A 56874-nucleotide genomic window follows, 5' to 3' on the forward strand; every position below is an offset into this window, starting at 1 on the left:
AAATCGATTTTTAACATTACGATTACAAGCTGTGCCTGGATTATCTCATTGTCGACGATTGTGACTGGAGGAGCGCTGATCCAGGGATTGAATTTTGCGCACGCCGTTTTGGCTGCCGTCTTAGGGATGCTGATTCTTGCGGTCTATGGCTTTTTTCAAGGTGTAATGGGTGCAAAATACGGAATATCGACAACCGTTCTTGCCCGTCAGGCTTTTGGACGCTACGGATCGGGCCTTTTTGGAATCGTCTTGGCGCTGACGCTGGGAATCGGCTGGTTTGGCTGGCAGGTTGCTTTTTTCGGCACGACCATTTCTGAAATGTTTCCGGGTGTTTGGCTTGCGAAGCCTGAAGTCGCCATCGTTTGGGGCGGTATTTTAATGATCCTTACCGCTTTTATAGGGTATCGCGGACTTGCCGCTTTAAGCTTTATCGCTGTACCTTTAGTCGTCATCTTTTCTATATGGGGCATTGTGAGTGCTGTCAATTATTCTGGAAGCTGGCATAACTTGCTGACGTTTCATCCGACAGGGGACCCTATGACGATATTTGCCGGAATTACAATCGTAGTTGGAAATGCTGCATTGGGTGCGGTTGTTTTTCCTGATGTGACGAGATATGCAAAAGGAGCGGTTTCAGGAGGAATAGGTGCGTCTGTCGGTTATTTCCTTGGAGGTGTTTTCTGTCTTGTTGCAGGAGCGGCAATGGCCATTACTGCGAATGTTCCGGATATCGGGTCAACACCGAATATTCCTGCCGCGATGAGCAAGCTCGGACTTGGATTTTTGGCATTTTTCATCATCGTTTTTGCACAGTGGACGACGAATGATAACAATTTGTATACCGGATCTCTGGGGCTTCGCAATGTTGTGAACATTCCTAAGAAAGCACTTGTGGCGATCATGGGCGTGATCGGCATCATGATTGCATTATTAGGTGTCCAGAATATGTTTGTGCCATTCTTAACATTTTTAGGTTTGTATGTTCCGCCGATCGCAGGCGTGATGATCGCAGATCATTGGATCACAGCACCTGTCATCAAGAAAAAACAATATCGATTCGGGGCTGGAACAACTTATTCGAAGCTGAATGTTGCGGCGATTCTTTCGGTGATCATCGGAGGTTTTACCGCTTCAAAGGTAACGTTCGGCATCGGACCGATTAACTCTACTGTACTTGCATTTTTGATTTATATCGTTTTTACATTTATTTTCACAAAATTAAATCTCCGTTACGAAATCGGAGAAGCGACAGAGGAATCGTCTGGTTTTTAAGCGGATAAGGAGGAAAGGTTTTCAATGATGAATGAAAAAAACCAATGGGTATTTGGAATTGATGTCGGCGGGACGTTTACAGATTTAGTGGCTGTCAACAAGGGAGGGAAAATGGTTTCGACGAAGACGCCTTCAACCCCTGATCAGTCTGATGGTGTCATGAACGGAATTAAAAAAATGGCTGAAATCATCGGAATAGACGTAAAGGACCTGTTAGCCAATAGTCCATTAGTGGTCCATGGAACAACAGTTGCCACTAACGCTTTGCTGGAATATAACGGAGCAAAGGTGGGGCTTCTCACAACGGAAGGCTTTCGGGACGAAATCGAATTCCGCCGCGCGTACAAAGAAAGCGTGTTTTCTCCGCGCTTGGAAGCACCTTATCAAATTGTCCCAAGAAGATATCGTGTGGGGATTCCTGAACGACTGGATCATACAGGAAATGTCGTAACTGAGCTTGATGAAGAAGCCGTCCGCCGGGCAGTCCGAGGGTTTATCCAAGAGGGGATCGAGGCGATTGCTGTATGCTTTCTGTTCAGCTTCATGAATCCTTCGCACGAAATCCGCGTTAAAGAGATTATTCAAGAGGAAGCTCCCGGCATGTTTGTATCGTTATCGTATGAAGTGCTGCCGCAGATTCGGGAATTTGAACGGGTGAGCACGACCATTGTCAACGCGTTTACCGGCCCTTCCATGCAAAGCTACTTGAACCATCTTGACGAACGGCTTCGCGAAGACGGATTTGCCGGAGAACTGTTTGTCATGCAATCTAACGGCGGGGTCCAAAATGTCATTCAAAGCGGAAAATTTGCCGCAGGAGGCCTTCTCTCAGGTCCAGCCGGAGGAGTGACGGCTGCTTCCTTTATCGGAGAAAAATCGGGCTACGAGAACGTCATTACCGTAGACATGGGCGGAACAAGCTACGATGTCTCGGTTATCGAAAAGTTAAATCCGGCGATCACGACTGAGAACTGGATCAGCAGATACCGGGTTGCCCTGCCGATGATGGATATTCACACGATCGGCTCCGGCGGCGGAAGCATCGCCTGGATTGACAGCGGCGGAGCTTTACAAGTCGGCCCGCGAAGCGCAGGCTCCAATCCGGGGCCGGCCTGCTACGGAAGAGGCGGAGAAGAACCGACAGTTACGGACGTGAATGTTTTCTTAGGCTATATTAACCCAGATAACTTTCTAGGCGGAGAAATGAAGCTTGACCGTTCACTGGCTGAAAAGGCGATCCGCACACAGATTGCCGATCCGCTCGGAATTTCGACAGTAGAAGCCGCTCTTGCAATCTCACAAATCGTCAATAGCGATATGTCAAATGCAGTCCACTTTGTGACGACACAACGGGGTCATGATCCAAGGAATTTCGCCCTAATGGCTGTCGGCGGCGCCGGAGCCATCCATGCAGGCAAGCAGGCGGAAGACCTCGGCATTAAAACCGTTATTGTTCCGTCCCTTGCCCCGGTCTTCTGTGCGCTCGGCGATGTGGCAGCAAATCTTAAAGTAACGGAGCTCAGGACGCGCTTTGAAAGTCTGAAAAACGTTGACCTGCAAGCGATGAATGCCGATTTTGAAAAGATGGAACAGACGGCCCGCGAAAAACTTGGAGGCCAGTCGGTCACCAATCAATATGAAACCCGCCGCTTTATCGATATGCGCTACGCCGGGGAAGTCCATGAAGTAACCGTACCGGTAAAATCGAGGACGCGGAGGATTACAGAATTGAATCTTGAAGCAACGGCGGCAGATTTCCATGACCTTCATGAAAGAATGTTTGCCCATAAAGATCCCGAGCACGACATTGAAATTTTAAATCTCCGCCTTGACCTGGTTGGCGTCAGAGAGCCGTTAAAGCTTAAAGAGGAGCCGTTTGAGCAGGAGGACCCTTCAAAAGCGAAAACAGGTGAACGCGATATGTATTTTGACATCGAACCGACGAGGACGCCTATTTTCAACGGATCAATGCTTGAGCCGGGCAACTTGATTGTCGGTCCGGCCATCATTGAGCAATGGGGTACGACCATTGTTGTTTATCCGGGACATGAGGCTCTAATCGATTCTTACCGCAACTGTGTCATTGAAGTAAAGCACTCTCAGCAGGCGACTAGAGGTGGAAATGCATGATCCAAGCTCAAATTCTTTATAGCAAGCTGCAATCGATCGGCAGAGAAATCGGGGATAATTTGCAGCGAATCTCCCGTTCCCCTTTGCTTTCGCAAGACCGGGCATTTGCTACAGCGATTTTTACGAATGAGCTGAAAATCGCGGTTCAACATCAATATGAGCCTGAACATTTGTTCGCATTAAAAGAAAGCGTGGAAAATCTGTTCGACTATTTTTCATTTGATATCGCAGATGGAGATGTGTTGCTCGTCGCAGATCCATACAGCGGCGGAACGAAAGGACAGTCGCTCACCATGGCGGCGCCGTTATTTCTTGAAGGGGAGCTCGTACTCTTCCCCGCTGTCCGCGCTCAGATGATCGATTTGGCCGGCGAGTATCCGGGCGGATTCCATCCCGATGCATTTGAAGTATGGCAGGAAAATATCAGAATTACACCTGTTAAGCTTTATAAGCAAGGCGTTCTGCAGACCGATATTCTTCGTTTCTTATTATCAAACAGCCGGGTGCCCGCTTCTTTTAAAGCGGATTTGGAAGCCATGTATACATGTTTGCATGGCGCCAAACAGCAATTGAAAACGTTTCTTGGCAGCTACGGCCAGAAAACAGTGACCGAATCGATCGACAGCATGTTTGAATACAGCCGCAAAAGGGTTGAGCACCATGTCTCTTATCTGCCTGAAACAGAAATGAGCGCTGTCCAGGAGTTTGAAGTTTCCGAAGGAAGCAAGAGTACAATTCATGTGCAAATTTCAAAGAAGGACGATGCGGTTGAAATCGATTTGAGCAGATCATCGGTACAATCCGTAAAGCCGGTTAATTCGCCTGCCGCTTTAACGAAGGCGTTTGCCGTTTGGCCGTTCCTGGCGAGAATTGCCGATGAAATACCGATCAATGAAGGAACGCTTCAACCTTTTCAAACGAAGACGAGGCTGGGTACGATTTTGGATCCGGAATTTCCTGCAGCGACAGCATTAGCTCCAAGCATTACCGGCCATTTCATCGCTGAAGCGGTATATAAAGCCATTCAAAACGGACAAAGCACGAATGAAGAATTTCCGCCGATTTACGGGACAGGTCCGCAGGCCGTTTTTTATCCGGAGTTTGGCGCGGAAGCAGAAACGAAATCAATCGTTTTGGCGCCCGGGTATCCATCAGCTTCAAAAGGCTTCGGGCCGCCTGCTTTATTTGGTCAACGGATGCTTGTCTCTGCAGAGGAATTGGAGCTTTACCACGGTTTTAAAATGGTTTCCCGGGAGTGGACGGACAATGGGGAGGAAATGAAAGTGTCTCTGCTTAACCAGGAGGACGATATTTATTTCAACCTTCTTCTGCCTTTTAGTGAAAGGGGAGAATACGGGTCTCTGTCAAGAACGGGAGATCGTGACGAAATCTTTTATGAAAGCACGGTAAACCAACATGTGAAAAAAGGCGAGCTCCTCGTCTTTACGTACTCTCAAAAGGAGGAGCAGCTATGATTAATCAGGACTTTATTCTATCACAGGTGGTCGGCGGTTCCCTTGATGCGGTTGCCAGGGAAATGAGCGCCACTGTTACGAGAACGGCCCGTTCACCATTGTTTAACGAAGCACACGATTTTACGACGGGCGTCTTTGACCTTTCTGGCAAAAAATCGCGCCTTGTCGCGCAAGCCCCGGGCTGTACGCTGCACCTTTATGCGGTAGTAGGCGCAGTTGACCATTTATTGGACGCTTTTCGGTACGATCTTCATCCCGGAGATATTCTCCTGGTGAATGATCCGTATCATGGAGGCTCGCACAGCCTTGACTGGACAATCGTCATGCCGGTTTTTTATAATCGCAAGCCGATCCTGCTTCCTGCTGTCCGAAGCCATATGGCCGATAATGGAGGGCCGGTTGCCGGAGGGTACAATCCGCGCTCAAAAGACATTTGGCATGACGGGCTGCGGATTCCGCCATTAAAAATTTATGAGCGGGGAGAAAAGCGCAGGGATGTATTCGATTTAATTGTTGCAAACAACAGGCTTTCCCATTGGCTTGAAGGCGACTTAAACGCGATGATCGGGGCATGCAAGGTCGCTGCCTCCCGAATCCAAACGATGCTGGATAAGTATGGCGCCGAGAAGGTGATTACGGCCATTGACAACCGGATTCAATATACAGAAAACAGGGTTCGCGATGAAATCACCAGCTGGCCGGACGGCACCTATGTCGGTGAAACATTTGCTGACCACGACTTTCAAGGCAACCGCGATATTAAGGTTCGCGCAACGGTGACCGTCAAAGGCAGCGATCTTCACATTGATTTTACCGGCTCCTCTCCGCAAGTAAAGGGCTTCATCAACAGCCCGCTTTCAAATACGACTTCATTTGCTTTTGTCGGTATTTCGACTTGCTGTGATGAGGATATTCCGATCAATGAAGGATATATGAATCCGGTAACAGTAACTGCGCCTGTAGGAACAGTTGTGAACCCGCAGCTGCCGGCACCGTGCGGACACGCAACTGCGTGCGTAGGAGCAGAAATAGCCGAGGCTGTTCTCCAGGCCATTTCCCAATGTGCGCCAAAACGCGTCGGAGTGAACGCCCATAAGCTTCCTCTCGCTTATTCCCACGGAAAATACGACGACGGGAAGCCGTGGGTGAACCTGAATTTTTACGGCTATACCGGCGGTGCGGGGGCTGCATACGAAACGGACGGATGGGGGCTTTATCCGCCTGTTATGACAGGAGTTATTCTGCCATCTATTGAAATGACTGAAGTTCAATACCCGAGCCGTGTATTAAAGCATGAATATACGAGCGATTTTACGGGAGCAGGCCGATGGAGAGGCACCCCCGGGTTGGATGTTCAGATCCAGCACTTAAAGGAAAGCCGCACAAGCGTCATGATGGCAGGGGTCCGAAATACAACAAAAGGCTTCTGCGGAGCTGGCGATGCACCAAGCAACAAGGTGATCGTCGGGTATGGAACAGACGAAGCCAAAGAGATCGAGGAAACGGCTTTTGAAGTCAAAATGCCTGCGGCCGGCATCATCCAATTTTACCGTGCAGGCGGCGGAGGCTGGGGAAATCCGCTGGAACGTGAACCCGAAAAGGTGCTGGACGACGTCTTCAACGAGTTTGTCAGCATTGAATCAGCATTGCAAGATTACGGTGTCGTGATTGACCCTGAGACACTTACCATTAATGAAATGGAAACAAATCGTGTGCGGGCTTCCCGCCTTTCATAAATAAAAAAGCTGATCTGAAAGGAATGAAGACACCTTTTCGGATCAGCTTTTTAAATACTCATATGGTAAAAAGAGGATAATCGCTTTCGGGAGAGAATGTAAACATAACCGGTTTGATCTTTTAAGCCGGCGGGTACATAACAGATTAGCAAGTAAAGGAGGACAAATCATATGAAAAACAAAAAAGCGTTTTGGGGACCTTTTCTGTTCGGTGTGGGTATCATCGCCATGATCGATGGCATTGTTTTTCACCAATTGCTTCAATGGCACAGCGTGTACATGGACACAGACCGCTCTCACCAAATTATGAGCGACGGACTGTTTCATCTGTTTTCGCTCGTCATTCTTTTTATCGGCGGGATCCTGTTGTGGAACAGAGGTGACTTGAGCAGCAGCCGGCCGCAACACATCTTTTGGGGAGCCTCTTTGTTAGGAGCGGGCTGGTTTAATTTCCTCGAGGGCATCATCAATCATCATCTTCTTCAGATTCACCACGTCAACCCGCTAAGCCCGAACCGCCTCTTATTCGACCTTGCCTATGACGCATCAGGCCTTTTGATCATTCTGGCCGGATGGCTGATCTACAGAAAAGGCAAACAGAAATGAAAAATTGGTTTGACTCGCACAATTATTTCTCGGGAAAGCGCAGGTTTCAACAAGACCTGCCCTGTTTTTGTCAAAATTTGAAGAAATAAAAAACTCCATTTTAAAAGTTGATATGATCAGTGACCGCCGCTTGAAGAATTCGTTTTATGTAACAAGTTTTTAAAGCGCGGCAAAGTGCAACTGTTCACTTCAAGCAAAAAGGGGATTCACATATTCAATGGAAAAAGGTGTTTATATCGTTTGACTGCCATCTTTTAATAGGAGGTTTACATATAAGATGTTAAGTGTGCTGCTGCCTAATTTGCTTATCCTTTCTGCTATCATTTTATTTTTATATTACATGATCGTATTGGTAAAGGAAAACAAGATAAATCGCAAACAAAACGAGGAAACTCAACAGTTGCTTAGGGAGATATTAAAGGAAGTGAAAAGCAAAGGTTTAGAGCGAAAATAAAAGATATTATATTTCTAGAGTGATTTAGTTGTGCCTCAGAGGAAACATTTGAGGATAAGACTGTACCTTTTGTTCAAGTGAAAGTCAGGTTTAGATTTGCAAGGAGGCTGTTTCATGCAGCTATTGGTTTGCTGCTGTGTACCCTAAACTTTTAAATAAAATAACCTTAATTATTCCGAATTCACATAATACGGTAATTGGAAATCCTTAAAAGACAAACTTGTGATGATTACGACATCCTGAACAATTTGCTTCCTCTTCAAATAGATGCTCATAAGAAAGATTCATGTTGTTGGAGAAATAAATAATCTGTAAATGCGAGGGGATGCACTTGACAAGTTTTGTTCAGAATACCGTGCATGGTTTAAAGAGCTTATTAGATCAAAATGGAGTCATTAGGATTCTTGGCTCTGAAGGTGAAATTACAGATGCTCTTGTCACATTCTCTGGCAGCGGAGCCTCTCAAAGCGATATACGAGCTTTCGAAACACATCACCAATTATCTCTTCCTGATGATTATAAAAAATTTTTAACTCTACATAATGGAGCTAGAATTTTTGATAGTCTTTTAGATGGAGTGAATATTGGCGGAGGTCTGCATTTATTTAACCTCAAGGAAATTGATACAGAACTGAAAGATGAGGAATTTTATGCGGATGTTAACGGTATTCCAATTGGACATTTGTTGGAAGAGTGTGATCTAATGATTGACAAAGAAAAGCTTAAAAATAAAGATCCCAACTATATTTATTTACTTGAGGATGGTCTGGAGTATAAGCCTCTTAATTTGAATTTTGAAATATTTTTAGACCGATATGTTATGTGTCATGGGCAGCCATTTTGGGAGTGGAGATATTACACAGCGGAGAATTATTATAGAACATGACGACCGGATTTCTGGTCGTCTTTTTTGAATTCGAACAGGTTATTCATCCTAATTCTAAGGATTCATTTTCATGGGTGATCAGGATTTATTCCCCAATTCCCTTCTATAAAGTGGCAAACTCTAAAATGATTGTAACTTTAGTATTAGAGGAGAGTGCCATGAAGACTTTGGACGTGCAGGCGTTGCACAAAGCCATTGATCAAACGCTGGAACAATTAAAACATCAATCAGACGAAATCGCCAAAGTCCAAAAAAGCGTTGAGGAAATCGCATCACTTGATGATGCTTTAAAAGGAAAAGGCGGCGACGCGATCCGCGCCTTTTACGAGGAATGCCACACCCCTTTTCTACAGTTCTATGATACTTTTATAGAGGAATACAGTTCCACGCTGAAGAAAATGAAAACCGCGTTGAATTCTCTGGAACCTAACCATAATGGGTTTATTTCGCAAAACTTTCTTGAGCACGAGCTGGAACAAGGATTGAATGCAGCCGATCGAACAACCAAACACCTGGTGTCTAAATCAAACGCCACGATCGCGAAGGTCAGTCATATTGTCGATTTGCCTGATTTGAATGACACCGATTTTCATGAACAGAATCAGAAATCCTTAAAGGAAATCAATCAGACAATTGAAAAGCTGCATACGTTCGACAGGGAACAGACAAGCGCTCTTAAAACCGCTGAAAACGACCTGGAAACGATGCAGAGATACATAACCAGGCTTGAAAAAATGTACACAGGGCCTAAAATTGAAATTACCGGCTATCAAAAAGGCTCGATTTTAAAACCAGATGAGATAGATGCTTTGCGTGGTGGACAAGACACAGCGATGGGCGTCATGTTGGATAAGCTGGATAAGAGATCGAAGCTTGAAAAAGAAGTTAGCGAGGTTAGCAAACAGGATAATAAAGTTTCTAAACTAAAGAAGAAGCTTGATGATTTCAATTTTTCAACGGCTTCAGAGTTTTATGAGATGGCTGCGGAAATTGGCTACGAAAACCTTTCCCCTTGGCAACAGCGATATTTCAATCAAATTGAAGGCGCTCGTGATTTTGGCAACGCAATTAAAGGAAGTGCTGAAGGACTCAAAAATGCAGTCGTCGATACTGCAGTAGCCTCTGGGACATGGTCGTTCACGCAGACGAAACGATTGAGGGCATTAACTTTACACTTCATCATCCTGATGTCACATTCAATATTATAAAAAAAGGAATTGAAGACTCGTATCAACGAGATGTCGTCAATGGTGATTCTTACACCCAAGCCAGATGGTTTAGCTATGCCGTTGGAATGGTCGGGACATCGATTGTTGGCTCTAAAGGCGTTGACAAAGCAGCAAAAGCCGCCAAAGCGGGGAAGGTAGGGCAGGTCGCTGCCAAAGCAACTAAAGCTTCTAAAAAAGTATCGAAACAAGCTTTGGAAAAAAGCGTAGCGTCTTTCAAGAAATCGATGCAAAGGGTCGCTTCAAACATAAAAGGAATTCAAATACACAACCCTTTTGCGCCGCAAGTTCAGTTTGCTGGTGGGGGGAAACTCCCTTATAATGCTATTGAAGGCAGTAACTTTAAAGAAGAGCTTATTCGACGAATAAAGGAACTTGCTAATGTTGAGAAAGGCGATATCGGAATAAATAAAGCTACTTCCGAAAAAGTCGTTAATGCCTTGTCTAATTTCAAAAGCAGAAAAATGACATTTGGAAATCGACGGTTCTTACTAGATAAAAAAGGGATGAAGCATATTTTGGAAAGGCATCATCCTAAATATTGGGATGGATCAGTTAAAGCGACACAGTCTTTTTTCAAGAAGGATTTGTCTACAGAAGATATAGCTAACGCTATAGAATCTATTTTAAAACAAAACCGAGGAGTTTTGACTGAAAAAGACTTTAGGGGAACAACAGGTAAGCAGCAAATAACAGGAACGTATAACGGAGTAAAATATGTAGTTGGTTTTAAAAAAGGACGAATAGGTCAATTCTATCCAGTAGAGTAGGTGGAAATTTTGTTTTATATTAATACATTAATTCGCAGACCAGATAGAACAATTACTGATTTATCGATATTGAAATCTCAGCAAAATGATTATTTTGTAGATATTAAGAACATCTATGATTTAAAAAATATAGAACGTATATTGGATTTTGACTATCTTGAAGGCGCAATAATAATAAAATTTAATGATCAAATTTTGATGGATGTAACCACATGGGACTTAGTTGATGATTTGTGGGCATATTTATTAAATGTAATCGAGAATGTTTTGAGCACAGGATATGGTGAAACTTACTTTCCAGATCAGCCGTTACGTTTAAGTATGCGATCATTAGCTAATGATTTATTACTTTTTGAACTAGATGCTCCTACTCAAATTAAAGCTGCCGTACCTAAAAGAGATTTCCTTCTTGCTTTAATTGAAGGGGCGGACTATTTTTTTGAAAAAATGAATGAATCCTTTGTAAGTAACGTAGATTATAATGGTGAAATTGATATGATTGAGTCTTTGAGAAAAAAATTTCTTGCTGATATTTAAAATACACCTTCTATAAATTAGATAAGTATTTCGGTGGTTTGTCCGAAAGAAGCTGGTCATAAATGCGTATTATTGTGAAATAAATTTTGATGGGGTACAAAGGCTCTCTGGAAAGAGAGCTTTTTCTTGTGAGCTGGGGATGAGATTGATTAGATCCAAACTATGTCAAACAAAGATATGTAGTATGTGTGTTAGGAGGTAAAACAGTAATGAAGAAGAAAGATATTAATTTCCTCGAAGAGTTGCTTTATAATACAGAAAAAGACAGCGCAATAAGTCGGGTAAGAAACATTGATGACCCTTTGTTGCTCCATGTTTTTGCAGCGAATTATAATTGGAATAGTGGTTTTGAAGTTCCAAAAGCAATTCTAGAGAATGAAAATTGCGATTATGGTACGGGGTTATTAATGTTCCATTATGCAGACGGTTATCGTATGCTCGAAAGCCCAGACGATGTTTCAGCATCTGCTTTAGAAGAATGGAAGGATTTTTTAATTCAAACATATCAAAAGCTTATAAATTTGCAGTTTAATTCTCAAAATATTTCATTCGATCCTGAAATAACAAGGGTTCATAGGTTTAAGTTGAAAAAAAATAACCCGCATATTCCCGATGCTTTACTTGATAAGTCACCAGGGGTTTTGATTGAAGTTCCAAAAATTTGATGCGTTTTTCACCTTGAACGGCAGTGCCTTTCAAGGTTTTTGAACAAATTGGAGAAACCCAGCAAGGAATAGGGCGGAATTATAGGCGTTTTGGGAAGAAGCCGGGTGAGATGTTTTAAATATGGCTACCGGAATGGTTGCTACGTCTGTCGTCGGCACTAAAGGCGCAGCTATAGAAGAGGAGGTAGCTTTATGCAAAAAGAAGAGTTTGTATCACTTTGGGTAGGCAGTATCAGTTCTCCAGAAGAATTAGAAAAGATTCTTAAAACTTCTTATACTGAAGATGGTGATTTTATTCCTTCAATATTTGCTCATAGCTTTAATATAGAAAGGTATGACGAGTCTGTTCGTGAAGCAGATTTTTATGAAGAGTCTAGTAACTCAGTAAGTCGATTATTAGAAGACTTCTCTTACGATCATACGATTATCCCCGAATTTATTTCAGTATGTGGAGAGCACCTGACAAAAAATTATAATGCGGTGGTACTCTTATATAATTTCGACTATAAAGGTGTCAAAAAGAAGGTATCTATTGGTGGCGGTGAATTTAAATTTTTAGGTTCAGTTAAATATATGTAATGAATACTCAAATTTCAATGATGATAAATGAATATATAGAAAAAGATGATTTTTTCGGAGCAGTACCCGATGAAGATATTTCGAGGGCTGAAGAGAAATTAGGATGCAAATTTCCAAGGCAATATAAAGAGTTTGTTAAAGCATATGGCTCAGGAGGAATATGTGGAGTTGAGGTCTTAGGAGTAGAGGGAAATGGATATGCTTCAGTAGTTGATGCTACAGAAAGATTTAGAAAATTTGGTTTACCTGAGGAATACTTAGTTATTGAAAATGTGGACGAGTTTGTTTATTGTCTCAATACTGGAGAAAATCATTGTGTAATAAGGTGGGATGACATAAGCAAAAAGGAGATTGAAAGATATTCTAGCTTTGATGATTATTTACAAGACAGTTTTCAAGAAGCAATAGATAACTGGTAAGGAAAAGCCAAGATTTAAAACTCCACCTCTAAAAAGGGCGGGGTTTTTGTTTTAGAAGGGAGACGATTAATTGTGAGAGCCCTTTTTACCTTAATGTTTCTTAAATTATTCCTCTCCTACATTGACCAAGAAACCAAATATAGGATATGCTTTGGTGAGAGACCTGTAAAAATGAGGGATTTTTGTAAGGGGGATTTTTTGAGGAATGAATAGTGGCTCCACTGTGTGGCAAAGAAATTTTTCCTTTCTGTTTGTCTCTAAAATGGTGAAAATAACCGCAGACAGCTTTGCTTTTACTTCTATTTTGTGGTTTCTCATTTTAGATGGAAAAGGGGCTGTCGGAACAGGTATGCTAATAGCTGTCACCCTTCTTCCCCAAGCTTTAATAGGACCGTTGATTTCACCTTTTATGAAACCAAAAACTCTTAAGTTCTGGATGTTCTCCGCAGATATAACAAGGGCTTCATTGATGCTGATCATTCCAATTTTTTATTTTAGTGGATTTTCACCATTATGGTTCATTATTTCACTAATGCTGATACATTCGGCAACTGGGGCTTCTTATGATCCTGCATCCATTTCCATGATTCCGCAAATTGTTAAGAATGAACTTATTCAAAAAGCTAATGCCACCATAGAATCTTCAGCCCAAATTGTAAAATTGGTCTCGTTAATGGTTTGCGGTATATTGATTGCTGTAATAGGCGCTGCTTATACAATGCTTATTATATTTCCATTTTACATCGCTTCAGCCTGTTTAGTTCTGTGTATAAAATTTAGCTCGAAAGAAGAAGGGGCTCAGGAACAGAAACCAAAAGGCGCATATTTTAAAAAGCTAAAAAGAGGTTTTGTACTTGTTCGAAATCATCATATTTTGCTTCCGCTAGCCGTATACTGCATTTTGTTGAATATCGGTTCAGCTCCTTGGGAGGCGCTTTCAGCGATCTATCTGTCAGAAGATTTAGGCGGCGGTTCGGTCATTCATTCTTTCATAAGAGTAGCAACAGCTACCGGAGCCTTTTTAATGGGGTTTATCTTAACTAAAGTAAGAGTGAACCGATATGGACTATTGTTTGTCTCCGCTGGAATTATAGAAGGAATTGCACTTTTCATAACAGGAATGAATTCAGTTTTATTACTACTTCTTCTCGCAGCATTTGTTTTGGGGGCTACCATTAGTGCCATAAACGTACCTGAACACACCATTATTCAAACCTCAGTTGCAGATGAAGATCAGCCGCAGGTATTTGCTGTTATTAGAATGATCTCTCATGTGATGGTACCATTAGGGGCTTTAATTAGCGGCTATGCAGCCGCTGCCTTTGGTGCAGGAAAAGTTATCGCTTTCGGCGGACTGATTGAAATTCTAGCTGGAATTGCGATATTAACTCTTACGAAACTAAGTAAAACCAATCGTTCAGACATGATAAGGGATAAAGAAGAAAGTTTAAAAATGTAAGAAAATTCACACGTTTAAATGCCGAATATTTCAAAATGATTAAGAAAGGGGTTTTTATTTTGGTATATAAAAGCGTAATACCTTATGACCTAGTGGCAACGAAAATGAATTATTGGTATGTAGCTCTTAAAAATGACTGGGTTGATGAAGCTGAAAAAATGAAATCTGAGGTTAAACAAGAGATCGCTATAATGGAAGAAAATCAGGATGTCCTTATATATTTTTCATTGCTTGAATTCCGTCATAAGCTGATGTTGGATTACATTTGTCCAGAAGCAGCAAAAGATATACAGGTTCATTATGAAGAGTTAAGGGAAAAGACTAAAGGCGGGAGAAATTTGAATGGTATGCTCGAATATTATTACTATTTCTTCACAGCAATGTATCATTTTAGACAGAAAGAACTTCTTCATGCTTTAGCTTACTACCAAAATGCCGAAAATCAATTGAATTCATTTGAAAGCGATGATGTTGAAAAGGCAGAATTTTATTTCAAATTGTCAGAAATTTATTACTATATGAAACAAACATATTTTTCAATGTATTATGCTAATCATGCATATAAGATTTATTTAAAACAGCCAACATATGGACAGCGTAGAGTACAATGCCAATTTTTAATGACTGGTAACTGGCTGGATAAAATGAATCCTGAAAAAGCCCTGGAGCATACCAGCAAAGCACTGTCAGATGCAAAGGAATTACAAGTTGATTATTTAATTGGTTCTTCACACTTGAATATTGGAATATGTTATAATCAACTTGAAGAACTTTACAAAGCAGAAAATCATTTTCAAATGGCTGCTGAACTTTATAAAAATGAAAAGCACAGCTTTTTGCCAAAAGCCCTCTTTAATATTTCGCACGTTAAAGCGAAACAAGAGAAGTGGATTGAAGCAGAAGATCGGTACTTTGAGGGTATGGAATGGGCTCAAAAATTTGAGGACCAAGAATTCCTTACAAAGCTGAAAATGATTTACGGGTTGTATTTATCATTTGACCTTGACACAGTTCGAGAATCCTTTGAGTTCTTCAGTGAAAAAGGTATGTATGCAGACATAGAAGAGTATGGAGTCATCACGGCAGAACTTCTACAAGGAAAAGAAATGCTACATGATTCACTTGAGTTTTACCGCAGAGTAGTTGAGGCAAGAAGACAAATACAAAGGAGTGGGACAGTACATGAAAGCTAAGTTGCTAATTTGCTCTATTCTATTATTAGGTGCAGTTGGTTTATTGGGCACTTCTTACGATCAATCAACAAATACAGCATATCATGTTGCTGACAGGGTAGCAATTTAACTCTGAGACTGCTAAATTAATATATAGAACCTTTAAAAGAGACCAGTTCGTGAAACTCACTGTGAGTTTCACGAACTGGTCTTTTTCATTTCTGAAATATCGATTAGTTTTCCGGATTTCACCAATATATTCAAGCCAGTAAAGAAGCGGCTCTCAAATATACTCCCAGCACCAGATTTGCCTCTAGAAAAAATGGAAGGATTGATGCTGAGGAATGCAATTAAAGTAAATCCTAAGTGAAAAGTGATTAAAGTTATGGCTAATCAATTGTAAAAATGTGTATTATTTTTGAATTATTTTTCAATTCTACACCATTTGACAATTTTTTCATCCTTTTGGTGTTAAGCTCAAGGTGTCTATTAAATGGACAAGCATTTAATAGTTAAACAAAACGAAAAGGGGATGTGTTTATGTTTAAAAACAAACTCAAAAAAGTAGCGGGAGCGGTTGCAGTTGCTGGGGCTCTGTTGGTATCCGGATTACCTGCAAGTGCTGCGCCGGATTTAACTCCGATTCGAGACAAGTATCCAGACGCCTATCAATTCCAATGGAATGGCAACAATACTGTAACTGTTTTCTTTAGAGACAGCCAAGGTAAATCTTATCATGAAACATATACATGTGTTACGGTTATACAAGGAACTTGCTACGTGTATAAGTAAACCGTAAGACAAAATTCTGTCTCAATCGTTTGTATTCTTATTCTTTCTGAGACAGAATTTTTTTCATTAACCAAATCAGTTACTTTCACCTCTCTGTGTCCAAATCCTCTTTATTTATGCCCCTCTCGTTGATCAATGAAAACAAAGCTGGAACAGTTTTCATCGGCACCATCAGAATATGCTTGCGCCAATATGAGTTTTTCACAGTTTACAGGGGAGAGCTGAACAGCGGCCGCAGCACACCTTCAGACTGACTGGCCTAAGGGTCTTATCTAGCGAATAATGTCGGAGACGCTCTCATAGCATCATTATTGAAAAATAAGTCTGTTTCATGTGGTAATCGATTGATTCCAGATATTTCTGAAGTGAGAGTGTCAATGAAATGGAACATTCCTATCAAAGTCCCGGCATTCCTGTAAGTTTTTAGCTCACCATCGTTTTTCACAAGTTATCATTCATTAATGTCTAAACGCGAGTAGATTCGTATAGTAAGACATCATGGGTTTCTTCCATGACTTTTATTTCTTGCGTAACCACTAAGCGGCTGATTTACATCATCAATAGGCAAAGCTATAAGTTTGGCAGAACCTTTCTTGCACCTAAAAACAGCCATGAACAAAGTACAAACGGCATTGTTAGGGCAGGGAGTCCATATGGCAAAAGATACGTGCTGAGGCCTGCTGTTATAGGCACTGTCAGACAAGCTGAAATGATCCCTGATAAAAATGCAAACCGGTTATGTTCACTTTTAAAAACGGCAGATACGGCCAGGATTGTTAAAATTGCATTATACCCGTAAAGACCCAATGTGATGAGAGAACGCTCTCCTCCTAAAAGGAATGCAATGATGATGGCAACTGCATTTCCGATAACTGCATAAAGTCCCAGTTTTCTTCCTGCCCAAAATACGGCTAGAAAAATTAAAATCCCGGATACTGTGTTATTCAGAAAAAATACTTGTCCAATTCCATGAAAGACCCCGTCTATTAAATTGACTTCCCCTGCTGTATTTAGTTTCCAGTGTGTTAAATCCTGAGGAACCAGGGCAGAACTTAATTTAATCCCATTTAATTTGTATGAAGCTAATAATATAAACCACGTCAGGATAACAAAGGGGAATGTAAGGATTGGAACTTCGGTTCTTTTCGTAAAATGCATCATGGCGGCTGTGAAAATGGCTGCTAAGGCTGATCCAATTAAAGCGACAAGCCACATGTAAGGGCCAGTTAAGAATGATGCCAATGCCATTCCTGTTAACACAGAATTATATCCTAATAGACCCTCATTTAGAATCTTTTCATCTGCCGCTCCCAATTTCCCTGCTAAAGTACCGATAATAGCGGATAACAAAGCGATTATACCTAAATAATAGGAAAAAATAGTAATGGCTATAAGGATTAGAAAGCCGGTCATCACATTCTCAATCAGGATGACTTGAGAGATGCCTTTGAGAGAAGCTGTTATTAAACGGGAAAACACCCCCTCGCTTAATAAATGATGTTTGTTTTTTCGCATAATGAATATTCTCCTTTCTTTTCAAGGTTATATATCTTCAGTGTATCATATATAAATTTTTGAATATATAAATTGACATATATGTAAAAAATGATATACATTTAAAACAGAAGCAGGGGAATCAAATATATTTTCAGTTTTTTAGTTTTTGCGCTTTCAGCTCAGAATGTTAATGAACTGGCTCCCCCTTATATGAATGCTCACCGTTTGGTCGTAATAAAAATACAGGGAGGTTTTGTGATGCAACTATTACCGCGTGAAGTAGACAAGCTTATGATTGTTGTCGCAGCAGATCTTGCGAAGCGACGTAAAGAACGGGGGTTAAAATTGAATCACCCGGAAGCAGTAGCCCTGATAACGTATGAAGTGTTGGAAGGAGCACGGGATGGAAAAACAGTTGCGGAGTTGATGGAATATGGAACAACCATATTGTCGCGGGAAGATGTAATGGAAGGCATTCCGGAAATGATTGATGATATCCAGGTAGAAGCTACATTTCCAGACGGCACAAAGCTTGTAACTGTACATAGTCCAATTAAATAAAATGGATAGGAGGCTATTGAAATGGAACCGGGGCAACTATTTTTAAAAGAAACGGATATCATTTGTAATGTCGGAAGAGCGGCGTCCAAATTGAATGTAACGAATACAGGTGACCGCCCAGTTCAAGTAGGTTCACATTTTCATTTTTATGAAGCGAATGAAGCGCTTCAATTCAAACGAGAAGAAGCATTTGGAAAGCGACTAAACATTCCGGCAGGAGCAGCTGTGCGTTTTGAGCCCGGGGATGAAAAAGAAGTGGAATTAGTGCCTTACGCCGGCGAACGCCAGGTATACGGATTTAATAATAAAGTGGACGGATCATTGGAAAAAGAGGGGAACCAATCATGAGTTTCAAGATGCCAAGAAAGCAATACGCTGAAATGTACGGCCCGACTACAGGGGACTCTATTCGTCTGGCAGATACAGATTTGCTCATCGAAATTGAGAAAGACTACACGACATATGGAGATGAAGTGGTATTCGGCGGCGGTAAAGTTATTCGTGATGGAATGGGACAACACCCTTTAGTTACACGTGGAGAGGGAATAGCAGATGTTGTCATTACGAATGCTGTTGTCTTAGATTACACTGGTATTTATAAAGCGGACATTGGAATTCGTGATGGCAAAATCGCTGGAATCGGGAAAGCAGGTAATCCGCTAATCATGGACAATGTGGATATTGTGATTGGCTCTGGTACAGAAGTTATTGCTGCTGAAGGTATGATTGTAACTGCGGGCGGAATTGACACTCACGTCCATTTTATTAATCCGGAGCAAATCAGAACAGCATTAGCTTCAGGTCTTACCACCCTAATTGGAGGAGGAACAGGCCCTGCTGCAGGATCAAAGGCTACCACGGTTACACCGGGCGAGTGGCATATGCACCGAATGCTTGAAGCGGCAGAGGGCATGCCGATTAATGTTGGGTTTACAGGAAAAGGACAAGCCGCTTCAGAAGCTCCGCTGGTAGAGCAAATACGCGCCGGCGCCATTGGACTGAAAGTTCATGAGGACTGGGGCGCTACAGCTTCAGCTATCGATCATGCGCTAAGTGTGGCTGACAAATATGATGTTCAGGTTGCCCTTCACGCGGATACATTAAACGAAGGCGGATTTATGGAAAATACAATGGCAGCTATTAAAAATCGCGTCATTCATATGTACCATACAGAGGGTGCAGGGGGAGGACATGCTCCTGACTTAATTAAATCGGCCAGCTTTAACAATGTTCTGCCGTCATCTACGAACCCGACATTACCTTATACAGTCAATACGGTAGATGAGCACTTAGATATGTTAATGGTCTGTCACCACTTGAATCCATCTATTCCGGAAGATTTGGCGTTTGCTGACTCACGTATCAGACGCGAAACGATTGCAGCTGAGGATATTCTCCAGGATATGGGTGTATTCAGTATGACTAGTTCGGATGCCCAAGCGATGGGACGGATTGGAGAAGTCATTTTACGTACATGGCAAGTAGCCGATAAGATGAAAAAACAAAGAGGAACAATGGCGGGCGACAGCGAGCTTTCGGACAACAACCGTGTAAAACGTTATATTGCCAAATATACAATTAATCCTGCCATTACTCATGGTATTTCCGAATATGTCGGTTCTATCGAGAGAGGGAAGATGGCCGATCTCGTTGTCTGGAATCCAGCATTTTTCGGTGTGAAGCCTGAAATGGTGATGAAAAGCGGCTTTGTTGCAGAGAGCTTAATGGGAGATGCTAACGCTTCTATCCCGACACCGCAGCCTGTTATTTACCGTCCGATGTATGGGCAGTTTGGCAAGGCGTTGTCCAGCACTTCCATTACGTTTATTTCCCAGGCAGCTTTCGATGACAAAGTGCATGAGAAGCTTGGGTTGCAAAAAATCATTCTTCCGGTTCGCGGCATTCGCAAACTAACGAAAAAAGATATGAAGCTGAATTGCGAAACTCCTGAAATAACGGTCGATCCACAAACATATGAAGTAAAAGTAAATGGCCAATTAATTACATGTGACCCTGTTGATAAGGTGCCAATGGGTCAACGATATTTCCTATTCTGAGGTGAGAGTCATGATTATTGAACAAATCGTAACAAATCTTGAAAACATGGAAAAAGAGGAAATTGAAAAACGCCATATTGAAAAAGTTTACCTTGAAAGTGCTTATTTAGTAAAACGAATCCAACGGGTGAAAACAGATCATGGCAATGAAATTGGAATACGCTTGAAAGAAGCGCGTGACCTTGTCGCTGGTGATGTTTTGTATATGGACGATAAAAATATGATCGTCATCGATGTACTGTCCGATGATTTATTAGTTATCAAACCGCGCACCTTGAATGAAATGGGAACGATCGCTCATCAATTAGGAAATCGCCACCTGCCGGCGCAGTTTGAAGAGGACGAAATGCTTGTTCAATATGATTATCTTGTAGAAGAGTTACTTCAAGACCTGCAAATTCCATATAAACGTGAAGACCGAAAAGTAAAACAGGCTTTCCGCCATATCGGTCATAGCCATGATTAATATTTTATCTTTACTCCAACTATGTGATTCAAATTTCCCTATAGGGGCTTTTAGTCATTCGTATGGTCTTGAGACCTATATTCAAGAAGATAAAGTCCATGATCAAGCAACGTTCGTACAATGGCTTCATACGTATGTAAACGAGCAGCTCATCTATTCAGATGGGTTGGCTTCCCGTCTTGTATATGAAGCTTTAGAGAACGAAGATTTACAAACAGTATGGAAATTAGATCGCATGTTGACTGTTCAAAGTTTGCCGCGTGAAACAAGAGAAGGAACCCAAAGGATGGGCGAGCGGATGTTAAATCTTATTGAATCCCTATATGATATACCCATTCTTTCAACATATCGGGAGCGTATAGATCAAAAGCAATCGTTTGGACATCCCTCCATTGTATTTACGATTGTAGGTCATCATCTTGGTGTCCCTTCATCAACGACTACACTGTACTATTTGTATTCAGCAGTCTCAAATCTTGTTCAAAATGCGGTACGGGCCGTCCCTCTGGGGCAAGTGGCAGGTCAAAAGACAATTCAAGAATTTCAGACTGTTTTAATCGAAGCAACAGAAAAAATTCAAAGTTTAAATGAAGAAGAATTCGGGATTGTTTCTCCCGGTTTAGAATTATCTCAAATGATGCACGAGCGTGTAAATATTCGTATTTTCATGTCTTAATAAAAAAGGAAGTGTTAGGTATGAAACCAATTAGGATCGGTGTAGGAGGACCTGTAGGAGCAGGGAAAACGATGTTAGTCGAAAAATTAACCCGGCATTTGCAAGATGAAATGAGTATGGCAGTTGTGACAAACGACATTTATACAAAAGAAGATGCCAAGTTTTTAATGAACAACGGGGTGCTTCCCGCAGATCGGATTATAGGTGTGGAAACAGGCGGCTGCCCTCATACGGCAATACGCGAAGACGCATCAATGAACTTTGCAGCCATTGATGAGCTAGTGAAGAAGAATCCAGACGTTGAACTTATTTTCGTTGAAAGCGGCGGAGATAATCTGGCAGCTACATTCAGCCCTGAACTTGTTGACTTTTCAATCTATATTATTGATGTGGCCCAAGGGGAGAAAATACCGAGAAAAGGCGGTCAAGGAATGATTAAATCTGATTTGTTTATCATCAATAAAACAGATTTAGCGCCTTTCGTTGGAGCAAATCTGGACGTTATGGCATCTGATACGAAGGTTTTCCGCGGAGACAAGCCGTTCGCTTTTACAAATTTAAAAACGAATGAAGGTCTTGATCAAGTCATTGACTGGATTAAGGAAAATGCACTATTAAAAGGACTGGAGTAAGATGGGGGACTGGACAGGCGTTTTGCGTTTGAGCGCTGAAGAAAAAAATGGAAAGACCATTGCGAAAAATGTGTATTTTCAGGGGGCGTATAAAGTCATGCGTCCTATTTATCATGATGAATCAGGACAAGCCTGTTATTATATTTTAAACCCCGGCGGCGGTTATTTAGACGGTGATCGCTATCAAATGAAGATTTCACTGGAGAAACAAGCAAGATTAACATTAACAACCCAATCGGCAACTAAAATATATAAGACACCGCATACACATGCATATCAGGAAACGGAATTTAACCTTAAGGAAGGCAGTTATCTTGAGTACATTCCCGATACGCTTATCGGCTATCAAAATGCACGGTATAAACAAAAAAATATAGTATATATTGAAAAAGGATGTACGTTCCTTTATTCAGATATTGTGACTCCTGGATGGTCTCCTAGTGGAGAAAAGTTTACCTATGAGATGCTTCAATTCATTAATGAAATCTATATGGAAAATGAGCTGGCAGTCTATGACCATATCAAACTATGCCCGGTCAAACAAAATATAGATGGTCTGGGTTTAATGGAAGGCTATTCTCACTTAGGTTCCATGATTGTGATCAATGAACAAGTAGATCATGACCTTCTTGATCGTTTATATCAGGCCGTGGATACTCAGACAAAAGAATATAAAATAGGCATATCTTTATTGCCTGTCCCTGGGTTTTCCGTACGGGTATTAGCAAATCAAACACAGATCATCGAAAGTCTGTTTTCCGAATTTCATCATCTCCTCAACCAAGTATGGTTTAACAAAACCCCGAGTTTTTTAAGAAAATATTAACGGTTAAAAAACCAGCAACTGTTCAATTGTTGGTTTTTTTCAGATTCAAGAAGGGGCTGTATTTTGTGGAAGGTACATTATTCTCGGTTTTAATGCTGGCATTAATTTTAGGAATCAAGCATGCGATTGAACCTGACCATGTGATTGCGGTATCGACAATTGCAAGTCAAAGTAAAAAGTTATGGCAAGCTTCTTTAGCGGGCATATTTTGGGGCATTGGCCATACTGTAACATTGTTTATAGTTGGAATCATTGTCATTGTAATGAAGGGGCAAATATCAGAAAAATGGTCGATGTCCTTAGAATTTTTAGTAGGAGTCATGCTTGTTTATTTAGGGGTTAAAACGATTCTTTCTTTCAAGAATAGCCCTGTACATACGCATCAACACAAACATCTCCACACCCATCAAAGCAGCGGCGACCATAAGCGCCGCCATAAAAACGTAACGTACTTAAGATCAACATTCATCGGTTTAGTTCATGGTCTTGCAGGAAGTGGAGCCATGGTCTTATTAACGATAAGTACTGTCAAGAGTGTAGAGGAAGCGGCAATATATATTCTTATATTCGGGGCAGGAACAGTTATTGGTATGCTTTTCTTTACAACAATCATTGGAATTCCCTTTGTGCTGAGTAAGAAGCGAGGGGCAATCAGCGGAACACTAGGGATGACGACGGGTGTAATAAGTGCTGTTTTTGGTGTATACTATATGTATAACTTGGGTATTAATGAGGGTTTATTTAACCTTTGGATTTAAAAATAGTATAAAGTAACCGCCATTTAAAGATTGAGGTGAATGATATAAATACTTTAGGGTATGCCATTCTGAGCGTTCTCGGCAGAAGACCTTGTTCAGGATATGAGTTAGTCCAGTACCTGGAGGTAGTGTGGCCGGCAAAACATAGTCAAATATATCCTTTGCTAAATAAAATGGAACAAGAAGAATTTCTTGAATACGAGCATGTAGAGCAAATAGGGAAACCTGATAAAAAAATATACTCCATCACTGAAAAGGGAAAAGAAGCGTTAGAAGATTGGATCGCTGTATCTCCTTCAGATCCAATAAATAGGGACGAATTTCTTATTAAAGTATATTCGATTTGGTTGTTGAAAGAGGAAGATTCCGTAAAATTGATTCAGGATCGAATCAAAAATTTAGAAAAAACAATTGATACCCAATTGAACAAAATGGCGGAGCTAGAAAACAAGGAATCGGATAGCATGTCTAAAAACTTTGGCCGTTATATCTTGATTGATCGCAAATTCAGACTGGCTAAAGAAGAAAAAACATGGTGTCAAAAGGTTTTAAATCTAATAAAAGATAAGAAATTTAATTTTCCCTTTCTGTGTTATGTCAGTGTAGAAGGGATAAATGGAGCGGCACTGCTTATCTAGACAGAAAACGAATGTCACGTACATAAAATAAGGCGCCTCAATATAACACAGTGAGAACGCCGCATGTTCACGCCCGCGTTCAAAACTAACGAATGGTGCAGAAAAACGAAACGTGCCATTTTTGTTAAACAAGCGAGGGAACTGCCGGACTGCCCCACAAGATGAGACAAATAAAAAACACCTTCGAGTTTGAAATCGGATCAATCTTATCCGAAATATGACTTGGAGGTGTTTTTAAATGAGAATCGGGTTACATGGTTTGGTGATGGAAACGTGACTGAAGGAGAACTGAAGATGGTTGGCTGTTCATTGGGATGACGGAAGCTATATTGAGTACCCTAATGATCACCAAATCACGAGTAAAAAGAAGACAACACCAATATATAGATAATCCAATAATCAAATTCGTGGATAAATTAATAGAACTCATAAAAAAAGCGTTTTATGGAATTGCTGGCGTTCTTCTAGCTTTAGCAGTTATAGCAGTCCTTTTCTTACCTGGATCTGGGGGATACAAAGCTGGAGATGAAATCGAGATTCTCAGGAATATTCATGGTGCTAAGTCTATCGAGACGTTAGAGAAGAACTACGGCAGTATATCTGAATTAACAAGTGATGGAGTAAATACAATTGATATACCAAGGTATAAAAGAATAAAAATTATTAAAACCATGGATGATCGTGATTTGGCATTAATAGAAGTTTTAAGCGGGTCTTATAAGGGCACTCACTGGTGGGTAAAAAAATCATCCATTGAAAGAAAGCGTGCCGATCATAGATATTAGAATAAAATTACGAATTTAATCTGAACAAAGAGAGATGTGAACAATGGTAAATGTCTTAACTAATATCTTAAAAAATGACAGATTGGATGTATATCCGTTATTTAAAAAGTTTTGTTCCCTCAAAGAAAAAGGGTTGCGTAAGGAATCCTTTAAATCATTATCTTCCTTTATTGATGAAGCAAAGATGTGGGATGATAATGCACAACAGAATTTTGCTTGTTGGCTGTTTGCTTTATTTGAAACATCAGAAGATATTCACCATGTACTCGTTCATCCATTTGAAAAGGAACTTTTAAAGCCTTTACTTGAGAGATGGATGAAGAGTAATCCCGAAGATCCAAGACCATATAGGTGGTATGGCGTGTTTTTAAATACTGAAAAACGTGTCGATTACTTACACAATGCACTTAGACTTGGTGGCAGCAATGAACAATTATCCTTATTAACGCTAATCGATATTAATTTGAACGCCCTTTGGTATTCATTCCATCATATATCCGAAGATTTATATCTTGGCGATATTAAAGAAGATACAGCACTTCTTGCTAAGTCCCGGGAGTTAAACAACAAGGTAGAGTGTCAACAAACAAGAAAAAACAATAACGAAGCACTCAACTATTATCAAGATCTATTGAATGACTGGGTGATGTTTACAAAAGAACAATCAAAGGGATTTGTTGAATGGTGTGAACATAAGGGGAGAAACTATTATTGGGTCAAAGCTTATTATTACGAAAAATAACAATATGAAAAAGGACACAGCTAAGGAAATGCTGCAACAAGTATCCATTGACTGCACATTTTTTAACTAATTGCAAGCTTTAATTTTAAATAAACGAACTGAATAGGGTCTAAAACATTTTAAGGAGGATTATACGTGATTTGGTGGGCTAAACAAGGATGGCAGCTAATCTTAGGGTTTATTGTTGTTGCTGCGCTTTTTAGTTGACTAGAGATTCCGATTTCTGATTTTCTTGGAAAGATGTTTGGATTAGCGTTCCTTTATTAAGCTTATCGGTCGATACTAAATTTAGCAACTGCTGATGAATACAATGAAAACGGCGAACGGGTATTGTTTTCAAACTTTGGGAAGATAATTACAGCAATTTTTATGCCTGTTATAGTCTTTTATTGTATTAGCATGTTTGTTCCATATTCACTTTTAACTTTGCATTTTTTATATTGTAGCATAGAGCACACCAAGGAAAAACAAAGATGCTAAAGACTTATCCAAAGATTGATTAAGATAATGAAAAAATTGAAATATATGTAAGTTATCTGTTTCCAGTCAAATAACAAACTGGAAGAAGAGAACAAACTTGAAAAGACATCACTTTAGTTACTTTATTCTATTAACATGTCTACACACGTTAGCAGCATGTAGCCAAACAAGTAAAGAAAATGAATCGTCAGACGACCAGGAAACTGTAAGCAGAAAACAGCCTCACAATACACTTTATAATCGTAACAGTGGATGTGTCATATCCTTTTGTTTCAAACTCTTTCTCCATTAAATCACCTTCAGATATAAGTTTCGACTTTACGATGATTTAATCTTTTTGGTGCGATGAGCGCAGGGATAGGAATCATATTATTTGTTTCTCAGTTTGGCCAATAATTCTTTCCTTTGTTGTATAATGGAACCAAAACACAGGTTTCGTATGTCTTACGTTTTAGTTTCTTAAGTGCCCATTGTTTAGACGACTCGAAAATAGGTTCATACTTTGGTTTTGGCGAAAGGGGAGCCTAATAATGAAAATGGATGAGAAGAGGAAAGAGCTTCAAGAAAAATATAGGGAGGAAATGAAAAAGAAGAAAAATCACAAAACCTATACTATCGAAACAATTATTGTAATAGCAATTGTTCTGTTGTTTATTGCTTTAAATTTAATAATTGATGAATTTTAGCTCTAATAATCATTTTACGTAGAGAGGGGTTAATTTTGGTACTCAAAGAAAGAGGGCAAATAGATCAAGAATTTGGTGCTGAAGAAATCGCTGATTATTTAAGATTAAGAGGCTTTAAGCCGAAAGTAGATGTAATGCATTTTGGAGACCATTCCGGGGGAAGCATTACTTTTGGTACAGACTCAGAAGATATTATATAGCTCTTGTTCAGTTCGATAAACCAGGAGATAAAGATCCATTAAGCAGCAAAAATGGCTTTACTCAATTAGGAATGGATTCTAAAGGACGAGCAGAAGAGATAATGATGCATTTGGTAGCATATTTTAATGGATGGTATCGTACAAATAAGGAGCCATTCCCAGAGGAAGAAGAATGGCTTAACTTATCTCTTGAATACAATGAATGCGAATAAAAACCATCGTTTTATCTAGATATTAGAAAGCTTAAAGATATAATGAAAGTAAATACTCAAATCTCAATAATTAATTGTTTCATTAGATTAAAACTAATAATAATAAACAATTGTCATCCTGTTGCTAATCTGTAGTAAAAGTAATTGATCTTGATTTAATATGCGTTAATTGCCACGCATTTCATCACTTAGGATTTACTCAATCAAAAGCTAACAAAGAGAAGATGAAAGAACTGAGCCGAGCAACAGCCGCAGCACATCTTCAAACGGATTGGCTCTATTTCCCAAAGGTCCTCATCATTCATCATTTTCTTCCGATCTAACATGTCAACCCGTTAAGCATTTACCAAAAAGGCAAATAGAAATAAAAAATTGGTTTGTCCGCACAGCCTACCTGAATACAATAAGAAATAAAGTATTTCTCGGGAAAGCGCAGGTTTCAACAAGACCTGCCCCGTCCTTCTCAAAAAACATCGGAATGCGCAGTCATGTGGGCGTCTGTCACGGCTTAAGCGCGCCATGAATAGGATATAAAGAGAGAATGGTGAGGTGAGTGTGTTGGAAAGGGCTGTTACTTATAAAAACAACGGACAAATCAATATCATACTGAACGGTCAAAAGCAGGTTTTGGCCAATTCAGAGGCTGAAGCCGAATATCAGGCCGCACTGCAAAAAAATGAAGCCAAACACAGCATTCTGAAGGAAATTGAAAGGGAAATGAACACGCTGGTCGGGATGGAGGAAATGAAGCGCAATATTAAGGAAATCTACGCCTGGATTTTCGTCAATAAAAAGCGCGAAGAACAAGGCCTTAAAGCCGGAAAACAGGCGCTACACATGATGTTCAAAGGAAACCCGGGAACCGGAAAAACGACCGTCGCCAGGCTGATCGGCAGGCTTTTTTACGAGATGAATGTTCTCTCAAAAGGCCATCTGATCGAGGCGGAGCGCGCCGATCTTGTCGGTGAGTACATCGGTCATACGGCGCAAAAAACGAGGGATTTAATCAAAAAAGCGATGGGCGGAATCCTGTTCATTGATGAAGCCTATTCCCTTGCCAGAGGCGGAGAGAAAGACTTCGGCAAGGAGGCAATCGATACATTAGTCAAACATATGGAAGATAAGCGGAACGAATTTATTTTAATCCTCGCCGGATATTCGCGGGAAATGGATCATTTTCTTTCATTAAATCCAGGCCTTCAGTCAAGGTTTCCGATCAGCATCGATTTTCCCGATTACTCAGTCAGCCAGCTGATGGACATTGCGAAACGGATGATGGCGGAAAGGGAATATCAGTTCAGCCCTGAGGCCGAATGGAAGCTGAAAGACCATCTGATGGCCGTCAAAAGCACGGTCAGCCCCGCGAAGTTCAGCAACGGCCGCTTCGTCCGCAACCTGATCGAAAAATCCATCCGGTCGCAGGCGATGAGACTGCTGATGGGAGACTGCTATTTAAAGAATGACCTGATAACCATTAAAAGCCAGGATCTCGACTTGAAGGAAGACGCGCCGCACGTATAATGGCGCGTTCTTTTTTTATTTTCGAGGATTTCTGGCAACCGTTCCCTTCGTTTGTTATGATAGTACTGCTTATTGACTAACGTTAAGAAAGGAACATGATCATTTGAACGGACAGGAAGTCATGAAAGAGAAAGCCATATTAGTCGGATGCCAGCTTCCGCACGTATCTGATGAGCGTTTTTCATACTCGATGGAAGAGCTCGCCGCGCTGACGAAAACGGCCGATGGAACGGTTGTTTCCACGGTCACGCAGAAGCGGAACCGTGTCGATGCTGCTACATATATCGGAAAAGGAAAAGTAGATGAATTGTCGGTGCTCTGTGAAGAGCTGTCGCCCGATGTTTTAATTTTTAATGATGAATTGTCGCCGAGTCAGCTGAAAGCGCTTGTCACAACGCTTGACGTGAAAATTATCGATAGGACGCAGTTGATCCTCGATATTTTCGCCAAACGCGCGCGGACAAGGGAAGGAAAGCTGCAAATTGAGCTGGCGCAGCTGCAATACGCCCTCCCGCGGTTAAGCGGCCAGGGAATCAACCTGTCAAGGCAAGGCGGCGGAATCGGAACAAGAGGCCCAGGGGAGACAAAGCTGGAAACCGACCGGCGCCATATCCGAAACCGGATTCATGAAATCAATGTTCAGCTGTCTACCGTCATTCGCCACAGAAGCAGATACAGAGAAAGAAGAAAGAAAAACGGCGTACTGCAAATCGCGCTCGTCGGCTACACCAATGCAGGGAAATCGACATGGTTTAACAGGCTTACAGACGCCGACAGCTATGAAGAAAACCTGCTGTTTGCCACACTTGACCCGATGACCCGCAAAATGACGCTGCCGAGCGGATACAGCGTGCTGCTCTCAGATACGGTCGGGTTTATTCAGGATCTGCCGACGACTTTGATCGCGGCTTTCAGATCGACGCTCGAAGAAGTAAAAGAAGCCGATCTGATTCTTCATATGATCGATTCTTCACACGAAGACTACGAAGGCCACGAAGCGACGGTCAAGCGCCTTCTTGAAGAACTTGAAGCCGACGATATTCCCGTTTTAACCGTCTATAACAAAAGAGACCGGAAGCGGCCGGATTTCATCCCTTCTTCAGGGAGAGGGCATATCATGACGAGCGCCAAAATAGACGGGGACCTGCCGCTGTTTAAGCAGGCGGTTGAAGACTATCTGAAAAGGGAGCTGCTCGTTCCGTATGACGTAAGGATTCCTGCTTCAGAAGGAAGGCTCTTGTCGAGAATCAAGTCTGAGACAATGGCGAACAGCACCATTTTTGACGAAGATCGCGAAGCATATGAAGTGAATGGATATATTCTCCCTGACCAAAATATTTTGGGAGAGCTGAAGAAGTATATGTAGGAAAGGACACTGCAGAACATGTTTGAGACATTAAAACACGGAGATCTACTAAAGAAAACGGCGGTAGAGGCTGAAGCCGATATCGCTCAAATCCATAAAACAATTGATGAAATCAGTGAACGAAATGAGTGGAGGGTGCTTGAAAGCTACAGAAAGCACAAAGTATCGGATACGCATTTCACACCATCGACTGGCTACGGCTACGATGACATCGGCCGCGATACGCTGGAAAAAGTCTATGCCGACGTCTTCGGCGGTGAAGCGGCCCTTGTCAGACCGCAGATCATCTCGGGAACCCATGCGATATCAATTGCTTTATTCGGCGTTCTCCGCCCGGGGGATGAACTTCTTTACATCACAGGCAAACCGTACGATACCCTCGAAGAGATCGTCGGCGTCAGAGGTGAGGAAAACTCGGGGTCTTTGAAAGATTTCCAGGTCGGATACAGCCATGTCGAGCTGACTGAAGAAGGAGCCGTTGATTTTGACCGCGTGGCAGCTTCCGTCACACCGCAGACAAAAGTTGTCGGAATCCAGCGCTCAAAAGGATACGCAGACCGTCCGTCTTTTACAATTGATGAGATTGAGAAGATGATTCGCTTTGTTAAAGAAGTAAACGAAAACATCATCGTTTTCGTCGACAACTGCTACGGCGAATTTGTAGAAGAGCGTGAGCCGTGCCATGTTGGAGCGGATCTGATGGCAGGCTCGCTGATTAAAAACCCGGGAGGCGGCCTCGCTAAAACAGGCGGCTATATCACCGGCAAGGAAAAATGGGTGAAAGCCTGCTCCTACAGAATGACGTCACCTGGAATCGGAAGTGAAGCCGGTGCGTCGTTGTACACCCTTCAGGAAATGTACCAGGGCTTTTTCCTTGCGCCGCATGTCGTCTCCCAGGCATTAAAAGGAGCCGTGTTCACAGCCCGCTTTCTTGAAAAGCTCGGCTTTAGGACGAATCCTTCGTGGGACAGCAAGCGGACCGATTTGATCCAGTCTGTCGAATTTTCCACCCCGGAGCAGATGATCGCGTTTTGTCAGGCCATTCAGTACGCTTCTCCTGTCAACGCCCATGTGACACCATATCCGAGCTATATGCCGGGCTATGAAGACGATGTCATTATGGCGGCCGGCACTTTTGTACAGGGAGCAAGCATTGAACTATCAGCGGATGGCCCTATAAGACCGCCTTATGTGGCATATGTCCAAGGCGGATTAACCTATTCCCATGTGAAGAATGCGATATGCAGTGCTGTGGATGCGCTCATGAAGCAGGGATTAATGTAAAGAAAATAAAGAATATTTTCATGTAAAGAATCCTTACATCATGTTGACACATTATATAACATCACATATAATAAATTTATATAAGAAAAGGAGGAAATTGAGATGAGTGATAAAATTCGCCGCTCAATGCCCTTATTTCCGATAGGTATCGTCATGCAGCTGACCGAACTGTCCGCAAGACAAATTCGGTATTATGAGGAAAATGGACTGGTATTTCCTGCAAGAAGTGAAGGGAATAGACGTTTATTTTCATTCCATGATGTAGATAAGCTGCTCGAAATTAAAGATTTGATCGAACAAGGTGTAAACATGGCGGGGATCAAACAAATTTTCGCCAAAACAGAAAACGAACAAAAAGAAGACAAACAAGACAAGCCGAAAAAAGCAGAGAAACACAACTTGTCGGATGAAGAACTGAGAAAACTGCTGAAAAACGAGCTTATCCAAGCAGGCCGTTTCCAAAGAGGGACGACATTCCGCCAGGGAGACATGTCCAGGTTTTTTCATTAATTTGTTAGCAACTGCATTGCTATATACATTTACCTTTTAGAGGAGGAGTTTTACGAATGGCAAAGTATACAAGAGACGATATTGTTAAACTAGTAAATGAGGAGAATGTAAAATATATTCGCCTTCAGTTTACAGACATTCTTGGAACGATTAAAAACGTTGAAATTCCTGTGAGCCAGCTGGAAAAAGCACTTGATAATAAGGTTATGTTCGACGGCTCTTCAATCGAAGGATTCGTCCGCATTGAAGAATCCGATATGTACTTGTACCCTGATTTAGATACATTTGTGATTTTCCCGTGGACCGCCGAAAAAGGTAAAGTAGCCCGCTTCATCTGCGATATTTATAATCCGGACGGCACGCCGTTTCAAGGCGATCCGCGCAACAACTTGAAGCGCATTTTGAAAGAAATGGAAGACATGGGCTTCTCAGATTTCAATCTTGGACCGGAGCCGGAATTCTTCCTGTTCAAGCTTGACGAAAAAGGCGAGCCTACCCTTGAACTGAACGACAAAGGCGGATACTTCGACCTTGCGCCGACTGACCTTGGCGAAAACTGCCGCCGCGACATCGTACTTGAGCTCGAAGAAATGGGTTTTGAAATCGAAGCGTCTCACCACGAAGTTGCACCTGGACAGCACGAGATCGACTTTAAATACGCTGGAGCCATCCGTGCTTGCGATGATATCCAAACGTTCAAGCTCGTCGTTAAAACAATCGCGCGCAAACACGGCCTGCACGCAACATTCATGCCAAAACCGTTGTTCGGCGTAAACGGATCAGGCATGCACTGCAATCTATCACTCTTCCGAAACGGCGCCAACGCTTTCTTTGACAAAGACACTGACCTTCAGCTGAGTGAAACGGCAAAGCAATTCATCGCCGGCATCGTCAAGCACGCAACAAGCTTTACAGCTGTGACAAACCCGACTGTCAACTCTTACAAGCGCCTAGTTCCAGGCTATGAAGCACCTTGCTATGTGGCATGGAGCGCGCAAAACAGAAGCCCGTTGATCCGTATCCCGGCTTCCCGCGGCATCAGCACGCGCGTAGAAGTCAGAAGCGTAGACCCTTCTGCGAACCCGTACCTTGCTTTGAGCGTACTTCTTGCAGCAGGACTTGACGGCATCAAAAACAAGCTCGAAGCACCGGCTCCGATCGACCGCAACATCTATGTGATGACAAAAGAAGAGCGCCTCGAAAACGGAATCGTCGACCTTCCTGCGACGCTCGCAGACGCTCTCGAAGAATTCAAATCAAACGAAGTCATGGTCAAAGCCCTCGGCGACCATCTATTCGAACACTTCGTCGAAGCAAAAGAAATCGAATGGGATATGTTCCGCACACAAGTCCACCCTTGGGAGCGCGAGCAGTATATGTCTCAGTATTAATCTAGGAATCCCTTGGCACCGTTGGTGTCAGGGGGTTTTTTGTTTTTGTGGGTATTTTTAATATTTTAAGAGGGAACATTAATCACCCACAAATCACCCACAAAAAATCAATAAAAAAATTACTCCATTATCGTGGAGATATACTCTTATATCTATTCATTGAATCCATGTCGATCCTGTCCGGCTCCGTCGGTAAGCGATTCAAGCCATCTGGCGGCATTCAGGAAAAAAGTTAATGCTCTGTTTGGGAATAAAACTGTGTCAAAGACAACATCAACTACGAGCCAGTCAAGCAAATCCACAGGGACCATTCTGGAAAAAAGGGTCGTCCGGTTCCAAGGTCAAGTCGCTGCAGAAACGCTTGAATGCCGCTGGCTTCTTTCTGCCGAAATACGGGGCCGATGAGTCTTAAGGGGATGAATCTGTGCAAGCTGTTAAAGCTCTGCAAAAGAAGGCGGGTATCGCGTTGGATGGAATTTACAGACCGGCTACAGAAAAAGCGCTCGTAGCTATTGAAGCGAAAAAGAAAAAGCCTTCCTCAAACGGCAAAAAATCATCCTACCCGCTGCCGTCTGGCATATATAAGGTAAAAAGCCCGCTGATGAGAGGGACGGCCGTCCGACAGATTCAGGATGCGTTGGCTACCCTCTATTTCTATCCGGATATAGGAGCAAAGAATAATGGCATAGATGGCTATACGGGCCGAAACGGCGAACGCGGTCAAACGGTTCCAGCTGATGTACGGGCTGTCTGCGGATGGTATTTATGGGCCGAAAACGAAAGCAAAACAAACTTGAATCATTATTGCAGTGAAGACAAGGTCCTCTATCTCGAGAACCTTCTTATACTAATCTTTTATCAGATAGAAAATTTAAAGTTCGTAAAATTTTCAAAAGGAAATTTTCCATATAGTTGGTTTATATGTTAATATATTACTTGTAAATATAAACTATAGGAGGTTGTTTTTGGTATGAAAAGTATGAAGGCTAGGGTGTTAATGGTTTTTTCAGTATTTGCACTCCTAACCACAGTAGTATTGACTACGCCAGCGGCTACGGTACAGGCAAAAAATGCAACAGAAAGTTTGATCAATCATCAAGAAGTTAGCGATGTTGTGCAAAATGTTGATGAAAAAGTCATGGAAAAAGCGAAAAAGTTTGTAAAAGAAGCATTGAAAACCAATGATGATTTTACATATTCTGTAGACCGTCAAAAAGCACTCCAAATTGGTTTTTCTGTAGATCAAGTAACAAATATGGCGATGTTTTATGAAAACTTGCCAACAGAACAAGTGAAATTTTTAGAGGAAGGGAAACAGGTTGCGGTAAAAGGCGATAATCAAATCAAGCCTATGTTTGTGCCTGCGTTACCATGGGTTGTATATATTTCGTTGCAAGAGTTAATTGCAATTTTAACAGCTGTGGGATTAGCTGGTGTTGCTCAAAAGTTCTTAAAAGACATTTACACACATGGGATTAAAGAAGCATGCAAAAAGTTTTCAAAAAAACATAAGAAGATTAAAGCCTTCTGTGAAAATAATGGATATCCAACAAAATAAAAATAACTCCTGGATTAGTTCCAGGAGCTTTTTTATAAGTAAATCGCCAATAAAGCCGCTAAGACAGCCATAATAAAGTAATCACTACTATCCATTTTCGTGCCGTTTTTAACAAAAACATTTAAAGCCCAATTCAATTTTGTACCATCGACCGTCTTTGAAACAAATTTTTTGCCGATATTGTAATACAGCACGTTGAAAAAGGCGTATGCAACTGAACAAAGCAAATAGAGCAAGATAAACTTACCAAAAAACAAAAGCATTGCTGGTCACTCCCACATTTTGAATTCTTTAACCAACAACTTGATTTTACCAAAAATGTTTATAATAGAAAAGGAGACGTTTGTAACATCTTCACCTGTCAAAAGAGGAATTTTTTCGTGATAACTATAGACTTGAGTATACAGTTTGTAGCAGGACTTGGCGGCATCAAAAACAAGCTCGAAGCACCGGCTCCGATCGACCGCAACATCTATGTGATGACAAAAGAAGAGCGCCTCGAAAACGGAATCGTCGACCTTCCTGCGACACTCGCAGACGCTCTCGAAGAATTCAAATCAAACGAAGTCATGGTCAAAGCCCTCGGCGACCATCTATTCGAACACTTCGTCGAAGCAAAAGAAATCGAATGGGATATGTTCCGCACACAAGTCCACCCTTGGGAGCGCGAGCAGTATAAGTCTCAGTATTAATCTAGGAACCCCCCCTGGCACAAGTGGTTCCAGGGGGGGTTTGAATTTTGGTCAAAAGATTGGGTGACCAAAATATGAAGTTTCAATCTAACTCCATAATCGATGAGACCTAACCTTCGTAATCTTCGATTCTATCTTGGTCAAGTTTCTTACTGATATTGGGAGTAAACATCATCTGCTTTTCTTAATATATTTCATGTCTGTACCTGAATTCCAAGAGTAAAACCACGTGTGTTAGGCGAAAAGTGTGGTCAGCTTGGAATGACGCGGCAAAAGTGACCAAATACTGATTGGAATGAATATGTTATATTTAGGGGAACAATAAGCGAAGGGGAAACTATTAAATGTTTGAGTTGGATAAGATGATAAACAAAGTAAACGGCCTTAAAGAAGAGCACGCAAAGGGAACCCTTAAGATTATTTGCGGAAAACTGGATAATCTAAAACACGCGGGTGGTCAATATACAGAGAAAGAATTTGTTGAAGATATTCGATCAATGATTGAGGATTTTCCAGAATTGGATAATAAAGAAGAGAATAATGAATAAAAAACCCTTCTTGCAAGAAGGATTTTTTTATAACAATACCACACCGACGACATATACGATCGATTTAGTTATAAACAATTTTTTTAAAACGGGAGGTTTTGAAAAAGCGAAATAGTAATAACTAAGGTTGATAAAGAGCCCAAAGATATCAAAGATACAATTTTTCGGTTGTTTTGCTTTTTTGGAGATTTACTTAATTCATAGATTAATGTACTCCATAAAAGTATGGATGCCAAAATAATAATACTCATATACACATAATCCTCCTTTTTATGGTTAACATTGTCATCTATTTTACCACATTTAGGATTGAGATGTCGATGAAATAAGCATCTTTATTTCATTCTTTGACTGAAGAACAAAACCGTTTGTTTTCAACTCGGATATTATAGTTCCTTCGAAGTTCTCACTATGAACACTGGCATTCACTTACTCTCTAGTATGAGTTCCTTATTGAAATGTCTTTATTTCTTTTGTTGTCGAAAATGAAATGAAAACCTATCATAATCCAGAACAGAAAGAGGCATTGAAACAAAAAGGTTAACAAAATGAGGTTGCGAGCTGCAGCCTTTTTAGTTTGAAAAAAGTTAGTACAAATGGAAAGAAATCATCCAACACGCTGTTGGCCGGCATCTTTAAAGTGACAAACGCATGAAATGAAGGGAGCGGCTGTACGTAAGGTTCAGGAAACGTTGGCTGTTCTTTAGCCCTAAGAGAGCAAGGTATTGACGGCAATACGGTCAGAAAGCGGCGGGACCGTCACTGATGGTATTTACGGGTCTAAGACAAAAAATAGAAAAGTTAAATTACACAACAATTAATAGAATGAAGTATAAGCAGATAAAAATTTTGAAAGAAATCTGTTGAGTTGAAGGGAAATTAAAATTGGTCTTGAGGAATAAAAAGCTGATTTAAGAGGGAAAGAAACAATGCTGCTGAAAAACAACTATTGACATATGTAAGTAAATAGAATAAATTAATTATTGTTATAAAAAACACCTAATTTTATCGTAACACACAAGATATAAAAAGTCAATGTTTTTTAAAAAAAAGATGCTTTTGAAAGGAAGAGAGGTTATGAACTTATCTCGTTTTTTGAATTCCATTCAATTATCCCCTCAATCAAAACCTATGATGGAACTGCTTGAATTAAATGAAAAAACAAAAGAGCATGGCTTGATCTTAACACCCAGCGATATAAAAACATTAATCGTTTATAGAAATAAAGTGCTTCATGATCATGGACGTATAGAGCTGGGGATTGAAGTACTAAAGGAATTAATTGAGGTGTTTGCTGCTTCACCCTATATGGATGAGGATCATGATGTCGAAACGTTAATCGAGCTTCAGGAGATTTTTTATTATCTCAGAAATGAAACAGAAGATAAGATAGGTGACATGAAACTGATTCATCAGATGATGGAGTGTTTTAACGGACCTTCTGCGGGGTCTTTAGAGTTATTAAGAAGTAAAATGGAGGAACTCGCGGAGAGTTTCAGAAGAAATACGATGAGAAGTGAGTCTTTATATAAAGGTGATGAATAACATGGGAAAAGAAAATACTTTAAATCGCTATGATTTGGTTTCAAATTTTACGATTGATAAATCAAAGTTAAAGCAAAGCCAATTTATGTTGTCGCTTCTAAAAGAAGGCCAAAGGGTTGGAGTTATTACCAGCGAAAAAGCTTACAAGATACAGGTAGAGATTATGCAAATCCTGCAACGATTGATAGGCCAGTATACCAAAGGGGAAAGTACGTCGGTTACTACAGAAACGGCGGAAGGGATTATGGTTTCCCTCATGTATGCAATAGATGCTTATGCTCTCCATTTTGAGAAACCTGAAGAGGTTATAGTACATTTACGTTCTGATAGTATAAAAAAAATATATACCAAAGGTGTCGAATTACTTCACTGTTATTTTGAAGAAGCTAAACAATTGTATCAATACGTAAAAAAATTAAAGTTAGATGTGCCTGTTGATGCTTATAATTTAACCATTGACGAATCGTTACCTGTATTTATGAATCATTATAATATTATTTTTGAAGCTCAAAATACGATGGCGAGCATTGACTATCCTTTAGCTATTGACAACATGGAACTGCAAGGTGTTTTTTATATTAAACAGTATTTAGAGCGACTGCTGATAGAAACGAGATTCTGTCACTTTTTTAACCATCACGATCTAATGTATATCTTGACAAACTTCGGGAGAATATGCCGCTTTAATTATCGCATAGAACTTTTTAATATTTTTGAGTTAATGATAAACAATGCTGTTTTTTCACTGCTATCCGGGGGCAAAGCCAATCAAGTCAGAATTTCTGAAGTTCAATATGACAGGTTGAGTCGGTTGTTAAGTGATTGCCATGCTGATAAAAGGGCAAACTTGATTAACGAAGCATTTGATCGGTTACAGCGGGATTTAAAGACAGATCAAACGATTACTGATTATATCAATTTGTATCGCAATGAATGTATTCAAAGGGTAAATAACGCTGCGGAAATTGATGGCTTCAAAATGTTGATCATCAGAGAAATTGAAGAGAGAGAAAAACCAATAGCGTTAATGTTAAATGAAAATGATCGCATGAGTGATATTGAAATGCGGAAATTGGTGGATTGCATCATGGAAAGAAAAAACACAGCAGAAAAAATATCGCTGATCCGCGATCATTTTGTTTCACTGCATGATTATTTGGATTTGCTAAATTCGGGATGTCTGTTTGACGACGAATATAACGCACTTTTTGCTACGTTTGGGAATTTTGAATTGGCCATTTTTGCGAAAATTGTATTTTATGAAGAATTAAGAGGGGGAATCCTCAATTTCATTGACATTGTTGCTGACTGCTCTGAAGCAAAGAGCGAGTGGGAAACATATTATATGAAATTTATTAAACAATTAGAAGATGAGCGCATTGCAACGATTGGACAGCTCATCAATGATATTGACTATGAGGAGATATCGTTTTATTAAGTTAAAGACGTTTTTATAAGTTCTTTTACAAAGGAGAGTCTAAAGAAAGACGAAGATAAATAACAGCACTCGATAAATGCAATCTTATCCCGCCAAGAAAGTTATTTTTCAACACAACTTAAAAGCTTAAAGTAATTCTACTCCAACTTGCTTAGTGAATTTTACTTTTATTCTCTCTTCTTCTCCAATACTTACAACCATGAAATTTTCAACTTTCTTAATGCTAGTTACGTTTTGAAAAACACCTGTAAATACCGCGAAATCTTTATAGGTTATATCCAGGCTGCAAGTTAGTTGATAAACATCCAGCGTCAAAATTAACTTGAAGTTTTGATTATCTTTATAAGTATAAATAAATTCGCCGGCCTCTGGATCATCAGCTATACTGGCTGGCTCACTCTCAAAAAGTTCTAGTAAATCATATTCATTATATTTTATAAACATCCAACTGACTCCTTAAAATTATAGTGATATTAATGAAGTTGAAAAAACCGCAGATCTTTAACTATATCGATCATTACTGGGCAATAAGAATTTCTGATTTTCAATCGCAACTCCAAACGCTGTCTTAAGGAAATAACTCATGTATCAATCGAACTGTATCTATATATAGGTTGATATGTTATTATCTGTATATAAAATAAGGTAGCATGTTAAGCTGCCGACAAATGATTAGATTAAATGAAAGAATTCGAAGCAATGAAAAATTATCAGAAGGGGAGATTGTTATTAGATTTTTGCCGCCGGTTTTCGCGGGTATTGCTGTATTTTTAGTGACTTTTTATATTGAGTATTCTTCCAAAAATTTATCCTTGGAGAATAAACTTATACTCAATGTTGCAGCGGCAATTGTCGGGTGTATTTTGGGAATGTTTATAAGAAAAAGAAATCAATATTAAAGAGACCGATTAATAAAGTTCGGTTTCTTTCTCTATTTTAACATGCAGGGAAAATATTCTTTGGATTAATAAAGGAAGGTAATCATTTCGAATTTCGGATTAAACATAGCTAGATCATTTTTCAAATATCTCTAGTTTATAAAGGATCTTAACGAGTTGTGAGTTTGGGCATCCGAAAAAACTTCAGAAAGAGAGGGACACTTAACAAAGTGTGGGTAGTCAAATGGACAAATGTATATTTTGTGAAATCGTTAGTCAAAAAATTTCAAGTTATGAGGTTTATAAAAATGACGATGTAACAGCATTTCTTGATATAAATCCTGTTACATGTGGCCATACAATAATCATACCAAATAAGCATATTGAAAGACTGGATCATATTAACGATCCCCATCTATCTAATGAAATAATGGATTCTTTAATTAAAGTACCTCAAATATTAATTCATTCAGGCATTTGTGATGATTACACGATACTCTCAGACAACGGTCACTTTGCTCAGCAAGATATTAAGCACCTGCATTTTCATGTCATACCGAGACACATGAATGAAAAGTTTGAATTCAAATTAAACACCGACTTTACTGCAGCTGAGAAAAGTAACTTACTTTCGGTATGGAGAAAGATTACAGGGAGATGATGAGAAAAGATTGTCCTAGAATTTAAAAATGGAAAGATGATTTGATATGATCTCGTGCAGGTTTTGCTGAATTCATCATTTCGTCCAGAAATTCTTTCCTTTGTTGTATAATGGTGATGATTAACAATGGTTGCAAGGGAGTAAATTATGTTTTTAATAGCTTTTGTATTGGCGTATTTTATCAAGCAGCCGATATTAAGTATGGGGACACTTTTTCTTTTCATCTACGGATTTAGATTTTCTTCTAAAGGCATTAATGCTGAAAAATACGATTGTTATATTAATCAATATAGACTTATATTTTGCTTCGTCATCCCTTTCCTTAATTTTTATATGTACTGGACAACGATAGGAGGGAATGCGGGAGTCGGGTTTACGTTTAGTCCACTTACCCTGATGCAAAAGCTGTCTTTCTTGTCCCAAGTTATTTTGATATTATTACCCGAGATTCGCAAATTTTTATCTCGTAAAAACTTCATTCATATTGATGAAAAGAAGCAGAGATTAGCATCGGTTTTGTATCCAATTGCTTTAATCCTAACAGTTTGTATGGCATATCGGTAAGGACCGTAAGCAAAGGCCTTACTCTACATAAAAGTTGCATCCACTATACTTTAAAGGGGACTATTGATGAATTTCGATCCGGAAAAACTAAGGAAATTTCTTAATTGCGCGTCAAACCCATCAAACCCAATGGAGACAAAAGTAAAGAATTACTATGTGAATCAAGAGATTCAAGAGTTTGCATCCTTTGATATTGACTTTGAAAATGTAGACATCGCCCTGCGTATTGCCGGTATGTTGGGGAAATCCGCCACGAAATTTACGATAAATCATTTTCTTTTCCCTGATACGAACAAAATAGATTATATTCAATTTATAATTTTTGAAATTAATGATCCAGAACTATTAGCATTTTTAGAACAACTATAACAGCATTCTTGTTTGAATACAGTTCTCTTGGTGAAAATAAAGCAAGTTCTACCCGATAAACCCGCAGCAATCATAATTACCTTTGATATTTGGTGTTGTGAACAGCCCCTTTTGTCAAGGCAGCTTCGTGGATTCATCAGGCTCAGCCGATTAGATGGCCAATGGTCTGTGTGAAAGGACTTGGCGGAACTGCCTTCAATCAAAAAAGCACCATTACTTATACCAATCAGGAGGACAAAAAGTGTTTTTGGCAAAGATGATCGATCGTTTAGCGTTATATGATTTGCACAGGAAAAGAAGTAAAGAAAAACATTTTTCCGCTTTTTCATTGGATTCGATTGACAGGGACGAATTCTATCAAGCAAAAGCGGCTGATGTCTCCTTTACTCTTCATGAAGCGAGAAAAAACTATTTGGCTGGACATTTCAGCTATGAATCTATCATTCCATCCGGAGACCCTGTCAATGATAGTTTAAAAGGCGAGGTTTTTTTAAATAAGAATGATATAGATCAACCTAATGTTATTTTTGTACACGGCTGGCGAATGGATTCATACGACAGAATAAAAAAGATATTTCATGATCGGATGATGAACGATTTAGGCTGGAACATGTACTACTATTCTCTTCCGTATCATTTTGAAAGAGAGCCGGAACATTCGCTTTACAGCGGTGAATTGATGATAAGTGCGAATTTGAATCGTACAGTTGAATCAACAAGACAAGCTGTCGTGGATTTACGGGCACTCATTCACTGGATCAAAGCAAATAAAACCGGCCCTGTTATTATAGTGGGCGTCAGTTTAGGCGGGTGGGTTACAAATTTAATGGCTACCCTTGAGACTGAAATCGACATCGTGGTATCGATATTTTATGCGAATCGTCTTTCTTACTCGATATGGAATACCGTCCCGGGTAAATTCATAAGAGAAGAATTGGAACAATACGGTGTGACATATGAAGATTTACAAACATATTGGGAAATTACAGATCCCAGTCAGGCTGTGCCGAAAGTTAACAAAGATCACATTTTGCTGATTTCCGCCGTTCATGACCAATATGTTCACTTAGAGGATGCCGATAAGTTATGGGAAAGCTGGGGGAAACCCGAAAGACATCTCTACAATTGCGGCCATGCCGGAATTGTTCTTTGTCGTAAAAAGCTGGCATTAGATACGATTTCTTTCATCCGAAAAAAATTAAAGCAGCTTCATGAGGGATAATTTCTTTAATTTATTAAAAAGCTGGCAATTTTCAAAATGTGCGAATAGGAGGTTTTTTTATGTACTTTGTTTCCGGATTTGTTTCAATTTTGCTGGGTCTATTAACGCTGTTTTTCTTACAGGTGTTATCTGTTGCTTTTCCTCATTATATAATGGATGCAGATGGCAATAGTGAAGCTTCGGTTTATTTTCAATCATCTGTATTGTTTTATCCTGTTTTGCTTCTCATTTTAGGCGTCATCATGATTATTGTTCATTTGCGAACAAATGATAAGGGTTAATTCGAAGGAGAGTATCGAGTTTGACTGCGAAGCGAAAATGAGATGCATCATCTAAAAGAAACGGGTATATCATTGATATGAAAGCTTCTAAAAAAAGGAGAACAAAAACGATGAACTTTTGGCACGAGCGCTTTCAAGATGAGAACTATGTGTATGGAACGGAACCGAATGCGTTTTTGGCAGATTCGCAGAAAAAACTTCAATTGTCGGGTGATGCTTTAGCCATTGCAGAAGGCGAGGGGCGCAATGCGGTTTTTTTAGCAGAACAAGGGATGAACGTCACGTCATGGGATTATGCCGAGTCAGGGTTGGAGAAAACGAAAAAGCTTGCTGAAACCCGTCATGTATCGGTGAAGACGGAGCTTGTTGACTTAAATGAAGCGTCTTGGAATCAAGGGCAGTGGGACGAGATTGTATGTATTTTTGGACATTTTCCAGAAGAGCTGCGTCGAAAAACACTTCTTGGAGTAAAAGAAGCCGTGAAGCCCGGGGGATTTTTCGTGACGGAAGTGTATTCGACGCACCAAATTCCTTACAAAAGCGGCGGGCCGCAGGATCCGGAGCTTTTATATACACCGGAAGAATTTTTACAAACCTTTTCAGATTGGCGTATTGTCCACTTTTTTATGGGAGAAGTCGTTCGTCATGAAGGGGCTTGGCACAACGGCCTGTCTCATGTCATTCAATTTATTGGTCAAAAGCGCTGAATACTCCGGGGAAATATGATTTTAAAAAGGTGCCGTTTATGGCGCCTTTTTTGCGTAACTTTTTTCACCGTCATCACTACTATTGTGATGAAAGCGGGGGAAATGATGAAAAACAAAAATGGACTCAAACGGCTGCTGATGATCAGCAGCGCATTTCTGCTTTTAATTGGCGGGGGATATGTCAGTGCAATGATCTTCGGAAAGAAAGTGGTGTATGAAGGAGAGGGGGAAAGCGGTCTGTGGCATGCTTCGATTGAGAAATCAGATAAAACGTCAATCGGGCCTAATTATTTTTTGAATTTGTATTGGGATGGTGCGAAAGAAGATGCGAAAAGAACGATTGTGAAAACAATCACCTTATACATAAACGGCAAAAAGTATGATGACAGAGGAGAATACGCTCTTTCTGAGTATACCGGAGAGGAAATGGATGACGGAGGCCATATGGAAGATCATATCGCGACTTTTGATTTTATGCCTGAAGAGGATGTCATCGGGCATGCGTTATCAGTCAAAGTGGAGTGGAAAACCGGAGATGAAGAGAACGCAGAAATAATGAAATTAACCAAGATTCCGTGGTATAAATGAAACGACAATCACTGAATAAGGAAGTGATTTAAAATGAATGAAATTGAGATCAGAAGGCCGCAAATTGACGACGTTGAAGAGCTGAATCAGTTTTTCAGAATCGTGGTCGAGGATACTTTTGCTAAAGAGGGGATATCCGATCTGCTTGATGATCAAGAAAGTGAAATTGAAAGTAAGAGGCAATACTTGAAAGCAGACTTAGACAGCAAAGGGAAGAGCCGGCATTTTTTTATCGCTTCAGATCAACGTCTGAATAAAATCATCGGTACAATCGAATATGGCCTTGCAAGCGAATTGATCGATATCTGTACGGATGGGGCTTTAAAGGATTTATATGAGGTAGGGACGGTATTTGTCCACCCGGATTATCAAAGACGCGGAATCGGGTCTTTGCTGTTCAACGTTATGTTTTTGACCTTTCTGAATCGGGGAGTGAAGGAATTTTGTTTGGACAGCGGTTATCCCGGTGCACAGAAAATATGGAAGAAGAAATTCGGCGAGCCTGACTATATGCTGAAGGATTATTGGGGGAAAGGATATGATCATATGATTTGGAGGAGACGGACGAAGGATATGCCGATTGATACAAGAACATCAATAACGTAATCATCCTTTATATTCCATATATGTTTTAACGATAAAAAGAACTTTTCTTGAATTTATTTTTAAATAAATTGTTAAAGTTAAAAAAGTCCTATAAACTATAATGGAATCTTAATTTTAGGATGTGGGAGATATGTTCGACGAAAGAGAAGCGTTGCGTTTGAGACTTGAACAGCTAGGTGATGCGGAGATTCAGGTGATGCGGGAATTGCGGAAAGAACGACAAGACATTTATTCGAAGCTGCGTGAATTGGATCGGGAGAGTGATCCCGCAATTAACAAAAAATCTTCATTAATCGACTTGGCAAGCGCTGCAGCAGAGGAATTAAAACAATCCCAGATTGCCGCTGACAAACATCCGCCCATCAAAACTCCATCTCATACTATTTTCCAATCAAAAACAACCATACAGCGTGAGGCTGCCTTAAACATTTTAAGCCGCTATGAAGAGGGCTTGAAAGGCATTAAGCTCAAAACTGAAATCGAGAAAGAAACCGGCTTTCCGATTAAAAACATGACAACATTTATGAAGAGCTTAATGAAACATCGCCCAGATATTAAAAAGCCTGCCCGCGGCCATTATATTTTGCATAAAGAAAAAGACCTTTGAGGTTTTCGTCATTATTCCAGATTCATATTGTCATAAATCAGAGCGGAATCTTTAAAAATTGAAACCAAACAACACCTATATCGTATATTTAGCTAAAACTAATGCAAGGGTGTTCTACATGTTGGATAAAAAGAAATACTTCATGATTATGGTACCGGCTTTAATTTTAGCGTTTTTATTTCAATTTTTTGTTCCCTCAGAACAAAGGTACTTGGGGATTGTGTTTATTTTAGCAGGCGGGGTGATTTATTATCTTTGGGTGCATATAGAAAAGGACAAACAGAAAGATTGAGCGCATCCTTTGATTTGCGAATCCACTAAAAAAACGTCTATATAGACGTTTTTTTGTTATTGATATCCATTGTTAGCCAACCTGCTGGGCGGCAACCGACTGAGCCGGTAAACAAATGCTCAAGCAGCCGTTTCTCCCAGATTTTATCGATCTTTTAACTTTAAGGCGTAAGCTTTGAACTGTTAAGAGCTTTGATACTTAAGCTGTAAACGCTGAACGTTGAGCTTTGAGCTTTTATCTCAATGTTGGCACAGCGTCTCTTTGGCTGTGCAGATGAAATAAAAGGAGGGAGTCACCTTTCCCTCGGAAGGTGTTTAGTTTTATCGGTTTTCGGTTGGCTAACAATCGGCCGTTAATCGATTTTGATTTTGGTGAGTGTATTGCTCTCGGACAATGCAAAGTCAACTTCCATTTCAAAGTCCTCGATCTTTTTTGACAAGGAATCGATCTTCTCTTTTAGGTTCAGCGGATCGATGATTTTTGCTTCATTTTCAGCGAGGAAAGATTTGACGATTTCCTGGTTTTCAGCCGCTTTTACTTTGCCGTCTTTTCCGAAAAGAGTCTCCAGATGTTTGTCTAGTCTTTCTGTTACTTTTTGATTGACGCTCTCGGCCTCGTCGACTAAATCAGCGTACACTTCTTTCAGCTTATCCAAAAGCTGAATGTCGTAGCTGATGGAGGTTTTTCTTTCGATGGCTTCAGCCACAGTCATCTTGACTCCGGCCACTTCGATTTTGGTCGTCGCGTTGGATACAACAATGGCAGACTTAATGGCATTTCGCCTTTTGATTAAGGCTTCAATTGATTGATAATCGGCTTTCGCCCTAGTTTCCAAGTCTTCGGCTGTCCGAAATCCGTTCGGCAGTTTCTTTCCGATCATCAAACCTCCGAATGTGCTCTCATTTACGGCCCGCTTGATTCTTTTATCCAACATTTTGAGTTCGCTTAGTGCTCTGGTGATCGTAAGTTCCATTCTATAGCCCCTTCGTCGTTTATATATTTAAAAAAGCTCTTTATTTACTCATTAGAGTAATGAATGATTATATCATATTGATTTTCCAAGTGTTATATTTTTTGTGCATATTTTCATATAGCATAATAGTCCAAAAAGATTCATAGAAAGCTGTAGGAGGTCTAATCGATTGTTCGATTTCATGATCACTATGCATTGCATTTCTCTTTAAAATGAACAGGGAGATCAACAAAAAAACTTTTAGCAAAAGAAAAGCTTTGCTGAGAACTTTTCCTAATTCCTATTGTTTGTCTTTGCTCCGTTTCACTGCAAAACATATTGCGAGGACGGCTGCGATAAGAGAGGCAGCTCCGCATGCCAGCTTGATCAGCGGTTTCAACAATATCAACTCCATCTGTTTTCGGTATATGTGTAAAGTATAAAAGGGATTCATATCCAAAGACAGCTTATGCTTAGGATTTTAAAGAAATTTTAAGGAAATAAGTCCTGCGCCGCCCGGTTGACAATGAAAAGCCGCTCCACTAAAATGAATGATAGTCATTCATTTTTAGGGAGGTCTGCAACATGCCAAAGCAAACGTCCGGGAAATATGAAAAGATTTTGCAGGCGGCCATTGAAGTCATTTCTGAAAAGGGGCTGGATAAGGCGTCGATTTCAGATATCGTGAAAAAAGCAGGTACTGCGCAGGGCACTTTTTATCTTTATTTCTCATCCAAAAATGCGCTGATTCCAGCGATCGCGGAAAATCTTCTGACACATTCTTTGGACCATATTAAGAGCAAGGTCGACGGAACCATGTCTTTCTGGACCGCCTTGGACATCATGATCGATGAGACGTTCAACATGACGGAACTTCATCAGGATATTATCGTTCTTTGCTACTCAGGTCTTGCCTTTGACCATTCGATGGAAAAATGGGAGGCGATCTATCAGCCTTATTATTCCTGGCTTGAAGGACTTATTGAAAAAGCAGTTGAGAAAAACGAGGTCATTCCGGACATCAATGTGCGCTGGACGGCCAGAACGATTATCAACTTTGTCGAAAACACAGCGGAACGTTATTACATCGGGGCGGAAAAAGACGAAGAGCTCAGTGTGTTCAAAAAAGAAATATTTACTTTTCTGAAGAGAAGCATAGGAACCAAGTGAAAAATGACCGGCTGCAGCTGTTCATTTTTTATCGGCCTAAAAATGACTGACGTTCATTCACAACAGGAAGGGTGTTATCATTGAGTTGGCTCCTCGTCATTATTGCGGGTTTTTTGGAAGTGGTTTGGGCCTCAGGTCTTAAACATGCGGATTCCTTCGCCGATTGGCTGATGATCTTTGTACTGATCGCGGCAAGTTTTCTCATGCTGATACGATCTTACAGGAACATTCCGATGGCGTCGGCTTATACCGTATTTGTCGGAATCGGAACGGCCGGCACATATGTGACGGGTGTTTTTATGGGCGAACCCTTTTCAGGAGGGCAAATATTTTTTTTGATCGTGCTGTTGGGAGGCATTATTGGCATGAAAATGTTTACAAAAGAGAACAATACCCAGTCAGGGGGTGATTGATCATGCCGTGGTTATTTTTGGTGATTTCTGGAATCGAAGAGGTCATTGCCGCCATCGCTATGAAATATGTAGACGGCACAAGAAAAAAATGGCCGATTATTGTCATGGTATTGGGGTTTGCTTTGTCTTTTTTCTGCCTTTCGAAAGCCATGCAGGCACTTTCAGCCGGTGTTGCCTATGCCGTTTGGACCGGGATCGGCAGCATCGGCATTACGGCAGTCAGCTTATTTTGGTTTAAGGAGCGGATTCGCGCTCCGCAGCTCATCTCACTTGGCTTTATTATAATCGGGGTGATCGGCCTGCGCCTTACATCATCTTAAATTTTAATTTATATTGGAGGTTGCTGATATGTTCAATCAGCTTAAATTGCGTCCGCTCGAAAGAGAAGACCTTCCGTTTGTCCACCGTCTTAACAACGATGCGAAGATTATGTCGTATTGGTTTGAAGAACCGTATGAGACTTTTGTTGAGCTGCAGGATTTGTTTGACAAACACATTCATGACCAAAGCGAACGGCGCTTTATCATAGAGAAAGAGACTGAGATGATCGGATTGGTTGAGCTGGTCGAAATTGATTATATTCACAGACGGGCGGAGTTTCAAATCATCATTGATCCCGAGCATCAAGGGAACGGGTATTCGTCAAGCGCAACGTATTTGGCGATGAACTACGCGTTTTCCGTTTTGAATTTGCACAAATTGTATTTGATCGTCGACGAAGATAATGCAAAAGCGATTCACTTGTATAAAAAGGCAGGGTTCACAATCGAGAGCGAGCTGCAGGATGAATTTTTCGTTGACGGCTATTATCGTAACGCTATTAGAATGTGCATTTTTCAGGATGAATTTTTATCACTTAAAAAAAGCAAAAAGGAAGGCATGCAAGGATAAACAAAAGAGATGGCGCCGCCATCTCCCGCATGTTTTTTAATTTTTCACACCTAATCGATCTTTGGCTTTGTCGGGAATATCGTCTTTTTCAACCTCTTCCCACGATTTCACGCCTTTATTTTCAGAATAGAAAAGCCGTAAAAACGCGCCTGTACGAAGGTTTTTATCAGCTGTGAATTCCATTGTTTTTTCTTGACCGTCCTCATCAAAACCGGCCAGTTCATATTTGAAGACGGAGTATTCCTCGCCGTCGTCAAACTTCGACGTGTCTTCCTTCCCGTTTCCGGTAATGTGAACATAATATTCGTCTGTTCCCACACGGTTTAAGTTACATCCGCTTAATAATGCGGTAAATATGATCATCAGGCTGATCCATACGATATGCTTTTTCACAATTTCACCTCATTTATCATTCTAAGATTCATTGTCTGATAAAAAAATCGAATAACGTGACATGAACATTACACTTTTGTAAGGGATCGTTCGGCACACTCATCTTGAAACGGGAGATTAAATTTCAATATCCTTTTTATTCAATAAAGTTTATAATATGGAAAAAGGGAGGGGCGCCAATGAAAAAAAATTTATTTTTGATGTTGTTTTCAATCATGATGGCCTGCAGTTTTCATATTCAGCCTGCTGATGCCACGGTTACAAAAGATGAGAAAAAGACGACCATGACAATGACTGAAGATCAAGTGGGATTTTTTATGGCGGACAGCACCAATGTAAATTACTACCCGACATGGCTGTATTATAAGTTTACGATTTTTAATGCAGAAGGCTGTACACTCAACATCAAGCTGCAGAGAATCACGTTAACAGGACATGCGATCACTTTAAGCGAGAAAGAATTTACTGGAAATCATCTTCATTTAAGTGCTGCAGATAAAGTGAGCGGGACGCCGCACCGCAATCATTTCCTGGATATCACAAAAGTGTCAGGCTGCGGAGATGTTGGAATTACAGGCTTTTACGGCTTTGAGCATGAAATGCCGAACTACTCATCATAAAGAAAGCCCAGGAGAGGAGAGTCCTTTTTTCATATTAGGGCTAACATATCGGGAGAAAAAAATGAAAAAACAAACGCTGCTTTTATTGAGAGGCGCCATCCTCTTGCTCCTATGTTGTGCGGCTGGTTATGCTCTTTATCAGCATATTGCCGGAGGCCGGAATGAACAGGCAGGCACTGCCCTTCATCAGCAGGCATTACATTTTAAATTATCGACTTTAGAGGGCGGTGACATCGAACTGAAAAAATTACGGGGAAAGGCGGTGGTTGTCAACTTTTGGGGGACTTTTTGTACACCGTGCAAAGAGGAGATGCCGGTCATGCAAAAAGCTTATGACCGTTTTAAAGGAGACGGTTTTGAAATCATCGCTGTCAATGTGCGTGAATCGAAAGGTGCGGTAAAGAGCTTTGTCGACCGCCATGGCTTAACTTTTCCGGTCGCTTTGGATCAATCGGCTGAAGCTTACCGTTCTTGGGAAATTTATTATTTGCCTACAAGTATATTCATTAATCGGGAAGGAAGACCAGAGCGGATGTATGTCGGAGGAATGTCTGAGCGGCAAGTTGATATGTGGATTGAAGACCTTCTTAGCGGTTCATAGAAACTCATTTAAAAGGGATAGACAAACACCTATTGTTCTTATCGTTCATAAGGTAGCTCAGGAGAGGAGCGATCTTATGTTTTTTCATATTAAAGAACTGCAGTATCATGCAAAGCCTGAAAAACCCGATCCATTATTTGCGAAAAAGCTGCAGGAAATACTGGGAGGACAGTTCGGGGAAATATCAGTAGCTCTGCAATATCTTTTTCAAGGCTGGAGTGTCAGAGGAAACGGCAAGTACAAAGATCTGCTGATGGATACAGGAGCTGAAGAGCTCGCCCATATCGAGATGCTGGCGACGATGATTGCAAGGCTTTTGGACGGTGCGCCGGTCGGCGATCTTGAAAAAGCGGCAAAAGATCCGGTGCTCGGTGCCATTCTCGGAGGGATGAATCCGCAGCATGCCATCGTATCAGGATTAGGGGCGATGCCGGCCGACAGTGTGGGAAACCGCTGGACTGCCGATTATATTATTGCAAGCGGAAATTTGCTTGCCGACTTTCGGGCAAATTTAAACGCGGAATCACAGGGACGCCTGCAGGCGGTCCGCCTTTATGAAGAGACGACGGACCGCGGTGTCAAAGATATGCTGTCCTGGCTGATTGCAAGGGATACGATGCATCAAAACCAGTGGCTTGCAGCCATTAAAGAACTGGAAGCGAAAGAAAATGTCGTCGTCCCAAGCACGTTTCCGCGCCATCTGGAAAAAAGGGAAGTCTCTCATGTATTATTTAATTTTTCAAGAGGCAACGAGAGCGCTGCAGGCAGATGGGCGAAGGGACCGAGCATGGATGGGGAAGGCGTTTTTCAGTATGTTGAACATCCTCAGCCCCTTGCGAAAAAACCGGTGTTAAAACCTGCGCCTGCATATATTCATGATACGCCGCCATCGGTTATTCAACATCCCCGGGATGACATACTGCCTCCGAATCTTTATTGATCAGCTTCTATTTGCATGATCATATTTCGGGCTTGCAGCGAATAGCCATAGTGAAGAATGGTATTTAAAGGGAGGCGCAAGCTTGAAAACTTATAAGGAGACGGCCGTTTTTGAACATAAATTTTGGCTTCAGGTTTTGGGTGATCATGCGCGTTTTATTTTGGATTCTTTGGCTGAAAGGGAAAAAGAAGATATTCAAAAGGCGAAGCAGTTCAAGCAGACGTTTGATGTTTTGCTGAAAAAAGTGAATGCTTCGCCTGATTTGTATTCATTAACGCTTGAAGCTGAAGAATATGCCCTTCAATTCAGGAAATTTAAACTCTCCATCATTAAAAGGCACCTGACAGGCGATATTAAAATTCACCTTCCTCCGACTTTTATCAACCATATGGTAAATGAACTGGAGGAGTACTTGCTTGTGCTAAAATACTTAAAAAAACGGGAAGTGCCGCCTGTTTTCCACGAGTTGCACCACCATATGCTGTGGCTGATGGATGCCGCCGGACATGCTGGAGCAATTGCCGATGACCTGGATGCGGTGGAAAAACGGTTGAAAGAGAAGAGCAGGGAGTTTGTCAAACACTTTGAACAGTTCTATATTAAATCCGTTGAATTGACGGGGTATCTCAGAGCGAATGTTGAATCTTTTCCCGCTCTCAGAAGGATGAATAAAGACGTGAAGCTTGAGATTGAGCTGTTTCGTACCTTTTTGAAAGAAGTGGAGGAGCTGGAGCTTACAGATCAGATGCTCGGTACGTTCTCCGCGCTGATGGCAGACCACATGATGAGGGAAGAATGCTATTATTTAATGAAAATCGCCGAATCGACAAATACGCAAAAACCTGCGTGCGACCCTGCGAAACCGAGGCTGCTTGAAAAGTAATGCCGGCGGTTTTGCTATTTTTTTTGATGAAGCCGCGAATCGATCTTGGCATCTGCGGTTTGCACAGCCTTTTTCATGCGATTATAATTCAGAATATATAGATAATCTAAAAACTGTTTGGAGGGCCTTTCTTGCATGTCAGAAAATTAACAGCTTCAGATGCAGAAAACTATCTGAAGCTTTGTGAAACGATCGATGAAGAATCTGAATTCATGCTGTTTGAACCGGGTGAACGAAAGCTTCAGGCACAACGTCAAATCAAACATATCCAATCCGGCGTGTGTGAAGTTTTTGTTTGTGCGGCTGATGACGGAAGCTTAGTCGGATATGTTGCAGCAGTCAGAGGACAGGTTCAGAGAACACGCCACCGTGCCCATATCATCATTGGCATACGCCAAACATATATTGGACAAGGTATTGGAGTAAAGCTGTTTCAGGCATTGGAAAAATGGGCCTGTGAAGAAAAGCTTCACAGACTTGAGCTGACTGTCATGACCCATCATACAGCCGCCGTGCGTTTATACAAAAAAATGGGTTTTATCATTGAAGGCACTAAAAAGCACGCTTTGAAAGTAAAAGGACAATATGTTGATGAATATGTCATGTCCAAATTAATCAACGAATAGCAAATGGAGGTTTCAAATGAAAGACGGGTGCCATCAGGCCATCGCCGCTGTCAGCTACTACAAAACAGAACGGACGATTGATTTTAACCGGCAAACCTATACAAAAAAGCATAATCAAATGTACCTGTACAACGATAAAATTTTAACGGCAAGCCGCCAGTATCGCCTTGAGCACGTCCACGATGTATCATACAGACCTTTTTCCGAGGCCGGTTTGCTTTACCTCCATACGAACCAAGGGGTATTTGCTTATGAAGTGGATGCGGACCCCGGGTATTTCATAGAGGCTTTTAAAAAACAGAAAAATCCAATTAAATAAATTACAATATATATGAAGTTTTTAGCAGTAAATGCTAGAATGAATGTTGGGAATTTTGCAAGGAAAGGAACATACGGCTACCGGCCTGTTAGGGCGATTGGCCTTGTTGACTTACCGGGCTAATGTCACTTGGCGGTGTTTATATGTCACTGCTATGCTTGATGAAAGAACGTCCGCTTAGGCTGCAAGTGTATGTTTGAGCAGAAGATTTTAAGCGTCTTTTTCCAATTTTCTTTAACATAACGAGTCCTTGACGTTCCCAGTATATCTCAATACATAGATGGTTAACTTAATTAGAGAAGTAGAGAGGACAGGACAGCTTAATGAAAAAGAAGACACAGAATACGGTTCAAAAGATCGTAGAAGCCGGATATCATCTGTTCGCCCAAAATGGATATTCGGCAACCTCTGTAGATGAAATTATGAAAGAAGCCGGATTTTCTAAAGCTACGTTTTATTTGTATTTCAAGTCAAAGGAGATGCTGTTTCTCCATATTATGAATGAGCAAATGGAAGATCGCTTTCAAACCAGCATGAATTGTTTTCGAAAAAAGACGCTGAGGGGATTGCTCGCAGGGATTGAACACTTGATTCAAACATCAAATAAAGAGCATTCGACAGCTTTGTTTTTGGAATTTATGGCAAATAGTCATAGATATCCTGAGATTCAAAGAAAAGTAGCCCTTCTGTATGAGCAGTGGAGAGAGTTTTTTGTCGAACTGATCGAGCAGCTTCAGGAAGAAGGCATCGTTCAAAAACAGCTCAATCCGAAGGTGATGGCCACCACGCTGATTGCAATCTTTAACGGATACAACCATCAACACCACGCGGATCCCTCGATTAATAAACAGGAACAGCTTCAGTCCATTATTTTCTTGCTGAATCCGAAGCTGCATCTCCAGATAAAAGACAAACTATTTCATGTATGACAAGACTTCTGAAACAGCCGGCGCTGCCGACCTTGAGTCGGCGGTTTTTTGTGTTAGATCCGAATCCTGCTTGGTCAATGGTACGCCCAAATCAACTGCACCCGTTTAACAATTCTGTCTCATCGGTTTTAACTCGTAATAATAATAACCCGTTTTAAAAAGTTGACAACAGCAAATCGTTATTATACAATTATCTCGAATTCGAGATAATTAAAAAGGATGAATACCGTGGGCAGTCAGGAAATGGAGAGATACGAAGAGGAGTTGTCTTTAAAGGCATTTATTGTGTTGTCTCGTGCACTGCAATCGATTAAAAAGCGTGTGGAAGAGGATATTAAATGTTTAGGACTAAACCCAACTGAGTTTGCTGTTCTAGAATTAGTCTATAGTAAAGGCGATCAGCCGATCCAAAAAATAGGCGAAAAAGTATTAATCGCAAGCAGCAGCATTACCTATGTTGTAGATAAGTTGGAGAAGAAAAAGTTAATAGAGAGAAGGCCTTGTCCTAAAGATCGCCGTATAACATACGCTGCTTTAACGAATGAAGGAACTGCACTGATGAACAATCTTTTTCCAAAACATAAAACAGCTATGAAAGGCATTTTCGGCGGCTTAGACATAAAAGAAAAAGAAGTTCTAATTGAAAAGTTAAAAAAACTTGGCTTCCATGCCCAAAGCATGTAAATTTTTTTATGATAATATCTCGAATTCGAAATATATGAATTCATGATAATGAGAAATAAATATTGAACTGGGTATTCTATTTCTGAACATGAGCTTCATGACATAACAAGATCCTAGGCTCATCGGCAGTCATCATCGTTTTGGGTGACAAAAAGGCTTTTCATCAAGCAACAGAAATCTACGGAGGTTGAAAACTGCCCGGAGTCCTATAAAGAAAAAGGCAGGGATGCTTGTCCATTGATTTTGATCTTTTAAAGAAGGAAAAAATAAAAAGCAGAAAAACCACGGGGATTTAGAAAACCTGTAAATGAATTTGTAACGTATTTCTCATCATAAAGCTATGTTTCATGAAAGAGGAGTGAAGTGGAATGAAAAAGAAAACAAGCGGAATCCATCACATTACAGCGATTGTCGGCCATCCGCAAGAGAACGTGGATTTTTACGCTGGCGTTCTTGGTTTACGTTTAGTGAAAAAAACCGTTAATTTTGATGATCCGGGAACATACCACCTCTATTTTGGCAATGAAGGCGGGAAACCGGGAACGATTATTACATTCTTTCCTTGGGCAGGTGCCCGTCGAGGAGTCATTGGAGATGGTCAAGTGGGAGTGACTTCTTACGTCGTTCCTAAAGGCGCAATGGCTTTTTGGGAAAATAGATTAGCAAAATTCAATGTGCCTTATACAAAAATGAACCGTTTTGGAGAGGAATACTTGGAGTTCGATGATCCTCATGGTCTTCATCTGGAAATTGTCGAAAGAGAACAAGGGGTAAAGAACAGCTGGAAAGTAGGGGAAATAACACCGGACAATGCAATCAAAGGATTTGGCGGAGCAACACTGTTATCCAAACAACCCGAAAAAACGGCTGAATTATTAGAAAAGGTCATGGGACTTGAAAAAGTTGGAGAAGAAGAAGATTTTGTACGTTTTCGTTCTGCTGGTGACATAGGAAATATAATTGATTTGAAATTAACAACTATAGGAAGCGGACAAATGGGGACGGGTACAGTTCACCATATTGCCTGGAGAGCCATTGATGACAATGATCAATTGGAATGGCAAAAATATGTTGCGGAAAACGGATACCGTGTTACACCTGTGCAAGACAGAAATTATTTTAACGCGATTTATTTCAGAGAACACGGGGAAATTTTATTTGAAATTGCAACAGATCCACCAGGATTCGCCCATGATGAATCGTATGAAACAATGGGAGAACAGTTAATGCTGCCGGCCCAGTATGAACACTACAGAGAGCAGTTAGAAAGAAGATTAATTCCTGTAACAGTGAAGGCGCTGGATTAATTTTTGTAAGGAAGTGATTCGATGCTGTCCATTGATCCCAATACAAAAACAGAAAGAGAGAACTACAAGTTTTTAATCGGGAGTATTATACCGAGACCTGTTGCATTTGTTACAAGTTTATCAG

General features: G+C 40.7%; 65 protein-coding genes and 3 pseudogenes (2 of these 68 only partly in view). 63 read left to right on the forward strand and 5 right to left on the reverse strand.

The window, feature by feature from the left end; all coding sequences use genetic code 11:
* The 16 genes and pseudogenes from MHB72_RS10450 to MHB72_RS10525 form a co-directional block, all read left to right on the forward strand.
* Positions 1-1272 carry the 3' portion of a cytosine permease gene (locus MHB72_RS10450; RefSeq protein WP_216920632.1) on the forward strand. 78 nt of this gene lie to the left of the window's left edge, so 1272 of the gene's 1350 nt are visible here — the last part of the coding sequence; its start codon lies beyond the left edge, outside the window; its stop codon occupies positions 1270-1272.
* 24 nt (positions 1273-1296) lie between these two features.
* Positions 1297-3402 carry a hydantoinase/oxoprolinase family protein gene (locus tag MHB72_RS10455; protein ID WP_216920634.1) on the forward strand — a complete coding sequence of 702 codons (2106 nt, stop codon included), beginning with the start codon at positions 1297-1299 and terminating at the stop codon, positions 3400-3402.
* Complete coding sequence (locus MHB72_RS10460) at positions 3399-4877, forward strand: hydantoinase B/oxoprolinase family protein (RefSeq protein ID WP_216920635.1); 1479 nt, start codon at positions 3399-3401, stop codon at positions 4875-4877. Before MHB72_RS10455 ends, MHB72_RS10460 begins: the two co-directional genes overlap by 4 nt.
* Positions 4874-6613, forward strand: coding sequence for a hydantoinase B/oxoprolinase family protein (locus MHB72_RS10465; RefSeq protein ID WP_020451522.1), 1740 nt, complete (start codon positions 4874-4876; stop codon positions 6611-6613). The genes MHB72_RS10460 and MHB72_RS10465 overlap by 4 nt, the downstream gene beginning before the upstream one ends.
* A 171-nt stretch (positions 6614-6784) precedes the next feature.
* Positions 6785-7219 (forward strand): DUF2243 domain-containing protein, encoded by a 435-nt coding sequence (locus MHB72_RS10470; RefSeq protein WP_020451523.1) that lies wholly within the window; start codon positions 6785-6787, stop codon positions 7217-7219.
* 277 nt (positions 7220-7496) lie between these two features.
* Positions 7497-7673: a hypothetical protein gene (locus MHB72_RS10475; protein ID WP_216920637.1), complete on the forward strand. Its 177-nt coding sequence runs from the start codon at positions 7497-7499 to the stop codon at positions 7671-7673.
* A 325-nt stretch (positions 7674-7998) separates the two neighbouring features.
* The gene (locus tag MHB72_RS10480; RefSeq protein ID WP_254122139.1) at positions 7999-8559 is read left to right on the forward strand and encodes an SMI1/KNR4 family protein; all 561 of its coding nucleotides are present in this window, start codon (positions 7999-8001) and stop codon (positions 8557-8559) included.
* Between the two features lie 158 nt (positions 8560-8717).
* Positions 8718-9494, forward strand: a pseudogene (locus MHB72_RS10485) (ribonuclease YeeF family protein); the annotation flags it as partial.
* A gap of 194 nt (positions 9495-9688) precedes the next feature.
* Positions 9689-10555, forward strand: a complete 867-nt coding sequence (locus tag MHB72_RS10490) for an EndoU domain-containing protein (RefSeq protein ID WP_216920641.1) — start codon at positions 9689-9691, stop codon at positions 10553-10555.
* A gap of 9 nt (positions 10556-10564) precedes the next feature.
* Positions 10565-11092 carry a hypothetical protein gene (locus MHB72_RS10495; RefSeq protein ID WP_216920643.1) on the forward strand — a complete coding sequence of 176 codons (528 nt, stop codon included), beginning with the start codon at positions 10565-10567 and terminating at the stop codon, positions 11090-11092.
* Positions 11093-11301: 209 nt separating this feature from the next.
* Positions 11302-11757 carry a DUF4274 domain-containing protein gene (locus MHB72_RS10500; RefSeq protein ID WP_025811512.1) on the forward strand — a complete coding sequence of 152 codons (456 nt, stop codon included), beginning with the start codon at positions 11302-11304 and terminating at the stop codon, positions 11755-11757.
* 192 nt (positions 11758-11949) lie between these two features.
* Positions 11950-12336: an immunity 22 family protein gene (locus MHB72_RS10505; protein ID WP_026579688.1), complete on the forward strand. Its 387-nt coding sequence runs from the start codon at positions 11950-11952 to the stop codon at positions 12334-12336.
* Positions 12336-12755, forward strand: a complete 420-nt coding sequence (locus MHB72_RS10510) for an SMI1/KNR4 family protein (RefSeq protein ID WP_025811516.1) — start codon at positions 12336-12338, stop codon at positions 12753-12755. Before MHB72_RS10505 ends, MHB72_RS10510 begins: the two co-directional genes overlap by 1 nt.
* A gap of 205 nt (positions 12756-12960) precedes the next feature.
* Entirely contained in the window at positions 12961-14214 is a 1254-nt protein-coding gene (locus MHB72_RS10515) for an MFS transporter (protein ID WP_025811518.1), read from the forward strand.
* A 59-nt stretch (positions 14215-14273) separates the two neighbouring features.
* Positions 14274-15407, forward strand: a complete 1134-nt coding sequence (locus tag MHB72_RS10520; protein WP_025811520.1) for a Rap family tetratricopeptide repeat protein — start codon at positions 14274-14276, stop codon at positions 15405-15407.
* A 519-nt stretch (positions 15408-15926) separates the two neighbouring features.
* Complete coding sequence (locus MHB72_RS10525) at positions 15927-16178, forward strand: hypothetical protein (protein ID WP_020451531.1); 252 nt, start codon at positions 15927-15929, stop codon at positions 16176-16178.
* 570 nt (positions 16179-16748) lie between these two features.
* Here the strand turns inward: MHB72_RS10525 and MHB72_RS10530 are convergent.
* The gene (locus MHB72_RS10530; RefSeq protein WP_216920645.1) at positions 16749-17693 is read right to left on the reverse strand and encodes an urea transporter; all 945 of its coding nucleotides are present in this window, start codon (positions 17691-17693) and stop codon (positions 16749-16751) included.
* Positions 17694-17933: 240 nt separating this feature from the next.
* On the opposite strand from MHB72_RS10530, the gene MHB72_RS10535 reads away from it, so the two are divergent.
* The 20 genes and pseudogenes from MHB72_RS10535 to MHB72_RS10630 all read left to right on the forward strand — a co-directional run bounded on the left by MHB72_RS10535 (position 17934) and on the right by MHB72_RS10630 (position 35024).
* Positions 17934-18236 carry an urease subunit gamma gene (locus tag MHB72_RS10535; RefSeq protein ID WP_020451534.1) on the forward strand — a complete coding sequence of 101 codons (303 nt, stop codon included), beginning with the start codon at positions 17934-17936 and terminating at the stop codon, positions 18234-18236.
* Between the two features lie 21 nt (positions 18237-18257).
* Entirely contained in the window at positions 18258-18584 is a 327-nt protein-coding gene (ureB, locus tag MHB72_RS10540) for an urease subunit beta (protein WP_216920647.1), read from the forward strand.
* Positions 18581-20293, forward strand: a complete 1713-nt coding sequence (gene ureC, locus MHB72_RS10545; protein WP_075213267.1) for an urease subunit alpha — start codon at positions 18581-18583, stop codon at positions 20291-20293. Before ureB ends, ureC begins: the two co-directional genes overlap by 4 nt.
* Positions 20294-20303: 10 nt before the next feature.
* Complete coding sequence (ureE, locus tag MHB72_RS10550) at positions 20304-20759, forward strand: urease accessory protein UreE (RefSeq protein ID WP_020451537.1); 456 nt, start codon at positions 20304-20306, stop codon at positions 20757-20759.
* On the forward strand, positions 20752-21435 hold the full coding sequence (locus tag MHB72_RS10555; RefSeq protein WP_026579680.1) for an urease accessory protein UreF: 684 nt from the start codon (positions 20752-20754) through the stop codon (positions 21433-21435). Before ureE ends, MHB72_RS10555 begins: the two co-directional genes overlap by 8 nt.
* 20 nt (positions 21436-21455) lie before the next feature.
* Complete coding sequence (ureG, locus tag MHB72_RS10560) at positions 21456-22067, forward strand: urease accessory protein UreG (RefSeq protein WP_020451539.1); 612 nt, start codon at positions 21456-21458, stop codon at positions 22065-22067.
* Between the two features lies 1 nt (position 22068).
* Positions 22069-22893 carry an urease accessory protein UreD gene (locus tag MHB72_RS10565; RefSeq protein WP_216920649.1) on the forward strand — a complete coding sequence of 275 codons (825 nt, stop codon included), beginning with the start codon at positions 22069-22071 and terminating at the stop codon, positions 22891-22893.
* 65 nt (positions 22894-22958) lie between these two features.
* Positions 22959-23651 (forward strand): HoxN/HupN/NixA family nickel/cobalt transporter, encoded by a 693-nt coding sequence (locus MHB72_RS10570; RefSeq protein WP_020451541.1) that lies wholly within the window; start codon positions 22959-22961, stop codon positions 23649-23651.
* A 35-nt stretch (positions 23652-23686) separates the two neighbouring features.
* Positions 23687-24289, forward strand: coding sequence for a PadR family transcriptional regulator (locus MHB72_RS10575; protein WP_216920651.1), 603 nt, complete (start codon positions 23687-23689; stop codon positions 24287-24289).
* Between the two features lie 341 nt (positions 24290-24630).
* Complete coding sequence (locus tag MHB72_RS10580; RefSeq protein ID WP_216920653.1) at positions 24631-25074, forward strand: hypothetical protein; 444 nt, start codon at positions 24631-24633, stop codon at positions 25072-25074.
* Positions 25075-25117: 43 nt separating this feature from the next.
* Positions 25118-25816, forward strand: coding sequence for a hypothetical protein (locus MHB72_RS10585; protein ID WP_216920654.1), 699 nt, complete (start codon positions 25118-25120; stop codon positions 25814-25816).
* A gap of 1010 nt (positions 25817-26826) precedes the next feature.
* Positions 26827-26982 (forward strand): hypothetical protein, encoded by a 156-nt coding sequence (locus MHB72_RS10590; protein ID WP_180806805.1) that lies wholly within the window; start codon positions 26827-26829, stop codon positions 26980-26982.
* A 35-nt stretch (positions 26983-27017) separates the two neighbouring features.
* Positions 27018-27182, forward strand: a complete 165-nt coding sequence (locus tag MHB72_RS10595) for a hypothetical protein (protein ID WP_223254801.1) — start codon at positions 27018-27020, stop codon at positions 27180-27182.
* A 767-nt stretch (positions 27183-27949) separates the two neighbouring features.
* Positions 27950-28915: a stage V sporulation protein K gene (spoVK, locus tag MHB72_RS10600; protein WP_003182136.1), complete on the forward strand. Its 966-nt coding sequence runs from the start codon at positions 27950-27952 to the stop codon at positions 28913-28915.
* A 103-nt stretch (positions 28916-29018) separates the two neighbouring features.
* Positions 29019-30281, forward strand: a complete 1263-nt coding sequence (gene hflX, locus MHB72_RS10605; protein WP_216920656.1) for a GTPase HflX — start codon at positions 29019-29021, stop codon at positions 30279-30281.
* Positions 30282-30299: 18 nt separating this feature from the next.
* Positions 30300-31565 carry a methionine gamma-lyase family protein gene (locus tag MHB72_RS10610; RefSeq protein WP_106070744.1) on the forward strand — a complete coding sequence of 422 codons (1266 nt, stop codon included), beginning with the start codon at positions 30300-30302 and terminating at the stop codon, positions 31563-31565.
* A gap of 102 nt (positions 31566-31667) precedes the next feature.
* Positions 31668-32075 (forward strand): MerR family transcriptional regulator, encoded by a 408-nt coding sequence (locus tag MHB72_RS10615; RefSeq protein ID WP_003182143.1) that lies wholly within the window; start codon positions 31668-31670, stop codon positions 32073-32075.
* A 56-nt stretch (positions 32076-32131) separates the two neighbouring features.
* Positions 32132-33466 (forward strand): type I glutamate--ammonia ligase, encoded by a 1335-nt coding sequence (gene glnA, locus MHB72_RS10620; RefSeq protein WP_020451550.1) that lies wholly within the window; start codon positions 32132-32134, stop codon positions 33464-33466.
* 171 nt (positions 33467-33637) lie between these two features.
* A pseudogene (locus MHB72_RS22905) lies at positions 33638-34263 on the forward strand (peptidoglycan-binding domain-containing protein); the annotation flags it as partial.
* A 173-nt stretch (positions 34264-34436) separates the two neighbouring features.
* Complete coding sequence (locus MHB72_RS10630; RefSeq protein WP_020451551.1) at positions 34437-35024, forward strand: hypothetical protein; 588 nt, start codon at positions 34437-34439, stop codon at positions 35022-35024.
* Positions 35025-35056: 32 nt separating this feature from the next.
* On the opposite strand, the gene MHB72_RS10635 is transcribed toward MHB72_RS10630, so the two are convergent.
* A complete protein-coding gene (locus MHB72_RS10635; RefSeq protein WP_009327761.1) occupies positions 35057-35287 on the reverse strand; it encodes a hypothetical protein in 231 nt (76 codons plus the stop codon).
* A 132-nt stretch (positions 35288-35419) separates the two neighbouring features.
* On the opposite strand from MHB72_RS10635, the pseudogene MHB72_RS10640 reads away from it, so the two are divergent.
* The 4 genes and pseudogenes from MHB72_RS10640 to MHB72_RS10655 form a co-directional block, all read left to right on the forward strand.
* Positions 35420-35716, forward strand: a pseudogene (locus MHB72_RS10640) (type I glutamate--ammonia ligase); the annotation flags it as partial.
* Positions 35717-36060: 344 nt separating this feature from the next.
* On the forward strand, positions 36061-36264 hold the full coding sequence (locus MHB72_RS10645; protein WP_144497670.1) for a hypothetical protein: 204 nt from the start codon (positions 36061-36063) through the stop codon (positions 36262-36264).
* A 1077-nt stretch (positions 36265-37341) separates the two neighbouring features.
* Positions 37342-37809: a DUF6323 family protein gene (locus tag MHB72_RS10650; protein WP_020451555.1), complete on the forward strand. Its 468-nt coding sequence runs from the start codon at positions 37342-37344 to the stop codon at positions 37807-37809.
* Between the two features lies 1 nt (position 37810).
* The gene (locus MHB72_RS10655) at positions 37811-39247 is read left to right on the forward strand and encodes a DUF6179 domain-containing protein (protein ID WP_340902639.1); all 1437 of its coding nucleotides are present in this window, start codon (positions 37811-37813) and stop codon (positions 39245-39247) included.
* A gap of 126 nt (positions 39248-39373) precedes the next feature.
* On the opposite strand, the gene MHB72_RS10660 is transcribed toward MHB72_RS10655, so the two are convergent.
* The gene (locus MHB72_RS10660) at positions 39374-39691 is read right to left on the reverse strand and encodes a hypothetical protein (protein ID WP_039072731.1); all 318 of its coding nucleotides are present in this window, start codon (positions 39689-39691) and stop codon (positions 39374-39376) included.
* A gap of 666 nt (positions 39692-40357) precedes the next feature.
* Here MHB72_RS10660 and MHB72_RS10665 point away from each other — a divergent pair.
* The 9 genes from MHB72_RS10665 to MHB72_RS10705 all read left to right on the forward strand — a co-directional run bounded on the left by MHB72_RS10665 (position 40358) and on the right by MHB72_RS10705 (position 46022).
* The gene (locus MHB72_RS10665; RefSeq protein ID WP_101560910.1) at positions 40358-40786 is read left to right on the forward strand and encodes an HIT family protein; all 429 of its coding nucleotides are present in this window, start codon (positions 40358-40360) and stop codon (positions 40784-40786) included.
* 630 nt (positions 40787-41416) lie between these two features.
* Positions 41417-41719 (forward strand): hypothetical protein, encoded by a 303-nt coding sequence (locus MHB72_RS10670; RefSeq protein WP_101560911.1) that lies wholly within the window; start codon positions 41417-41419, stop codon positions 41717-41719.
* A 241-nt stretch (positions 41720-41960) separates the two neighbouring features.
* On the forward strand, positions 41961-42941 hold the full coding sequence (locus tag MHB72_RS10675) for an alpha/beta hydrolase family protein (protein WP_216920660.1): 981 nt from the start codon (positions 41961-41963) through the stop codon (positions 42939-42941).
* A 59-nt stretch (positions 42942-43000) separates the two neighbouring features.
* Positions 43001-43222, forward strand: a complete 222-nt coding sequence (locus MHB72_RS10680; RefSeq protein ID WP_026579662.1) for a hypothetical protein — start codon at positions 43001-43003, stop codon at positions 43220-43222.
* A 110-nt stretch (positions 43223-43332) separates the two neighbouring features.
* Positions 43333-43929 carry an SAM-dependent methyltransferase gene (locus tag MHB72_RS10685; RefSeq protein WP_145685451.1) on the forward strand — a complete coding sequence of 199 codons (597 nt, stop codon included), beginning with the start codon at positions 43333-43335 and terminating at the stop codon, positions 43927-43929.
* A 105-nt stretch (positions 43930-44034) separates the two neighbouring features.
* Complete coding sequence (locus MHB72_RS10690; RefSeq protein ID WP_216920661.1) at positions 44035-44517, forward strand: DUF4944 domain-containing protein; 483 nt, start codon at positions 44035-44037, stop codon at positions 44515-44517.
* A 33-nt stretch (positions 44518-44550) separates the two neighbouring features.
* Positions 44551-45123 carry a GNAT family N-acetyltransferase gene (locus MHB72_RS10695; RefSeq protein WP_216920663.1) on the forward strand — a complete coding sequence of 191 codons (573 nt, stop codon included), beginning with the start codon at positions 44551-44553 and terminating at the stop codon, positions 45121-45123.
* Positions 45124-45253: 130 nt separating this feature from the next.
* Positions 45254-45730: a Rok-like winged helix domain-containing protein gene (locus tag MHB72_RS10700; protein WP_020451568.1), complete on the forward strand. Its 477-nt coding sequence runs from the start codon at positions 45254-45256 to the stop codon at positions 45728-45730.
* Between the two features lie 121 nt (positions 45731-45851).
* Complete coding sequence (locus tag MHB72_RS10705; protein ID WP_162157328.1) at positions 45852-46022, forward strand: hypothetical protein; 171 nt, start codon at positions 45852-45854, stop codon at positions 46020-46022.
* 352 nt (positions 46023-46374) lie between these two features.
* Here the strand turns inward: MHB72_RS10705 and MHB72_RS10710 are convergent, their stop codons facing one another.
* Positions 46375-46995 (reverse strand): hypothetical protein, encoded by a 621-nt coding sequence (locus MHB72_RS10710; RefSeq protein WP_020451570.1) that lies wholly within the window; start codon positions 46993-46995, stop codon positions 46375-46377.
* 564 nt (positions 46996-47559) lie between these two features.
* On the opposite strand from MHB72_RS10710, the gene MHB72_RS10715 reads away from it, so the two are divergent.
* From MHB72_RS10715 to speG, 4 genes are all read left to right on the forward strand, one after another.
* A complete protein-coding gene (locus tag MHB72_RS10715) occupies positions 47560-48144 on the forward strand; it encodes a TetR family transcriptional regulator (RefSeq protein WP_020451571.1) in 585 nt (194 codons plus the stop codon).
* Between the two features lie 80 nt (positions 48145-48224).
* Positions 48225-48557 carry a DMT family transporter gene (locus tag MHB72_RS10720; protein ID WP_020451572.1) on the forward strand — a complete coding sequence of 111 codons (333 nt, stop codon included), beginning with the start codon at positions 48225-48227 and terminating at the stop codon, positions 48555-48557.
* 2 nt (positions 48558-48559) lie between these two features.
* Complete coding sequence (locus MHB72_RS10725) at positions 48560-48877, forward strand: DMT family transporter (RefSeq protein WP_020451573.1); 318 nt, start codon at positions 48560-48562, stop codon at positions 48875-48877.
* A gap of 28 nt (positions 48878-48905) precedes the next feature.
* Positions 48906-49448 (forward strand): spermidine N1-acetyltransferase, encoded by a 543-nt coding sequence (gene speG, locus MHB72_RS10730; RefSeq protein WP_020451574.1) that lies wholly within the window; start codon positions 48906-48908, stop codon positions 49446-49448.
* Between the two features lie 36 nt (positions 49449-49484).
* Here the strand turns inward: speG and MHB72_RS10735 are convergent, their stop codons facing one another.
* Complete coding sequence (locus MHB72_RS10735) at positions 49485-49811, reverse strand: YxeA family protein (protein WP_217626321.1); 327 nt, start codon at positions 49809-49811, stop codon at positions 49485-49487.
* A gap of 209 nt (positions 49812-50020) precedes the next feature.
* On the opposite strand from MHB72_RS10735, the gene MHB72_RS10740 reads away from it, so the two are divergent.
* The 10 genes from MHB72_RS10740 to MHB72_RS10785 all read left to right on the forward strand — a co-directional run.
* Entirely contained in the window at positions 50021-50461 is a 441-nt protein-coding gene (locus MHB72_RS10740; RefSeq protein WP_216920665.1) for a hypothetical protein, read from the forward strand.
* A 61-nt stretch (positions 50462-50522) separates the two neighbouring features.
* Positions 50523-51062 carry a thiol-disulfide oxidoreductase ResA gene (gene resA, locus MHB72_RS10745; protein WP_216920667.1) on the forward strand — a complete coding sequence of 180 codons (540 nt, stop codon included), beginning with the start codon at positions 50523-50525 and terminating at the stop codon, positions 51060-51062.
* Between the two features lie 76 nt (positions 51063-51138).
* Positions 51139-52002, forward strand: coding sequence for a manganese catalase family protein (locus MHB72_RS10750; RefSeq protein WP_020451578.1), 864 nt, complete (start codon positions 51139-51141; stop codon positions 52000-52002).
* 82 nt (positions 52003-52084) lie between these two features.
* Positions 52085-52885 carry a DUF2935 domain-containing protein gene (locus MHB72_RS10755; protein ID WP_020451579.1) on the forward strand — a complete coding sequence of 267 codons (801 nt, stop codon included), beginning with the start codon at positions 52085-52087 and terminating at the stop codon, positions 52883-52885.
* A 131-nt stretch (positions 52886-53016) separates the two neighbouring features.
* Positions 53017-53511: a GNAT family N-acetyltransferase gene (locus tag MHB72_RS10760; protein WP_216920669.1), complete on the forward strand. Its 495-nt coding sequence runs from the start codon at positions 53017-53019 to the stop codon at positions 53509-53511.
* A gap of 16 nt (positions 53512-53527) precedes the next feature.
* The gene (locus MHB72_RS10765) at positions 53528-53830 is read left to right on the forward strand and encodes a hypothetical protein (protein ID WP_020451581.1); all 303 of its coding nucleotides are present in this window, start codon (positions 53528-53530) and stop codon (positions 53828-53830) included.
* A 323-nt stretch (positions 53831-54153) separates the two neighbouring features.
* Positions 54154-54759 (forward strand): TetR/AcrR family transcriptional regulator, encoded by a 606-nt coding sequence (locus tag MHB72_RS10770; protein ID WP_020451582.1) that lies wholly within the window; start codon positions 54154-54156, stop codon positions 54757-54759.
* Positions 54760-54987: 228 nt separating this feature from the next.
* Complete coding sequence (locus MHB72_RS10775) at positions 54988-55443, forward strand: MarR family winged helix-turn-helix transcriptional regulator (protein WP_020451583.1); 456 nt, start codon at positions 54988-54990, stop codon at positions 55441-55443.
* Between the two features lie 368 nt (positions 55444-55811).
* Positions 55812-56750, forward strand: a complete 939-nt coding sequence (locus tag MHB72_RS10780; RefSeq protein WP_216920672.1) for a ring-cleaving dioxygenase — start codon at positions 55812-55814, stop codon at positions 56748-56750.
* Positions 56751-56771: 21 nt separating this feature from the next.
* Positions 56772-56874 carry the 5' portion of a flavin reductase family protein gene (locus MHB72_RS10785; RefSeq protein ID WP_020451585.1) on the forward strand. It continues 506 nt past the right edge of the window, so 103 of the gene's 609 nt are visible here — the first part of the coding sequence; the start codon lies at positions 56772-56774; its stop codon lies beyond the right edge, outside the window.

Origin of the sequence: Bacillus sp. FSL K6-1284 (genome assembly GCF_038002625.1) — a bacterium.
Taxonomy (GTDB): domain Bacteria; phylum Bacillota; class Bacilli; order Bacillales; family Bacillaceae; genus Bacillus; species Bacillus paralicheniformis.

What these genes read in the sequence shown, in the direction of transcription:
- MHB72_RS10615 (WP_003182143.1), top strand. Translation starts at nt 31,668, where the DNA reads ATGAGTGATAAAATTCGCCGCTCAATGCCCTTATTTCCGATAGGTATC.
- MHB72_RS10700 (WP_020451568.1), top strand. Translation starts at nt 45,254, where the DNA reads ATGTTCGACGAAAGAGAAGCGTTGCGTTTGAGACTTGAACAGCTAGGT.
- MHB72_RS10475 (WP_216920637.1), top strand. Translation starts at nt 7,497, where the DNA reads ATGTTAAGTGTGCTGCTGCCTAATTTGCTTATCCTTTCTGCTATCATT.
- MHB72_RS10505 (WP_026579688.1), top strand. Translation starts at nt 11,950, where the DNA reads ATGCAAAAAGAAGAGTTTGTATCACTTTGGGTAGGCAGTATCAGTTCT.
- MHB72_RS10610 (WP_106070744.1), top strand. Translation starts at nt 30,300, where the DNA reads ATGTTTGAGACATTAAAACACGGAGATCTACTAAAGAAAACGGCGGTA.
- ureC (WP_075213267.1), top strand. Translation starts at nt 18,581, where the DNA reads ATGAGTTTCAAGATGCCAAGAAAGCAATACGCTGAAATGTACGGCCCG.
- MHB72_RS10580 (WP_216920653.1), top strand. Translation starts at nt 24,631, where the DNA reads ATGATCACCAAATCACGAGTAAAAAGAAGACAACACCAATATATAGAT.
- MHB72_RS10655 (WP_340902639.1), top strand. Translation starts at nt 37,811, where the DNA reads ATGGGAAAAGAAAATACTTTAAATCGCTATGATTTGGTTTCAAATTTT.
- MHB72_RS10750 (WP_020451578.1), top strand. Translation starts at nt 51,139, where the DNA reads ATGTTTTTTCATATTAAAGAACTGCAGTATCATGCAAAGCCTGAAAAA.
- MHB72_RS10740 (WP_216920665.1), top strand. Translation starts at nt 50,021, where the DNA reads ATGAAAAAAAATTTATTTTTGATGTTGTTTTCAATCATGATGGCCTGC.
- ureG (WP_020451539.1), top strand. Translation starts at nt 21,456, where the DNA reads ATGAAACCAATTAGGATCGGTGTAGGAGGACCTGTAGGAGCAGGGAAA.
- MHB72_RS10515 (WP_025811518.1), top strand. Translation starts at nt 12,961, where the DNA reads ATGAATAGTGGCTCCACTGTGTGGCAAAGAAATTTTTCCTTTCTGTTT.
- ureB (WP_216920647.1), top strand. Translation starts at nt 18,258, where the DNA reads ATGGAACCGGGGCAACTATTTTTAAAAGAAACGGATATCATTTGTAAT.
- MHB72_RS10585 (WP_216920654.1), top strand. Translation starts at nt 25,118, where the DNA reads ATGGTAAATGTCTTAACTAATATCTTAAAAAATGACAGATTGGATGTA.
- speG (WP_020451574.1), top strand. Translation starts at nt 48,906, where the DNA reads ATGTTCAATCAGCTTAAATTGCGTCCGCTCGAAAGAGAAGACCTTCCG.
- MHB72_RS10470 (WP_020451523.1), top strand. Translation starts at nt 6,785, where the DNA reads ATGAAAAACAAAAAAGCGTTTTGGGGACCTTTTCTGTTCGGTGTGGGT.
- MHB72_RS10695 (WP_216920663.1), top strand. Translation starts at nt 44,551, where the DNA reads ATGAATGAAATTGAGATCAGAAGGCCGCAAATTGACGACGTTGAAGAG.
- MHB72_RS10635 (WP_009327761.1), bottom strand. Translation starts at nt 35,287, where the DNA reads ATGCTTTTGTTTTTTGGTAAGTTTATCTTGCTCTATTTGCTTTGTTCA.
- MHB72_RS10710 (WP_020451570.1), bottom strand. Translation starts at nt 46,995, where the DNA reads ATGGAACTTACGATCACCAGAGCACTAAGCGAACTCAAAATGTTGGAT.
- MHB72_RS10690 (WP_216920661.1), top strand. Translation starts at nt 44,035, where the DNA reads ATGAAAAACAAAAATGGACTCAAACGGCTGCTGATGATCAGCAGCGCA.
- MHB72_RS10555 (WP_026579680.1), top strand. Translation starts at nt 20,752, where the DNA reads ATGATTAATATTTTATCTTTACTCCAACTATGTGATTCAAATTTCCCT.
- MHB72_RS10525 (WP_020451531.1), top strand. Translation starts at nt 15,927, where the DNA reads ATGTTTAAAAACAAACTCAAAAAAGTAGCGGGAGCGGTTGCAGTTGCT.
- MHB72_RS10685 (WP_145685451.1), top strand. Translation starts at nt 43,333, where the DNA reads ATGAACTTTTGGCACGAGCGCTTTCAAGATGAGAACTATGTGTATGGA.
- MHB72_RS10455 (WP_216920634.1), top strand. Translation starts at nt 1,297, where the DNA reads ATGATGAATGAAAAAAACCAATGGGTATTTGGAATTGATGTCGGCGGG.
- MHB72_RS10460 (WP_216920635.1), top strand. Translation starts at nt 3,399, where the DNA reads ATGATCCAAGCTCAAATTCTTTATAGCAAGCTGCAATCGATCGGCAGA.
- MHB72_RS10715 (WP_020451571.1), top strand. Translation starts at nt 47,560, where the DNA reads ATGCCAAAGCAAACGTCCGGGAAATATGAAAAGATTTTGCAGGCGGCC.
- MHB72_RS10535 (WP_020451534.1), top strand. Translation starts at nt 17,934, where the DNA reads ATGCAACTATTACCGCGTGAAGTAGACAAGCTTATGATTGTTGTCGCA.
- MHB72_RS10630 (WP_020451551.1), top strand. Translation starts at nt 34,437, where the DNA reads ATGAAAAGTATGAAGGCTAGGGTGTTAATGGTTTTTTCAGTATTTGCA.
- MHB72_RS10770 (WP_020451582.1), top strand. Translation starts at nt 54,154, where the DNA reads ATGAAAAAGAAGACACAGAATACGGTTCAAAAGATCGTAGAAGCCGGA.
- MHB72_RS10510 (WP_025811516.1), top strand. Translation starts at nt 12,336, where the DNA reads ATGAATACTCAAATTTCAATGATGATAAATGAATATATAGAAAAAGAT.
- MHB72_RS10590 (WP_180806805.1), top strand. Translation starts at nt 26,827, where the DNA reads ATGAAAATGGATGAGAAGAGGAAAGAGCTTCAAGAAAAATATAGGGAG.
- MHB72_RS10530 (WP_216920645.1), bottom strand. Translation starts at nt 17,693, where the DNA reads ATGCGAAAAAACAAACATCATTTATTAAGCGAGGGGGTGTTTTCCCGT.
- MHB72_RS10780 (WP_216920672.1), top strand. Translation starts at nt 55,812, where the DNA reads ATGAAAAAGAAAACAAGCGGAATCCATCACATTACAGCGATTGTCGGC.
- ureE (WP_020451537.1), top strand. Translation starts at nt 20,304, where the DNA reads ATGATTATTGAACAAATCGTAACAAATCTTGAAAACATGGAAAAAGAG.
- MHB72_RS10490 (WP_216920641.1), top strand. Translation starts at nt 9,689, where the DNA reads ATGGTCGTTCACGCAGACGAAACGATTGAGGGCATTAACTTTACACTT.
- resA (WP_216920667.1), top strand. Translation starts at nt 50,523, where the DNA reads ATGAAAAAACAAACGCTGCTTTTATTGAGAGGCGCCATCCTCTTGCTC.
- MHB72_RS10660 (WP_039072731.1), bottom strand. Translation starts at nt 39,691, where the DNA reads ATGTTTATAAAATATAATGAATATGATTTACTAGAACTTTTTGAGAGT.
- MHB72_RS10735 (WP_217626321.1), bottom strand. Translation starts at nt 49,811, where the DNA reads ATGATCATATTTACCGCATTATTAAGCGGATGTAACTTAAACCGTGTG.
- MHB72_RS10500 (WP_025811512.1), top strand. Translation starts at nt 11,302, where the DNA reads ATGAAGAAGAAAGATATTAATTTCCTCGAAGAGTTGCTTTATAATACA.
- MHB72_RS10680 (WP_026579662.1), top strand. Translation starts at nt 43,001, where the DNA reads ATGTACTTTGTTTCCGGATTTGTTTCAATTTTGCTGGGTCTATTAACG.
- MHB72_RS10670 (WP_101560911.1), top strand. Translation starts at nt 41,417, where the DNA reads ATGAATTTCGATCCGGAAAAACTAAGGAAATTTCTTAATTGCGCGTCA.
- MHB72_RS10465 (WP_020451522.1), top strand. Translation starts at nt 4,874, where the DNA reads ATGATTAATCAGGACTTTATTCTATCACAGGTGGTCGGCGGTTCCCTT.
- MHB72_RS10565 (WP_216920649.1), top strand. Translation starts at nt 22,069, where the DNA reads ATGGGGGACTGGACAGGCGTTTTGCGTTTGAGCGCTGAAGAAAAAAAT.
- MHB72_RS10650 (WP_020451555.1), top strand. Translation starts at nt 37,342, where the DNA reads ATGAACTTATCTCGTTTTTTGAATTCCATTCAATTATCCCCTCAATCA.
- MHB72_RS10480 (WP_254122139.1), top strand. Translation starts at nt 7,999, where the DNA reads ATGCACTTGACAAGTTTTGTTCAGAATACCGTGCATGGTTTAAAGAGC.
- MHB72_RS10765 (WP_020451581.1), top strand. Translation starts at nt 53,528, where the DNA reads ATGAAAGACGGGTGCCATCAGGCCATCGCCGCTGTCAGCTACTACAAA.
- MHB72_RS10645 (WP_144497670.1), top strand. Translation starts at nt 36,061, where the DNA reads ATGTTTGAGTTGGATAAGATGATAAACAAAGTAAACGGCCTTAAAGAA.
- MHB72_RS10725 (WP_020451573.1), top strand. Translation starts at nt 48,560, where the DNA reads ATGCCGTGGTTATTTTTGGTGATTTCTGGAATCGAAGAGGTCATTGCC.
- glnA (WP_020451550.1), top strand. Translation starts at nt 32,132, where the DNA reads ATGGCAAAGTATACAAGAGACGATATTGTTAAACTAGTAAATGAGGAG.